At 49.7% G+C, this 57,671-nt stretch carries 47 protein-coding genes; 9 read left to right on the top strand and 38 right to left on the bottom strand.

Features of this window, described 5'->3' with window-relative positions; genetic code table 11:
• Window positions 1-29: 29 nt before the first annotated feature.
• The 3 genes from D328_RS0122145 to D328_RS0122135 all read right to left on the bottom strand — a co-directional run bounded on the left by D328_RS0122145 (window position 30) and on the right by D328_RS0122135 (window position 2,487).
• The gene (locus D328_RS0122145; RefSeq protein ID WP_018887240.1) at window positions 30-356 is read right to left on the bottom strand and encodes a thioredoxin family protein; all 327 of its coding nucleotides are present in this window, start codon (window positions 354-356) and stop codon (window positions 30-32) included.
• A 92-nt stretch (window positions 357-448) separates the two neighbouring features.
• Entirely contained in the window at window positions 449-1,357 is a 909-nt protein-coding gene (locus D328_RS0122140; protein WP_018887239.1) for an aldo/keto reductase, read from the bottom strand.
• Window positions 1,358-1,740: 383 nt separating this feature from the next.
• Window positions 1,741-2,487, bottom strand: a complete 747-nt coding sequence (locus tag D328_RS0122135; RefSeq protein WP_018887238.1) for an alpha/beta hydrolase — start codon at window positions 2,485-2,487, stop codon at window positions 1,741-1,743.
• A 395-nt stretch (window positions 2,488-2,882) separates the two neighbouring features.
• Here D328_RS0122135 and D328_RS0122130 point away from each other — a divergent pair, with 395 nt between their 5' ends.
• Window positions 2,883-3,860: a ring-cleaving dioxygenase gene (locus D328_RS0122130; RefSeq protein ID WP_018887237.1), complete on the top strand. Its 978-nt coding sequence runs from the start codon at window positions 2,883-2,885 to the stop codon at window positions 3,858-3,860.
• 182 nt (window positions 3,861-4,042) lie between these two features.
• On the opposite strand, the gene D328_RS0122125 is transcribed toward D328_RS0122130, so the two are convergent.
• Window positions 4,043-5,467, bottom strand: a complete 1,425-nt coding sequence (locus D328_RS0122125) for a serine hydrolase (protein WP_018887236.1) — start codon at window positions 5,465-5,467, stop codon at window positions 4,043-4,045.
• A gap of 322 nt (window positions 5,468-5,789) precedes the next feature.
• A complete protein-coding gene (gene thiD, locus D328_RS0122120) occupies window positions 5,790-6,599 on the bottom strand; it encodes a bifunctional hydroxymethylpyrimidine kinase/phosphomethylpyrimidine kinase (protein WP_018887234.1) in 810 nt (269 codons plus the stop codon).
• Window positions 6,600-6,834: 235 nt separating this feature from the next.
• On the opposite strand from thiD, the gene D328_RS31655 reads away from it, so the two are divergent.
• Together D328_RS31655 and D328_RS31355 are read left to right on the top strand one after the other, a co-directional pair.
• The gene (locus tag D328_RS31655) at window positions 6,835-6,948 is read left to right on the top strand and encodes a hypothetical protein (RefSeq protein ID WP_018887233.1); all 114 of its coding nucleotides are present in this window, start codon (window positions 6,835-6,837) and stop codon (window positions 6,946-6,948) included.
• 84 nt (window positions 6,949-7,032) lie between these two features.
• Window positions 7,033-7,140 carry a hypothetical protein gene (locus D328_RS31355; RefSeq protein WP_018887232.1) on the top strand — a complete coding sequence of 36 codons (108 nt, stop codon included), beginning with the start codon at window positions 7,033-7,035 and terminating at the stop codon, window positions 7,138-7,140.
• A gap of 146 nt (window positions 7,141-7,286) precedes the next feature.
• Here D328_RS31355 and D328_RS0122105 read toward each other — a convergent pair whose 3' ends face one another.
• The 5 genes from D328_RS0122105 to D328_RS29585 all read right to left on the bottom strand — a co-directional run bounded on the left by D328_RS0122105 (window position 7,287) and on the right by D328_RS29585 (window position 12,970).
• Window positions 7,287-7,481 (bottom strand): YezD family protein, encoded by a 195-nt coding sequence (locus tag D328_RS0122105; protein WP_018887231.1) that lies wholly within the window; start codon window positions 7,479-7,481, stop codon window positions 7,287-7,289.
• 189 nt (window positions 7,482-7,670) lie between these two features.
• Entirely contained in the window at window positions 7,671-8,552 is an 882-nt protein-coding gene (cysW, locus tag D328_RS0122100) for a sulfate ABC transporter permease subunit CysW (protein ID WP_018887230.1), read from the bottom strand.
• A gap of 91 nt (window positions 8,553-8,643) precedes the next feature.
• Entirely contained in the window at window positions 8,644-9,480 is an 837-nt protein-coding gene (gene cysT / locus D328_RS0122095; RefSeq protein ID WP_018887229.1) for a sulfate ABC transporter permease subunit CysT, read from the bottom strand.
• 39 nt (window positions 9,481-9,519) lie between these two features.
• On the bottom strand, window positions 9,520-10,593 hold the full coding sequence (locus tag D328_RS0122090) for a sulfate ABC transporter substrate-binding protein (RefSeq protein ID WP_018887228.1): 1,074 nt from the start codon (window positions 10,591-10,593) through the stop codon (window positions 9,520-9,522).
• Between the two features lie 373 nt (window positions 10,594-10,966).
• Window positions 10,967-12,970 (bottom strand): sensor domain-containing protein, encoded by a 2,004-nt coding sequence (locus D328_RS29585; protein ID WP_018887227.1) that lies wholly within the window; start codon window positions 12,968-12,970, stop codon window positions 10,967-10,969.
• 309 nt (window positions 12,971-13,279) lie between these two features.
• On the opposite strand from D328_RS29585, the gene D328_RS0122080 reads away from it, so the two are divergent.
• Complete coding sequence (locus tag D328_RS0122080; protein WP_018887226.1) at window positions 13,280-14,467, top strand: MalY/PatB family protein; 1,188 nt, start codon at window positions 13,280-13,282, stop codon at window positions 14,465-14,467.
• 305 nt (window positions 14,468-14,772) lie between these two features.
• On the opposite strand, the gene bshB2 is transcribed toward D328_RS0122080, so the two are convergent.
• The 3 genes from bshB2 to D328_RS0122060 form a co-directional block, all read right to left on the bottom strand.
• The gene (gene bshB2, locus D328_RS0122070; protein WP_018887224.1) at window positions 14,773-15,432 is read right to left on the bottom strand and encodes a bacillithiol biosynthesis deacetylase BshB2; all 660 of its coding nucleotides are present in this window, start codon (window positions 15,430-15,432) and stop codon (window positions 14,773-14,775) included.
• A gap of 20 nt (window positions 15,433-15,452) precedes the next feature.
• On the bottom strand, window positions 15,453-15,797 hold the full coding sequence (locus D328_RS0122065) for a YojF family protein (RefSeq protein WP_018887223.1): 345 nt from the start codon (window positions 15,795-15,797) through the stop codon (window positions 15,453-15,455).
• 72 nt (window positions 15,798-15,869) lie between these two features.
• Entirely contained in the window at window positions 15,870-16,109 is a 240-nt protein-coding gene (locus D328_RS0122060) for a hypothetical protein (protein ID WP_018887222.1), read from the bottom strand.
• Between the two features lie 390 nt (window positions 16,110-16,499).
• Between D328_RS0122060 and D328_RS0122055 the strand changes: the two genes are divergently transcribed.
• A complete protein-coding gene (locus tag D328_RS0122055; protein ID WP_018887221.1) occupies window positions 16,500-16,910 on the top strand; it encodes a chemotaxis protein CheW in 411 nt (136 codons plus the stop codon).
• 591 nt (window positions 16,911-17,501) lie between these two features.
• Here the strand turns inward: D328_RS0122055 and D328_RS0122050 are convergent.
• From D328_RS0122050 to D328_RS0122010, 8 genes are all read right to left on the bottom strand, one after another.
• Window positions 17,502-18,803 (bottom strand): cellulase-like family protein, encoded by a 1,302-nt coding sequence (locus D328_RS0122050; RefSeq protein ID WP_018887220.1) that lies wholly within the window; start codon window positions 18,801-18,803, stop codon window positions 17,502-17,504.
• A 186-nt stretch (window positions 18,804-18,989) separates the two neighbouring features.
• Complete coding sequence (locus tag D328_RS0122045; RefSeq protein WP_018887219.1) at window positions 18,990-21,311, bottom strand: beta-galactosidase; 2,322 nt, start codon at window positions 21,309-21,311, stop codon at window positions 18,990-18,992.
• Window positions 21,312-21,935: 624 nt separating this feature from the next.
• Complete coding sequence (locus D328_RS0122035) at window positions 21,936-22,730, bottom strand: ABC transporter ATP-binding protein (protein WP_018887217.1); 795 nt, start codon at window positions 22,728-22,730, stop codon at window positions 21,936-21,938.
• On the bottom strand, window positions 22,730-23,689 hold the full coding sequence (locus D328_RS0122030; RefSeq protein WP_051091187.1) for an ABC transporter permease: 960 nt from the start codon (window positions 23,687-23,689) through the stop codon (window positions 22,730-22,732). The genes D328_RS0122035 and D328_RS0122030 overlap by 1 nt, the downstream gene beginning before the upstream one ends.
• Window positions 23,690-23,844: 155 nt before the next feature.
• Window positions 23,845-24,879 (bottom strand): ABC transporter substrate-binding protein, encoded by a 1,035-nt coding sequence (locus tag D328_RS0122025; RefSeq protein WP_018887215.1) that lies wholly within the window; start codon window positions 24,877-24,879, stop codon window positions 23,845-23,847.
• Between the two features lie 364 nt (window positions 24,880-25,243).
• Entirely contained in the window at window positions 25,244-26,329 is a 1,086-nt protein-coding gene (gene ribD / locus D328_RS0122020) for a bifunctional diaminohydroxyphosphoribosylaminopyrimidine deaminase/5-amino-6-(5-phosphoribosylamino)uracil reductase RibD (protein WP_018887214.1), read from the bottom strand.
• Complete coding sequence (locus D328_RS0122015) at window positions 26,316-27,086, bottom strand: GTP cyclohydrolase II (protein ID WP_018887213.1); 771 nt, start codon at window positions 27,084-27,086, stop codon at window positions 26,316-26,318. The genes ribD and D328_RS0122015 overlap by 14 nt, the downstream gene beginning before the upstream one ends.
• Window positions 27,087-27,303: 217 nt before the next feature.
• Entirely contained in the window at window positions 27,304-28,407 is a 1,104-nt protein-coding gene (locus D328_RS0122010; RefSeq protein WP_018887212.1) for an FAD-dependent monooxygenase, read from the bottom strand.
• A 262-nt stretch (window positions 28,408-28,669) separates the two neighbouring features.
• Here D328_RS0122010 and D328_RS0122005 point away from each other — a divergent pair, with 262 nt between their 5' ends.
• The 3 genes from D328_RS0122005 (at window position 28,670) to D328_RS0121995 (ending at window position 33,381) form a co-directional block, all read left to right on the top strand.
• Entirely contained in the window at window positions 28,670-29,017 is a 348-nt protein-coding gene (locus D328_RS0122005; protein WP_025680695.1) for a winged helix-turn-helix transcriptional regulator, read from the top strand.
• Window positions 29,018-29,303: 286 nt separating this feature from the next.
• Complete coding sequence (locus D328_RS0122000; RefSeq protein ID WP_233426235.1) at window positions 29,304-31,316, top strand: DUF6359 domain-containing protein; 2,013 nt, start codon at window positions 29,304-29,306, stop codon at window positions 31,314-31,316.
• A 343-nt stretch (window positions 31,317-31,659) separates the two neighbouring features.
• Entirely contained in the window at window positions 31,660-33,381 is a 1,722-nt protein-coding gene (locus tag D328_RS0121995; RefSeq protein WP_018887209.1) for a bifunctional metallophosphatase/5'-nucleotidase, read from the top strand.
• A 224-nt stretch (window positions 33,382-33,605) separates the two neighbouring features.
• Here the strand turns inward: D328_RS0121995 and phnE (D328_RS0121990) are convergent, their stop codons facing one another.
• The 17 genes from phnE (D328_RS0121990) to D328_RS29575 all read right to left on the bottom strand — a co-directional run bounded on the left by phnE (D328_RS0121990) (window position 33,606) and on the right by D328_RS29575 (window position 55,095).
• Entirely contained in the window at window positions 33,606-34,412 is an 807-nt protein-coding gene (gene phnE / locus D328_RS0121990; RefSeq protein ID WP_018887208.1) for a phosphonate ABC transporter, permease protein PhnE, read from the bottom strand.
• A gap of 17 nt (window positions 34,413-34,429) precedes the next feature.
• Complete coding sequence (gene phnE, locus D328_RS0121985; RefSeq protein WP_018887207.1) at window positions 34,430-35,245, bottom strand: phosphonate ABC transporter, permease protein PhnE; 816 nt, start codon at window positions 35,243-35,245, stop codon at window positions 34,430-34,432.
• Window positions 35,235-36,050 (bottom strand): phosphonate ABC transporter ATP-binding protein, encoded by an 816-nt coding sequence (gene phnC / locus D328_RS0121980; protein ID WP_018887206.1) that lies wholly within the window; start codon window positions 36,048-36,050, stop codon window positions 35,235-35,237. Before phnC ends, phnE (D328_RS0121985) begins: the two co-directional genes overlap by 11 nt.
• A gap of 166 nt (window positions 36,051-36,216) precedes the next feature.
• Window positions 36,217-37,317 carry a phosphate/phosphite/phosphonate ABC transporter substrate-binding protein gene (locus D328_RS0121975; RefSeq protein WP_018887205.1) on the bottom strand — a complete coding sequence of 367 codons (1,101 nt, stop codon included), beginning with the start codon at window positions 37,315-37,317 and terminating at the stop codon, window positions 36,217-36,219.
• Between the two features lie 304 nt (window positions 37,318-37,621).
• Entirely contained in the window at window positions 37,622-40,138 is a 2,517-nt protein-coding gene (locus D328_RS0121970; RefSeq protein WP_018887204.1) for an FAD-dependent oxidoreductase, read from the bottom strand.
• Window positions 40,131-40,433, bottom strand: a complete 303-nt coding sequence (locus tag D328_RS0121965; RefSeq protein ID WP_018887203.1) for an ArsR/SmtB family transcription factor — start codon at window positions 40,431-40,433, stop codon at window positions 40,131-40,133. The genes D328_RS0121970 and D328_RS0121965 overlap by 8 nt, the downstream gene beginning before the upstream one ends.
• Before the next feature lie 204 nt (window positions 40,434-40,637).
• The gene (locus tag D328_RS0121960) at window positions 40,638-41,816 is read right to left on the bottom strand and encodes an amidase (protein ID WP_018887202.1); all 1,179 of its coding nucleotides are present in this window, start codon (window positions 41,814-41,816) and stop codon (window positions 40,638-40,640) included.
• Between the two features lie 232 nt (window positions 41,817-42,048).
• The gene (locus D328_RS0121955; RefSeq protein WP_018887201.1) at window positions 42,049-42,840 is read right to left on the bottom strand and encodes an AAA family ATPase; all 792 of its coding nucleotides are present in this window, start codon (window positions 42,838-42,840) and stop codon (window positions 42,049-42,051) included.
• A 329-nt stretch (window positions 42,841-43,169) separates the two neighbouring features.
• Window positions 43,170-43,499 carry a hypothetical protein gene (locus D328_RS0121950; RefSeq protein WP_018887200.1) on the bottom strand — a complete coding sequence of 110 codons (330 nt, stop codon included), beginning with the start codon at window positions 43,497-43,499 and terminating at the stop codon, window positions 43,170-43,172.
• Window positions 43,500-43,643: 144 nt separating this feature from the next.
• The gene (locus tag D328_RS0121945) at window positions 43,644-44,924 is read right to left on the bottom strand and encodes a galactokinase (RefSeq protein WP_018887199.1); all 1,281 of its coding nucleotides are present in this window, start codon (window positions 44,922-44,924) and stop codon (window positions 43,644-43,646) included.
• A 180-nt stretch (window positions 44,925-45,104) separates the two neighbouring features.
• Window positions 45,105-46,151 (bottom strand): glycoside hydrolase family 53 protein, encoded by a 1,047-nt coding sequence (locus D328_RS0121940; protein WP_018887198.1) that lies wholly within the window; start codon window positions 46,149-46,151, stop codon window positions 45,105-45,107.
• Between the two features lie 301 nt (window positions 46,152-46,452).
• Window positions 46,453-47,514, bottom strand: a complete 1,062-nt coding sequence (locus tag D328_RS29580; protein ID WP_018887197.1) for a glycoside hydrolase family 53 protein — start codon at window positions 47,512-47,514, stop codon at window positions 46,453-46,455.
• 41 nt (window positions 47,515-47,555) lie between these two features.
• Window positions 47,556-48,434, bottom strand: coding sequence for a carbohydrate ABC transporter permease (locus tag D328_RS0121930; RefSeq protein ID WP_018887196.1), 879 nt, complete (start codon window positions 48,432-48,434; stop codon window positions 47,556-47,558).
• A 177-nt stretch (window positions 48,435-48,611) separates the two neighbouring features.
• Window positions 48,612-49,502 carry an ABC transporter permease gene (locus tag D328_RS0121925; RefSeq protein WP_018887195.1) on the bottom strand — a complete coding sequence of 297 codons (891 nt, stop codon included), beginning with the start codon at window positions 49,500-49,502 and terminating at the stop codon, window positions 48,612-48,614.
• A 311-nt stretch (window positions 49,503-49,813) separates the two neighbouring features.
• On the bottom strand, window positions 49,814-51,442 hold the full coding sequence (locus D328_RS0121920; RefSeq protein ID WP_197031746.1) for a type 2 periplasmic-binding domain-containing protein: 1,629 nt from the start codon (window positions 51,440-51,442) through the stop codon (window positions 49,814-49,816).
• Between the two features lie 225 nt (window positions 51,443-51,667).
• Window positions 51,668-53,314, bottom strand: coding sequence for a response regulator (locus D328_RS0121915; RefSeq protein WP_018887193.1), 1,647 nt, complete (start codon window positions 53,312-53,314; stop codon window positions 51,668-51,670).
• Window positions 53,311-55,095, bottom strand: a complete 1,785-nt coding sequence (locus D328_RS29575) for a sensor histidine kinase (RefSeq protein WP_018887192.1) — start codon at window positions 55,093-55,095, stop codon at window positions 53,311-53,313. Before D328_RS29575 ends, D328_RS0121915 begins: the two co-directional genes overlap by 4 nt.
• Before the next feature lie 222 nt (window positions 55,096-55,317).
• On the opposite strand from D328_RS29575, the gene D328_RS0121905 reads away from it, so the two are divergent.
• Window positions 55,318-57,363: a methyl-accepting chemotaxis protein gene (locus D328_RS0121905; RefSeq protein WP_154659275.1), complete on the top strand. Its 2,046-nt coding sequence runs from the start codon at window positions 55,318-55,320 to the stop codon at window positions 57,361-57,363.
• Window positions 57,364-57,671 lie beyond the last annotated feature (308 nt).

The raw sequence follows: 57,671 nt of genomic DNA, 5'->3' as shown, positions 1-57,671 counted from the left end.
AATCCTCTTATGTCAGGACTGCACTGCTTTTACTGCTTGGATTCCATGGTCTCAAGGTACTCTGAGACCTGGGTCGGTGTCTTCGCATATTTGCTATGCAGGTGAGCCAGCTTCTCCCCACCCTTGAATACGAGCAGGCTTGGAATCCCACGCACCTGATTGGCCTCAGCAACGGGCAAAAGCTGCTCGGCATCCAGCGCATAAAATTCTTTATCCGGGTGCTGCTCGATAATTCCTCCCATGAATTTGTCCAAGGTCTTGCAATCAGGGCACCAGGTTGCATCAAATTTGATGACGGTCAATACGTCCCGTCCAATAAGCTCTTCATATTGTTGCTGTGTCGTAATTCGTTCCATTTGTCTATCTTCCCTTCGATCTTAGATGAATAGCAACCACCGTGCTCTACATATTATGCCAATCCGAAACTATATTCGGCCAAGCTATCAGCTTAACGATGCTGAGTATACGTGTTGGCTCTGGTAATACCACGCAGACGACTGAGCTCCTGTGGAGACAGAGGCGGTACGGCAGAGGCTCCCACATTGTGTTCGATCTGCGTCGGCAGGCTCGCTCCGCATACAACTGCTGCCACAGCCGGGTGCGCCAGACTGTACCGAATGGCGGTCTGCTCCATGCTGCGCTCCATTCCTTTTACTGTATTCAATTCGTCACGAATGTCAATCAGTTCGCTCTCGTTATAATCCAGATAGCCTTTTGTAGCCTTTGTACGCCCATCTTCAGCCAGTACACCACCTGCCACAGGCCCACGAGCAATCAGACTGATCTGATGCTGCTCCAGCAGCGGCAGGATTTCCTCCTCCGCTCTGCGATCCAGCAGACTATATTGGTTCATGACGCTGACTATATTGGACCGCTTGACATATTCCCGAATGACATTAGGACGAATAGAGGAGATACCGTAATAACGGATCACACCCTCCTTGACCAGTTGCTCAAAGGCCTCGATCGTCTCATCAATCGGGTCCTCCATAGTACCGCCATGCAGCTGATACAGATCAATATAGTCTGTCCCAAGACGACGCAAGCTATCTTTTACCGCGGATAAAATATGAGCCTTCGATGGGTCCCAGCTCCATCCTTCCTTCCCCGGAATTCGACGATTACCCACCTTGGTAGCCAAAATGACATCTTGACGACGCCCTTTGATCGCTTGTCCGACAATCTCTTCATTACGTCCACTATCGTAGAGATCAGCCGTATCCAGCAGATTAACGCCTCTATCCAGAGCTTCATGAATAATGAATACGCCCTGCTTCTCGTCGGTTCCAATGGACATGCACCCGAGTCCGATTTCGCCAATCTGCAGCTCGGACCGCCCCAATTGGTTCTTATTCATATCGGTAACGCCTCCCTCTCCTTAGCTGAACCTGTAACTACACTAGCTATAATCAATATGGTACCGCAAGACCAAGGGCTCCTTCAAGTCGAATCCGAGATTTGTACAGCCCAATACCTTGACCAAATTAATGTGAGCAGTAGAGCCGCTCAGATATACAACAAAGAAGCCTCCTGTCTCTAATAGAGAACAGAAGGCTTCTTGATGAATACACGGCTGATGTCTTTGCTATTCTGTTATAGAACGCTAAGGACGCATCGCTAAGCTATTCAATCCAAGTATATCCCACTCCAGGGGGCTCCGTAGCTTAGGATCAGTTAGACAGTATTAGAAAGGCGACATTAGCTAGGTAGTATTAGCTAGGTGGCGTTACTCAGTAGACGTTAGCCTACTTGCCCGTTCATCCCCTCAAGCAGCCACGCCACCGCTGAAGGAAACTGCTTCACGAAGGCTTCATGGCCGTGCACTGCATCCGGGATGACCTCCAAATGGGTACGATCCAAGGAAGCACCACGCTGCAGCAATGCATCATGTGCCGCTATAGTGAGAGGTAGCATGTCTTTCTGGATTGTATGCTTACCCTCACCTTCCCGGCTTCCTACGGACATGTAGTAGCGCCCATCATAGCCTGTCCATGTCTCTGACTGCATGAAATCTACGAAGCCAGGATACCAATAGGAGCCAGACAAGGTCGCTGCATGACCAAATATTTCAGGATGCCGATAGACGGCATACATAGAGACAAGTCCACCTAATGAAGCCCCCATTATTCCCGTATGCCTTGGACCCGCCATCACAGGATAACGAGCCTCAATATAAGGACGTACATACCCCGTTATAAAGGATAAATACCGATTTGCTTTCCCTCCGAATGCCGGTCTGCCTTCAGCCAGTGCTGGACTGTGCCATGGTGAATATTCATCTAGACGGTTGAGGGGCTGTATCCCTACCAGAATCAGGTGAGGTAGCTGCCCCTCTCTATATTGCTGCCCGAGAGATCCCAGACCGTCCGGGAGCAAGGTATCACCGTCTTGAACATACAATACCGGAGCAGACTTCTGACCATTCAGACAAGTCGGCGGTGCGTATACAGCTACTGAGTAATCTCCGATCCGGTGATGTATGAGCATATATCTCCCCTCTTTTTAGAAAGCTTCGTTCATTTTGTGATCCAGGTTTATGATGAAGAGCATCTTCCTCACAGTCGGATTCTAAAAGAATCGGATTGCGCGTTAATTGCTACAGGATCAGTCCGCATACACTCATGCTCGCTCTGGCAATAATAATACTGATCAAGCGATAACGATAATGATTATCATTATCGTTAAATAACCCTTTGAACTATTATAACAATCTGGATTGTGCTGTCAATGAAACATGTATCTTATAGCATGAGAATTTAGCGTGTTTTATTTGTTGTGTTCAACATATTGACAAAAGTTGAATTGTAGTTTATCTTTAAATTAAGATATTTGAAATTGATTATTTCCACATTCACATACTACTCTACTTGGAGGAATTTATTATGAAATTATTAGGTCTGCATCACGTGTCCGCCCTGACAGCATCGGCTCCGAAGAACTATCAGTTCTACACTGAGATCATGGGGATGCGATTGATCAAGAAGACAGTTAACCAAGACGATGTGCGCGTATATCATTTGTTCTATGGAGATGAGGAGGGTAATGCCGGTACAGAGGTGACCTTCTTCGAAATTCCGAACGCAGGACAGACCCGTCGCGGTAACAACAGCATCTCTTCCCTCTCGCTGCGTGTACCGAATGACGAGGCTCTCCGTTACTGGAAAGACCGCTTCGACAAGCACAATGTCTCTCATGAAGAGATCACAGAACAAGCTGGTCACCGTATCCTTAGATTCGAGGATTTTGAAGGGCAGCGCTTCTTCTTGATCTCCGATGAGCATAATCAAGGTGTGCCAGCCGGCAAGCCTTGGAAGCTTAGCCCCGTTCCTGCGGAGTATGCGATCATTGGCCTGGGTCCCGTGCAACTGACTGTGCCTAATGAAGAGCAGACTGCCTGGATGATGACAGATATTATGGGGATGCGCCGAAAAGGCACCTATCCTTCTACGATTGCTGGTCAGCCCGACATTGTCATCTTTGACATGGCAGAGGGTGGCAACGGTGCCGAGATCCACTTGGAGGTGAGAACCGATCTGCCTGCAGAACGACTTGGTCGGGGAGGCGTCCATCACGTGGCCTTCCGTGTCGCTGACGAGGAAGAGCTACGGACGTGGGTCGAGCACATTCGCAACTCTAAGATCGGCAGCTCTGGCTTCGTAGATCGCTTCTACTTCCGTTCCCTGTATTTCCGTGAGCCGAACGGAATCCTGTTCGAGCTGGCTACGGATGGCCCTGGCTTCGCTACGGATGAAGATCTGGAGCATCTGGGAGAAGCCCTGTCACTGCCTCCATTCCTGGAAGAGAGACGAGCTGACATTGAGGCTAATCTCAAGCCGCTTGATACGAAGCCTCACGCATGAGAAATAACAAAGCTCTAGAGTATATGCTCATTTTATGAATAGCTTCTTCTGAATAACAAAAAAGCTTCCAGCAACTCCCGTTCGGGATCCTTTGCTGGAAGCTTTATTTTCGTATTCAGCATACTTCAGAATTACTTAGAACTCGTGAATTCCACATCTGCTCCTTCATCCTGCTACTGCTGTCAGCGAGCCAGCTTCATTATCTCATTCATCATAGGCACGGTATCCAGGCCATCACGGTTCCCGAGCAAAATAACGGTCAATCCCGTGCCCGTGTCCCTCATCATTCCCGTCTTGTAGCCGGTACCACTTCCATTATGATAGATTGTCATACCTGGTCCGTGCTCGTTATTACGGATTAATAAGCCATAGCCATAATTCTTGACGGAATAAGAAGTTAGCATTTTCGCCAGTGAGTCCATACTCAGCAGTTGCTCGAACCCCTGTGCACTATTCCACAGCAGCAGATCATCCACGGTAGAGTACAGCGTCCCAGTCCCTGATACGGAGACATAGTATGGAGCCTCTGCCATCTGCTTCTTCACATAGGTATGCCCCTTGATTGTAGGGGTTGAGCGTGAGGCTTCCCCGGTGTGGTCCATCCCGAGCGGATGTAGTACATGGTTCTTCATATAGCTACCATAGCTCTGCCCGCTGGCTTTCTCAATGATATAGGCCATGACGACATACCCACAATTGCTGTAATTGAATATCGTCCCGGGCTCCCATTGCATCTTCATCCCTTTGATCTGATTCACCGTGCTCTCCAGAGTCATCCCCTCTGTACGGGGAAAATTCGCCGGCAAGCCGGCCGTATGGCTGAGCAGCATATGTACCGTCATTTTGTCTCCCTGCGGAAATCCAGGAATGAACTGGGACACGGTATCGTCCAGCGACAGCTTCCCTTCCTCCACCAGCTTCAAGGCAGCTACAGCAGTGAAGGATTTGGACAATGAAGCGATTCGACTTGGCATGTCAGGACGGTTGAATGTGCCTTCACCCGCGGGGCCGTACCCTTTGCGGAGCAGTACTTGTCCATCCTTTGCCACCAATGCCATGCCGGAGTAGCCTTGCTTCAGCAAATAAGCATCGACACCAGATACACGGCTATCTCGAATAGTCTCTGTATCTGTATCTATGGCAATCTGTGTACCTACTGAACTCTTCGTAGGGATTACCGTTGCCCGGAGCGGCTCAGTAATTCCACGCAACGGTAGGGTAAGCGTCCCTCGTACATAAATTAGGGGAGAGGTCTGCTTCCAGGCATAACCGTTCACGTTTACAATATTCGAGCCTAATTTATACGTAATGGTGTCCCCATTTTTGGTCACTATAGCGCTATTCGATGCCTCATTCCAGCGTACCTGAGCGCCCAGTGAAGCTGCTGCATCCCGAAGCGGTACATAAGTCGTCCCATAAGCGATATAGGGTGCAGTGGACCATTGCGTCTTGGCTCCGTCCACCATGATGCTGATCGTATTGGAGCTGGCCTGCACAGCATGACGCCCGTCACCGAACAATGCCAGACACATTAGGAAAAGTATCAACCATTTACAGGAATTCATGAATTTTTGACTAGTCGATGAGAGGTATCTGTTGAACAACATTGCATTTCCTCCGATAATCATAAATCTTGTGTAGTACTCTATATACACTATGTGTAGACGAGAATCCGATGGCAATAGTTGCGATAAATGCCGAAATTTGCTGAAAATTGACTGTCGGGTTAGGATTTCCGTCAGGCCGTGCATGCATACGACAATACAGCAAATAGAGCCCGCTGTTCACGGGCTCTAAGCTCTGTCTGGGCTCTACATCAAGACATATTCTTCATCATTCTGACCATCAGACTATTTGATCCTGATCTGACCATTCAGAGTACTGGGGCCGATATCAGAATGCAGCTTCAAATATACTTCGTGTGATGCACTAAGCCCGGTGCAGCCGATGAGCAGCATGCAGGGTTGGTCCAACGAATTCATTCAACCGGAAGCCGCCAGCAATGGCCTGCGTGATAAAATTCTTCGCTTGCTCCACTGCCTTCGGTACGGTCAGTCCCTGGGCCAGACCCGCGGTTACTGCGGCGGAAGAGGTGCAGCCTGCTCCATGTGTGAAGTGCGTCTCTACCGCAGCTGTCTCGAACCAATGGAACTCCTTACCGTCATACAGCAGGTCCATAGCCTGTCCTGCCTTCACTTTGCCACGATCCTTAATCAGAACGTGCTTGGCTCCGCGCTCATGTATGATGGCAGCGGCTTGCTGCATCTGCTCTACGGTGCGAATTGGGCCTGTCTTAGCCAATTGAGAGGCTTCAAACAGATTCGGAGTTACCAGATCCGCCCCTGGTATGAGGAGCTCCAGCATCGCTTCCGTATTCTCTGGTTGCAATACCTCATCTGTGCCTTTGCACACCATAACCGGGTCGATGACGACACGCTGTGGATTATGCTTGTTCAGGTAACGCGCCACCAGCTCGATGATCTCCACAGACCCCAGCATGCCTGTCTTCATGGCATCAAAGCCGATCCCATCCAGAACCGTCTTAAGCTGCGATTCGACGACATCCAGTGCGACCGGATAGACTTGATGGTTCCAGGTTCCTGGCTCCATCGCCACGATCGTCGTTAATACGGTCATACCATATACGCCAAGCTCCTGAAATGTCTTCAGGTCAGCCTGTATGCCTGCGCCTCCGCTAGTGTCGGAGCCGGCAATTGTTAGTGTTTTGGGAATACTCATAGTCCATGCTCTCCTTCAATAATGTCTGCGTAAATGTGCTGCGTACTATCTTAATTCATTTATCCTAATCCCCGCACGCGATCTTGTCAAACAAGCCCGGAAAGTCCAGGCTCTAAAATAGACTCCTGCTGAATTCCATCCCGGCAGAGAGCTGAATATAATGCTTTTGAAATTAAGCTCATGCTCATAATGCCGAGGCAGAAGCTTAATTATACAAGGCAAAGGAGGATTTACCATGGGAGCTGAGTTGGAACGCGGTAACTATCCAGGTGTACCTTTCACATCCACAGGGGCCATTCTGGTTCTCTTCATTCTGTTGGTTATCATCTCTAAGGCGTTCTTGATCTAACGCGCTAGACGTAGTGGATCATGAATGCACATTAATAATCAGAATCTCACATAGTCAACTCAATCCGATAAAGGGGGTGTACACATGAGCGAAGAAAGAGGCGCTTACTGCGGAGGAGCATGGACTTCTACAGGTGTCATTCTGGTTCTCTTCATCCTGCTGGTTATCATTAGCCGTACATTCTGGGTATAATTCCTGATTGATCGGCGGGGCACTGCCCCATTCACACAGCTTACCGCTCTTACTGGTGTTCTCGTATAACACCAATAAGAGCGGTATCTTTGTGAATATAGATGGGAACACAGATGTAATTATGAATAGTAGTCCGCTTCACCAGATCAATTATGACCTGAATTCGTCTTCCGAACAGCCTGCAAGGACGGGCTATTCCCGAAACGCTTGCGTTCTGTCCGCTCCATCTGAACAATCTGGCCCTCGTGTACAGTAATATGCAACGAACCGAACTCCATGTCATTCAGCAGCTCCGCAATACGATTCAACCACACGCCATCTACCTTCAGCGATTTTGCCACACGGATTCCTCCTTGGGCCGGGAGCATGCCCGACAAGATCACTACGTTATTTATGCTGCTACATTATTTATGCTGCTACATTCATGCGGCCATGATCCAATATTCAAATGACATCCAACGCTTAATTTACATAACTCCAATTTGTATACTTGGATATAATTTATCATGACCACCAATCCCTGTCAACGCTCAGGGGCGGGGAAGTCTGCTGCTCAGCCAGCTCTTCACGATGAGCGTAGCCAGTGCAAGCAGAAGTAGTAAGGAAGCCACAGCAAATGAGGCTGAGAACTGGTATTCGTTATATAATATCTCGACATGTAAGGGCAGCGTATTCGTCTCTCCACGGATATGGCCGGATACTACAGATACCGCACCGAACTCTCCCATCGCTCTGGCATTACACAGAATGATGCCATACAGAAGCCCCCACTTGATATTGGGCAAGGTCACCTGCCAGAATACTCGCCAGCCCTTGGCACCGAGGGTAATCGCAGCTTCTTCCTCCTGCGTCCCCTGATCCTCCATCAGAGGGATCAGCTCTCGGGCTACGAAGGGAAATGTGATGAAGAGCGTCGCTAGCACAATACCAGGTACGGCAAAAATAATCTTGATATCATGCTCCTGCAGCCACGGTCCAAGCCAGCCCTGTGCCCCGAAGACCAGCACGTACATCAGCCCTCCAACTACAGGCGAGACAGCGAATGGCAGATCCACCAGCGTGACGAGGATGCTTTTACCCCGAAATTGAAACTTTGTGAGCAGCCATGCAGCAGCCACACCAAATATGGTATTCAGTGGAACGGTGATCAACGCCACCAGCAAGGTCAAGCGCAGGGCAGACAGGGCATCTGCATCCGTCAGCGCTGCCACGTAGACACCCCAGCCTTGCTTGATTGCTTGAGTAAGCACGACGATCAGCGGCAGAATCAGCAGCCAGCCCAGAAGCAAGGCAGCAGACAGAATCAGTAGCCATTTGACCCACGGAGCTTCGTCCACTGCACGATTCGCTCGCGGACGATTAGGCCGTGGGCGAGCCACAGCTAGGCCATTCGCCACTTCCTCCTGTACCATGTAATCCCCCCTCACACACTCTTGTAAGACGATATCTATGGAATAAATTTGCACATGCTCATATTCGAATGCATACTCAGCACTGCTCGCCCTACCCCATACTTCTTCGTCTTGTCCACCGCTGTAATGTATTGATAAGCAGCAGCAAGGCGAAGGAAATGGCGAGCAGCATAATAGCTACAGCCGTAGCTCCAGCATAATCATATTGCTCCAGCTTGGTTACGATCAGCAGGGGTGCAATTTCTGTCTTCATCGGCATATTACCAGAGATAAAGACAACCGATCCGTATTCCCCGATTCCTCGGGCAAAGGCCAGTGAGAAGCCAGTGAGAAGTGGTGGAACAAGCTGAGGCAGCAGGATCGTCCAGAAGGTCCGCCACCGCCCAGCCCCAAGTGTAGCCGCTGCCTCCTCCACATCGCGATCCAGCTCCTCCAGTACAGGCTGCACAGTCCTTACGATGAACGGGATGCCAATGAACATGAGTGCCAATGTAATACCTGTACGGGAGAAGGCAAGGTTCCAGCCCAAAGGCTGAAAGAAGCTGCCTAACCATCCGTTCGGTGAATACATCGCTGTTAATGCCACACCCGCTACGGCCGTCGGTAGCGCGAATGGGAGATCAATAACGGCATCGAACAGCCTTTTCCCCGGAAAGTCGTATCGTACCAGTACCCAGGCTACCAGCAGGCCTATAAACATATTGATAAAAGCTGCCAGCGCAGCACACAGAAAGCTTACTTTATAGGAAGCAACCACCCGTGGATCTGTAGCAGCCTCCCAGAAGCCTGACCATGTGAGCCCTGTTGAATTCAGCAGTAGCGCTGACAAGGGCAGCAGCACAACCAGACTGAGGTACAGCATACTGTATCCCATGGTTAGCCCGAAGCCAGGAAGTACTTGCCGCCTTTTGGGCTGTGCATAGGCCATGTGATCACTCCTTTCTTCTTCGCTGCTACAGTTGCCTGCTTATTGGGGAACATAGATTTTGTCAAATACGCCGCCATCCTTGAAATGCTTCTCCTGTGTCTCTATCCATGTACCAAATACATCTCCCAGCTTAATCAGCTTCAGTTCAGGGAATTGCTCCTTATAATTGGCAGCCACACGATCCAGTGTAGGGCGATAGTAATGCTCGGCAGCAATGCGCTGTCCTTCCTCGCTATACAGGTACTCCAGATAGGCTTCAGCGGTCTTGCGCGTTCCCTTCTTGTCTACCACTTTATCGACAATGGCTACAGGTGGCTCTGCCAGAATGCTAATGGACGGATACACAATATCAAATTTGTCCTCCCCCAGCTCCTTCACGCTAAGCAGGGCTTCATTCTCCCAGGCAATCAGCACGTCCCCAATCCCACGCTCCACGAAGGTCGTAGTCGCCCCACGAGCGCCACTATCCAGCACAGGTACATGCTTGAATAGCTCTGAGACAAAGGCCTCGGCCGCAGCTTCATCGTTGTTATTCTTCTCAAGGGCATATGCCCACGCAGCCAGATAGTTCCACCGTGCTCCACCAGAAGTCTTGGGATTCGGGGTAATCACCTGTATGTCACCTTTGATCAGATCATCCCAATCCTTCACGCCTTTAGGATTCCCCTTGCGCACGAGCAGCACAATTGTAGAGGTATATGGAGAGCTATTATGCTCAAATTGGCTCTGCCACTCAGGCTCAATCAGCCCCTTCTCCTGCAAAGCATCAATATCGTAGCCTAGTGCCAAAGTGACTACATCAGCCTCCAGCCCATCCAGCACGGAGCGACTCTGCTTGCCGGAGCCACCATGGGATTGCTTGATCGTTACCTTTTGCCCGGACTCCTGCTCCCAATGTGCAGCAAATGCCTTGTTATACTCGTCATACAGCTCCCTCGTCGGATCATAGGATACGTTCAGCAGCTCGACTTCCTTGGGCGGTGAGGAACCATCGGTCTGTTCACCAGATTGTGCTCCACTCTGGGCGTTGTTGCCACCGCATCCAGCTAGCAGCACCGCCAATGCCAGCATTGCAATTCCAGTCTGTAGTCCACGCTTACCTCGTCTTCTCATCTTCAAATCCCCCTACGTGTGTATTTTGTATGTTGAACTTGGAATGTATCAGATCCTATGTGCACAAAAAAACAGAGGAATCCCTTGATGGCAGCAGGGTCTGACTGGTCCTAGACCATGTCTGCTCGCTGCATTACAAGGAGTTCCTCCGTCGGTACGGTGAGAACAATATTGTATTATACCTACCTGTTTAGTGAGTTATATACACATAATAGCCATTGCCACATCTTCTGTCAAAGGTTTTTTGCAATTTGAACAGAAGATTCTGGCATGACTATTTATCAACTATCTTTCAACTATCTATCGACTACTTATCAACTACGTTTTACGCAGTGCTGTTGGCATTGCGTATATACAGAAATGTGGCAAGGCATCAGATCAGTTGACGGATACTGGCCTCCAGCTCGGCTACTGGAAGCGGTCTGCTGAACAGGAAGCCTTGTGCAATATGACAGCCGTTCCGTCGCAGGAAATCCAGCTGCTGCCGATTCTCCACTCCTTCGGCCACGACGGACAGATTGAAATCAATGGCCATACTAAGCATGGATCTAAGCAGCTTGGCATCACTATCATTCTCCGTGCAGTCTTCCACGAAGGAGCGATCAATTTTCAAGGTGTCTATCGGAAATTGCTTGAGATATGTAAGCGAGCTGTAGCCTTTTCCAAAATCGTCAATGGCAATACGTACACCATCCTGCTTGATCTCCTGAAGTGTACCTAATGCATCCTCCGTATTCAGCATGATATTCTCCGTAATCTCCAGCTCCAGATACTTTGGTGCCAGCTGGCTCTCCTTCAACGTCTTCCTGACCGTCTCGGCCAGATCTGGATTATTGAATTGACGCGGAGAGAGATTGACCGACATGACAAGCGGCTTGTACCCCTTCTCCTGCCAAGCCTTATTCTGGGCACATGCCGTCATGAGTGTCCAATGACCAATGGAGATAATTAATCCCGTATCTTCCGCGAGTGGGATGAATTGATCCGGGGGGATCATCCCCCGCTCAGGGTGATTCCAGCGAATCAGTGCCTCTACCCCCATCATACGCCCTGTGCGGATATCCATCTTCGGCTGGTAATACAGCTCTAGTTGCTCCTTGAAGATAGCCTTGCGCAATTCGCCTTCCAGTACAAGAGAGGAGCGAGTGTCCATTTTACTCTGATACAATTGATAGCCGTTCTTGCCCAGCTTCTTGGCCACACGCATCGCTGTCTCTGCACGATTCCATAGCAGCTCAGGGTTCTCCCCATGCAGCGGATAGACGCTAATCCCAATACTAAAGGTAATGACAATCTCCATCTCAGCCACAACGATAGGTTGTTGGAACCGTTCCATAATGCGCTCTGCAATCTGCTTGGCCTTGGTCAAATTAACCTGGTGGAGGATGATCGTGAACTGATCTCCTTCAGAACGAAAGACGACGTCATACTCCCTTATGTTCGCCGAGATTAAGCGGGCAACGTATACCATTATAGCGTCTCCGTGATCATAGCCCAGGTAGTCATTCAGCACCTTGAAACGGTCAATATCCATGACCAGTAGCGCAAAGGTGTTCTCCTTCGGCTTGCTTCGATTTACCAGCTTGCTAAGGTGCTTGTTCATCTGCTTCTGATTCGGCAACCCAGTCAGACTGTCATAGAAGACCATCTGGTTGATCTGCTGCTCTGCCTGCTTGAGCGCCGTCACGTCCTTCAGATAGATAGATGTCTCACTATAAAAGGGGACAAGACGAGCATTGAACCAGCTGTTGCGATCCTGTACATAATATTCTATAGTCGTATTCTCTCGCTTGCCCAGCGCATCCTGAAAAGCTTGCGACACTTCATCAGGGATGTGATCGATGACCACACGACCCAGTGCGTCCCTGCGCGACATGCCCATCATGCGTTCGGCTGCATGGTTCCAGTAGATGATTCTTCCATCCTGATCTAGTCGTATGTACCCGTCTGTAATGTTCTCCAGCACATGCTCCATTTGTGCGAATTGTTTCTCGGTTAACCAGCCAAAATGACTGGGACTCTGTAAAAGTAAATCTTCATCCTGCTCTGCTGCATATGAAGGCCCCTTACTACTAATCTCCCGACACAGCAAAATAGCTCCATCGTTACTGCCCGAATGAGGAAGCACTGTTAGCTGAAGTGGAAGTTCTCTTCCAGTAAAATGTGTGAGCCGTGTATCCCACTGCAATGATTGGTCCCATCCTGCAATATCGAAGAAGCTCTGTATGGATTGGCCAACATAGTACTCTGCATCGTATTCGGTCATTCTGACCATGGGGGCATTTACCGCAGTAATGATGCCCTTGTGATCCAGAGATAGTGCCGGATCTGAAATACAATGAATGAGCGAAATCTCATCTCTGCTGTAAGAGTCCAATGAGCCTCAACCTCCATCTAAAAATATGATCTGTAATACAGCATATGCCATCCATCGATTCTGCGCCATCTCCAACGCTACACATTTCGACAAAGAATCTGTTATTTCTTATTATCGGCAAAAACTGTACTTTTTCCAAGATCAAAACTTGCACCATCTGACAATATATATGCATTTCATTGCGCATTGACGAATTTTGTCCGATTATGCAAGCCTTAAGGTGGACCAATACAGGCCAGGCAAGGATTGTCATTGATAGAGAAGTCCTATAGAATATGTGCATCAGTAACGGAAATGGAGGAAACCTTGTTGAATTTTAATCAGCAGATTGAACGTATCAATACAGCTTCCCAAAAGTGGGATAACCTGCTCGAAGTATTCCAATCCACCGAAGTATTGCCTCTATGGGTAGCAGATATGGATTTCGCCGTACCCCCCGCCGTCAAGGAGGCATTATCACAGCGTGTTGAGCATGGTGTATTCGGTTACTCTACCTTTACTCCGGCTTATTACGAGGCCATCATACAATGGATGCAGACCCGTCACCAATGGACCGTGGAGAAGGAATGGATTCAGTTCGTGCCTGGGGTAGTACCTGCACTGAACTTCATTGTTCAGACCTTCACCGAGCCAGGTGATCAGATTGTAATCCAGACCCCGGTGTATCCACCATTCTATAAGGTCGTACTGAACCACAAGCGCAAGCTGGTGAAGAACCCGCTTGTTCGGGATGAGGATGGCACCTATCGGATGGATTACGAGGATCTAGAGCGGAAGTTCGCTGAAGGAAAAGTACGTATGATGATTCTGTGCAGTCCGCACAATCCAGTAGGCCGGGTGTGGACCAAGGCTGAGCTTACCCGTCTGGCTGAGCTATGTGAGAAGTGGAAGGTGATGCTTGTATCGGATGAGATCCATGCCGATATGATCTTCGAGCAAGGAGCACATACGCCATTCACCACGCTCTCTGATTACGCTCAGCAGCATTCTATTGTCTGTACGTCGCCAAGCAAGACCTTCAATATGGCCGGATTCCAGACTGCTAATATGATTATCCCGAACCCCGAGCTCAAGAGTCGAATTTTGAAGACACTGCAGCTATACAGCCTACAAGAAATCACCCCGCTGGGGCTTGTCGCCACAAAGGCTGCCTACACCGAGGGAGGTCCTTGGCTGGACGCGCTGCTTGACCATGTGCGAGATAACATGAGCTACGTTAGAGAATTCTGCAAGCTTCACTTACCGGAAATACAGGTGAACGAACCTGAGGGGACCTATCTACTATGGGTGAACTTCAGACAGTTAGAAATGCCAGATGATGAGCTGTTCCAATTCCTCGTTAAAGAGGCACGTCTTGGACTGAATGCAGGAGTATCCTTCGGAAAAGAGGGACAAGGCTTCATGCGGATGAACATGGCTTGTACCCGTCAGACGCTGGAGGAGGCTATGTCTAGACTGCAGACTGCCGTTCTTCAATGGCGAGCCAGCAGATCGTAAGCACCAGATTAGCTGTACTGGGCATGGGTCTGGGCATAAGCATTAGTATGAGTATGAGCATGGACCACTACATGAATATGAATATGAATATGAAATGGACTTGAACATAAATAAGTCCGTCTGGCCCGAGCATCGAATAATTACAAGAGGATGTACAGCATACAACCAAAAGAAGCCGTCCCATCTACTCAGGGACAGCTTCTTTTGGTTGTAGATTAACTAGCGATGCTTGCCATGTCTGTCACATGTCATATGCGTTGGCATGTCGTCTCATGTGATTGCGGTGTACTGCATCCACCATGACATCAATCCGCGAATTGGTAGGTCCATAATCTCTCCCAGCCATAGCGAGTGTTCAGCTCTTGCTCTGTCAGGGTCTTGGTGCCCATCAGCTCGGCAGCCTGAAATTGGGAACGATGTGCTCGGATCGAAGCCACCTTCTGTTGTAAATAAGCTCTGACATCATATTCCACGTCCGGCTTGCCCAACGCCTGCTCACAATCTCTGGAAAAGGCCAGGCATTGCACTGTCGGTCTGGATTCAGCCGTCATACGGGCGATCGTGCGAATGACCGCAGCCCCTGTAGCATCATGGTCTGGATGCACACTGTATCCCGGGTAGAATGTGAACACCAGCTCGGGTGTCAACTCTTCTAGCAACTCGCTGATCACCCGCTCCAAATACGGCTGATCCTCAAATTCAATCGTTTTATCATGAAATCCGAGCATACGCAGATCCTGAATACCAATCGCATCACAGGACTCCTGCAGCTCCTGCTTGCGGATCTTCGGCAACGTCACCCGGTTCGCAAATGGCGGAATTCCCATATTACGTCCCATTTCGCCTAGTGTCAGACAGGCATAGGTCACTTCATAGCCTTGCTGGATATATGAAGCAAGTGTGCCTGACAGACCAAACGCCTCATCATCAGGATGGGGTAAAATAACAAGAATGCGTTGTGTCAACTATCTCATCTCCTTCCACATCAGAACGGCTCCCGGCTCAACTGGAGGGCTACGATCAATTTGCCCTGTGCATCATGCCCAGCCAGAATCAGACGCTCTCCGTCCTCTTCATCCCAATGAGTCAGCCCCTCGGCATAGACCCAGCCTTCCTCTGTCTTCAAGCCTACACGAAAAGGATGCTGGCCCGAGATGGACCCATGGGAATACCGAATACGGGCATTGGAAATAAAGTTACCCGCAGGATGACGAGAGCTGTCCAGATGAGAGGCATAGGCTCCAGTGGTTAGTTCCAGGTGAAGATATACCTGCTCTTCTCTTAAGGCATCAAGCCTATGCTGTACTTCTATTTCATCAATAAGCTGCATATATGAACCTCCATGTCATTCACCCAACAAAGATGCAATATTTTGAGCAATTAAATTTGTACCATGCTAATACTATATCACAGCCGCTGCATAGAATTGTACCTTCTCCAATATAAAACAAAAAGAAGCGCCATCGTCTCCGATCCGCTTCTTGTGCTTTATTCGCTGTAGCTTCTCCTGTTTGCCTGGCAGTACCCGTACATGCTGGGATATGACACCATAATCCTCATTGGTCCGGCGATCATGGGCACTGCTTCTGCGGCCTGCCCTTTCTGCCTTGCGTATTGCCTTCTGTGTCTGTGATCTAGCCATGGTAGATGCTCACTCCTTCATCATAATCTCATCCATTATAACATAGTTTCGGGGTACTTATATTCCACCGTTGTGCAGTCCCACAGCTTCACTTGAGTGGTTTGTTTGGCAGGCACTGAGAATACCCGCAAACGCTATTCCCTCACAGTTTCCAAAATGTATTCTGGGAAAGGTCTGAAGGATTGCTCATAATCTGTAAAACCCGACTGGACTTATGCCGATATATGATATGTAAGCTCTCTGCCGCCACATGGGCTATTCCCAACGGATTACCGATCAAGTGGCTGGCAGCAGCAGTCCCATAATAAGGGGTCTCAGCATGTTAGGGACATTGAGGTGTACAGCAGGGTTCAATCACTGAACCTATTTTCAGTAAGGAGCGTGTCCATCGTGATACCATTCATTATATTTAAATTGCAAGGCAAAGACTTTGGCATCCCATTTCAGGAAATTGAAGAAATCCAAAATGCCAAGACAGGTACTCCACTGCCCTTCTCCCAACCTTGGCATGAAGGCATGATTACCGTTCGCGGCGATCTATTCACTCTGATCAATCTGTCCATGAAGCTTGGCTTGTCGGATCAGAAGGGCACTGCTGAGGACAAAATCATTCTGCTAAGCCGCTATAAGGTAGCACTGCTCGTCAATGAACTGGATGACACCATTACAGCAGAGGAAGAGGAGATTGCAGCTCATGAGGATGAGCGCCTGCGCACCATCTTCCCTACCATCATTGAAAAGTCAGGACGTAGTGTCCCGTTGCTCAGCGTAGATGCGTTGATTGCCTCCACTCAGGCGTAACCCTGAATAGGGCTAAGAAAGGCCGTCCCATAAGCCACGAAATGGCTGTTGGGCCGGCCTTTGGTTTTGGAGTAAGGCATACGTAGGCTTTTTGGGCGGACGCTCCGTGAACGGACCGTTGCTACAATCGCTGTTGTCCCCAGATTTAATTTATTCTCCTAAGCGGTGAAAATCGGGGACAAAGGCGACCGCTGCCGCTTTTCCACAATCAGTCCGTCCACTCCGCTACTGAAGCGGTCGCACAACTTGTTTCTTTCAAATCACAACCAAAGAAACCGTTCCTTGGTAAAATGGAGGGACAACAGACAACAACTCCGTAATCAGGTGAAAGTTAACCTCCAATATGCCAGCCCATCGTCCCAATAAGAGATGATCCTGCACCTATCACCATACGAATAGAAAATTAATGACTGAGCTGATCATCCGAATTATGTTGGTTATAAATTTCGTTTTCTTCATACTCCAAGACAATAGATTATAGCTTCAAATTTACTAAGGATAGGTCGACCTTAATCTTGCATCGGTCAGCCTAGTATTTTTGGAATATAATGGACTTATAAATCAAAACTAAAGGATAGCAATAATACCACTCTAGCGAACGGGTACAGCCTGCTGAAGAATCGCTTCATTCCAGCGCTGTTGCCAGGCAACATCCTGCCAGAATGGATGATGAGGGGCACAGTTGGAGCAGAGCACCATCCCCCAGAAGCCCAGCTTAATCCCTTTGCGGATGGCATACTCGGCAATGAATTTGCCCACAGGTCCTTCCTCGAACCCTGCATATAACGGAGTATAGCCTACGTAGCCCTCACCGATGACAATTGGCAGGCCCTTCTCCTCTGCCCACTCCTGCAGCTCATCCAGCCGCAAATCAATCTTCTGCAGCATTGCTAGCTTATGCGCCCCGTAATGATCATACAAGAACAAGTCCCACTGGTCCGGATCGGCCCAATCATGTAAATACAAGAGTCGAAGACCGACCGGATTGCCATGCAGACGCCACTCCTCCGAAGCAGGCAGCTTCCACTCCGCAAATGGCGGAGCACCCTCGCGAAGCAGTGAACGGACAAAAGCGTTCGGATACTCTTGCTCATGATCATGCAGCGCGGCTGCGTCCATCAATTCCTGTAGCACACCGTTCAGGTACAGATGAAAATGAGCAACCTGCTCATTTTCAGCCACATATTCCTTGGGGTAGGCCTGGTTCAACGTATAGCAGCTAGTGATGAGCAGATCGGTATGACCTGTGCGCAGATAATCCAGCGCCTCTTCAATGTATGGCTTCATACAATGAATGATTTTCCCTGCGGCATCCGCCGAAATATTATGATCAACGGCCACCTGGGCCAGCCGTCCGAACTCCACTTCATTATGAAGCTCTGCATAGGCAATTCGATCCTCGTAGCCCTCCTGCTTCAGGAACTGCAGCAGTTGATCCATGCTGCGCGCCAGCTCCATGAATCGCTTCTCTGAAGGAATAGCCAGCAGCTCCTCGAACAGCTCAGGTCCCTCCAGGAAGCTAGGACTCTGCTGATACTCCCACGACGACAGGATGATGTAACAATCGTGACGTCTGGCTTGCCGGAACAGCTCCAGTAAATGCGCATGCCCATCCAGCTCCACACCTCCCTGACAATTGTACCAACGGGTGCGCTGACCGATTTGGCCGAGGCTACCCAGACGGAGTGGTCCTGGACGTTTGCCCTCAGCTGTGAACAGAAAATACGGCATGGCGCAAATGCGGATCGTGTTATAGCCCCGCTCTACAGCCTCTGCAAAGCGGGCCTCCAAATCACTGTAGGGCTCACCAGGAGCAGTCATCGTATACCAGGAAAAATCCCACATCGTAATGGTTAAGCGTTGCGGCAAATGCTCGGGTATCTGTGTATGCATAGCTTCCTCCCCAAAAGATAAATTGGCGTGAATCCATTTCATAATACCTGTGGCTGCTCCAATCAAGGCTAGATGCACATTAAAATGATTTAATTAGTCTATATCCAGTTACAATAATTAATCTTGATGGACTTATGACACTGCTTCGTGTGAATACATCAAGAGCTCTCGCCTGAGCCCTAATAATTAGGACCAGTCTGTACGAAGGTACGCGGTACCCCGGTAGCTTGGGATCGCCTCAATATGGTGATACAAGCCAATCTCCACACCCTCAAAGCGTTCAATATACGCCTGATTCACGTAGCTGTGAACGGTACCCTTACGCAAAGGGGTAATGGAAAGGTGCAGCTGCTCCTCTGCCAGCTCCAGTCGAAATTGCTGCAGGCCGATGCTCCAGGGCTTGCCATAATGGATATGATCCGTTAACAAGCGCTGACCGATATATGCAGCTGCAACATCGCCGTCATAGTCAATGCGAAGCCAGACATCTGCTACATAAGACGGCCAGTCCGTCTTCAAGGAGAGCAAAGCCGTGCTATCTGCTGGGTACTGCGCCTTCAGTCCGGCATCATAGGCTGGGAAATGCCATTCATAGATCTGAAAGCCTGCATGCGTGGACGTAGACAGCTCTCCGTAAGGTGCTGCAGCCTCCCTCGATGGAGCCGGATAGACCCAGGCCGTGAGTGTTGCTTGCTCAGATGTACAGACTAGCTGCTCGTCCTGTACATAGACATGGCCTTCACTCACAATAAGCCGATCCTCTCCCCATACCCGCAAGCGGTAGGCCTGCAATGCTTCCTCTCGGGATAAGGTGATAAGACGGATTCGCTTCCCTTCCGGAAGCGTGAGCATCAGTTCATGCTCCTTCCCGACTTGTGGTCTGATGACGAGGCGTCCCGCTTGCTCTTCCCATTTCGCAAGGCTTGCATCTCCAGCATGAACGCCACTTACAGTGTTCTGATCCAGCACATACTCAGCCGGAATCCCTTCGCGGGCAAAGAAGACGATCGCTGTCTCCTCTACACCCTCCAGTATCGTGAGCGGCTGTACAGTGGCGCTTAAGAGCTTGAGACCTGCAATATTCAGATGAAACGGAAGAATCATGCTGCTACTGGTAGCTAGCTTCATGCTCCCGCTACTTGGAAAACGAACGCTTCCCTTCGATGAATGCAAGGTCAGCGCCAGCTCCTGCTCTGGCATCTCCACATGATCCTGAAAGTTGTTCAGGAACACGAAGCCCTGCTGATCGCGCTGGCGAAGGGACCAGCGAATGGAGTCTACATCCTCTGGGACGATCCTCTCTTGTCCTTCTGGTAGAACGGTTCCCATTGGGGCCAGTACATGACCGAATGACTGCAGGAAGAGGGACAGGAGACGAATGCGATGGTACGAATCCCCTACCCGTCCGAACTCGCCCAGAGGAGACTGATAATCATAGGTGATCTTGGGCAGGCCGGATTCATTCATGAAGGACCTCTTCCCGATCGGGTTGGAGCCTCCATGATACATGTAATAGCCGATAAGATTGCTGCCATTGGCCAGCTTGACGACGGACATGGCCTCTACGCTGTCCGCCTCTACGACAGGGCGTGCCTTGTAGCTGACCTGCATTCCACCCGCCAATTCACAATAAGCCGCAGGGTATTCACGCGTATCATAATCCACAGGCTCTGCAGGAGTCTCATGTAGATTCCGAAAGATATACTCGCCGCTGGGTGGCTGATTCGGAATCCATGGTGTGTAGGCGTAGCCTGCCAGCATAGGCAACGTATCCTGCTCTGGCACCGCTGCGCCACCCCAAGCAGTAGCAGTAAAGAATAATGGACGTATACCTGCATCCTCAGCGATCTGACGCAGCCGTTCCAGATGCTTCTGTCCATCCTTCCCCGAGGTGAGGAAGCGCCCGCTGTTGTAACCCCATGCATCCAAAGGCGCCCCGGCATGCATGTATTCATTTTCGAGTTGCACTGCTATAATGGGCCCACCCTGCTGGAACAGCCTCCCCTCCAGCTGACGGGCAATCTGCTGATACAGTCGAGTCACATAATGCAAATATCTCTCATCATTAGAACGCACCTCAAGTGGGTAAGAGAACAACCAATCCGGCATTCCCCCATTACGAACCTCACCGTGGCAAAATGGACCTATGCGGACAATCAGCTTCAGCCCATGCTTGGCACATAGATCCACAAAATGCCGCAGATTCAGATTCCCGTCCCAAGAGAATTCCCCCTCCAGCTCCTCATGCATGATCCAGAACACATAGGTTGCGACAATCTCGATGCCGCCAGCCTTCATCTTCAATAGCTCCTCCTCCCAGTGGAGATAAGAGAAGCGAGAATAGTGAAATTCCCCAACTACCGGAATATATGGTTGCTGATTACGCGTCATATAATAATTCGTGAAGCCAAGCTGCTCTCCTTGCGGGCTCTGACCGCCGCACGTAGCCATACGCCCAGGGGTAATGGTCTGATTCGGATGCTGCAATGTAAATTCCAGATGCTTCATGCAACAATCTCTCCTTTGATCGGAATACGTTGAATGCTTTGAATGTAGTCGAGTGCTTTGAATGGAACTGAAAAATTGAATAAATAAAGTCCATCATTAGCGATACGCATATGGTAGCGCTACCATGAAGGGACATTACAACGCCTCAGCTCTTGGAGTTCCGCCTAACGCCTGGAGTACCGCACCAACAAATCAATTGTGCTTTCTAAGTCTATTGAACATCACGTCTTCAGGAATGGCCAAGCCAGCGTCCAACATATACTGGGCTTTCATGCTCTTCATTCTTGGTACCAAGCCTAATCGTGACTTGTGCTTCTCAGGCCAGAACTCCCCTACCCATCATTATATCTTGATCATACGCCACATTCATCGACGGGAACATAAACAGAATACGGATGATGATGGACTATATTCGGTTCGTGACGTATGAAAAAGAGGCCAGACCCTGGAACGGGCTAGCCTCTTGTCATGAACAACTTGTTTGTTATCACGATTACCTTTGTTTATTATCACGCATACCTTTGTTTAATTACTTTTACGATTGTTTGTGTGATGATCTGTGTAACTGTCTGTACGATTGCGATTCGTTCACTTCGCATGCCAGCATCACACTTTTTGAGCTCTCTAGCCAAGCACGATCCGATCATCCGCCAGCTTTTCACCGCTAATCCGTTCGAATTCACCAAGCAGCCGCTCCACGGTCAGCCCCTTCTTCTGTTGTTCATTAACATCCAGAATGATGCGGCCCTTATCCATCATAATCAGGCGATTACCCAAACGGATTGCCTGATCCATGTTGTGGGTGACCATGAGCGTGGTCAGCTTCATATCGCGAACTATGCTCTCCGTCAGTGTGGTGATCAATTCAGCCCGGGCCGGGTCAAGTGCTGCTGTGTGCTCATCCAGTAGTAGAATATCCGGCTGGGTGAAGGTTGCCATAAGCAAGCTAAGCGCCTGCCGCTCCCCACCAGAGAGCAATCCCACCTTAGCACCCAGACGATTCTCCAGTCCGATACCAAGCCGCTGTAGCTCCTCACGAAAGCGATCGCGCTTGGCAGCCGTAACGCCGAAGCCGAAGCTGCGCGATTTACCGCGGGTGTATGCCATCGCCAGATTCTCTTCAATGGACATATTTGGTGCCGTACCTGCCATTGGGTCCTGGAATACGCGTCCAATCCAGCGGCTACGCTTGAATTCCGGGAGCTGACTAATATTCCGGTCCGCGATGCGGACTTCGCCCGTATCTGGCTTCATGACACCAGAGATGATATTCATCAGGGTGGACTTGCCCGCTCCATTACTCCCGATCACTGTGACAAAGTCACCAGGCTTCAGATGAAGATTCGCTCCGATCAACGCAATCTTCTCATCTACAGTCCCTGGATTGAAGAGCTTCGATACATTTACGATATCCAACATCAGCCTCGACCTCCCTTGCTCTGGCTCCCTGAGCCCAGCAGCTCAGCCGAACGTATCTTGGCCATGGCATTCTGCTTCAGGGCTCGCCGAATGGTCGGCACGACGAGAGCGATAATGACGATGATAGCAGTAATCAGCTTCAGGTCAGAGGATTCGAACCATTTGATCTGTAGAGCAATGGCCACAACGAAACGATAGACGATAGAGCCCAGAATGACAGCAATTGTCGCCCGGAACACCGTTTTGGCCCCGAAAATCGCTTCCCCGATAATAACGGAGGCCAGCCCGATCACGATCATGCCAATCCCCATCGTAATATCAGCGAAGCCCGATTGTTGGGCGATGAATGCCCCAGACAAGGCCACCAGTCCATTGGACAAGCTGACACCGACAATCGTCGTCGTGTCTGTATTTGCGCCAAAGCTGCGAATCATGCGCTTGTTGTCGCCTGTCGCGCGCAAGGCCAGACCCAGATCAGTCTTCATGAACCAATCAAGTGCCAGCTTGAACACGAGCGTAACGACAAGCATAACGAGGGTGATAGAGGTAAATTCCCATACCTTACGCGGCAGATCCGAGAAGATTGTATCCGCACCAAGCAGGGACACATTCGGTCTGCCCAGTATTCTCAGGTTAATCGAGTAGAGCGCGATCATCATCAGAATACCGGACAGCAGTCCGTTAATCTTGCCCTTCGTATGCAGCAGGCCTGTGCAGGCTCCAGCAGCCAGACCACCGATAAAGGCCGCAACACAAGCTATCCAGGCGGGGGTGCCGTTCGAGATCATAATCGCCGCGATGGCTGCTCCTGTCGTGAAGCTCCCATCCACCGTGAGATCGGGAAAATCCAGAATACGAAACGTAATATATACACCGAGTGCCATCAAAGCATACAGCAATCCAATCTCCAGTGAGCTGAAGAAGGATGATTTAAGAATAGTTAACAAAATCAATATCATAACCTCCTGCCACAAATACGTAACAAGCAGCGTTCATTCGTGGACCCCCTCTTGATTCGCAAAAGAGAATAGGGCTGTTTCGGCAGAAACGAAACGCCCTATCCCAGCTCCCCGCCTAGACGTAGGTAACTGATCCGTGTACAGACACTGCTGGTCTATTCGATAATATTATTGTCCGGGTCCTGCACCTTGGATCTCATGGAATCCGTTACTTCTACACCCTGTTCTTGCGCTGCTTTGACGTTCAGGATGAGATCCAGCTTATCAGGTACTGTAACCTTGAGGTCTCCTGGCTTAGCTCCATCTACGAGAATCTGGGCAGCCATTTGACCCACTTGATAACCATGATCGAAATATTTGAAGCCAACAGTTGCCATGGCTCCCTTCTCCACCGTATCACGATCACTGGAGAAGAACGGAATGTCATTATCATTCGCAACCTGGATGATTGTATCCACGGCACTGACTACAGAATTATCAAGAGTAATGAACATCGCATCTACATTCCCTACCAGAGAGTCAGCAGCCTGCTTGACTTCGGAGGTGTTCGTAATCGGTGCTTTGACTACTTCAATGTTATGCTTGGCAAAAGCTTGCTGAGCATTCTCAGCCATGACCACTGCATTAGGCTCGCCTTCATTAAGAATCAGACCAACCTTCTTCACATTAGGTAGCTCTGTAGCGATGAAGTCTACCAGCTCAACTACAGCTTCTGGATTCGTATCCGAAGCCCCGGTTACATTACCGCCCGGCTGATCCAGATTGTCGACAATCTTGGCACCTAGCGGGTCAGTTACAGCTGCGAACAAGACGGGCTTGTCCTGAATCTGCTGCACGAGTGCCTGCGCCGATGGCGTAGCAATACCAAGTGACAGATCCGCGTCACCAGAGGCAATCTTCTGAGCAATGGACAGATTCGTGGCTGCATCGCCCTGAGCGTTGTTGTAATCTACGGTCAGATTCTTACCTTCTTCAAGACCAGCTTCCTTCAATGCTGCGAGGAAGCCTTCACGAGTGGAATCCAGCGATGGATGCTCTACAATTTGTGAGATGGCAATCTTGTAGCTCTTGCTATCTCCTGCCCCTCCTGCTCCGTTCTCGCCTGCAGTCTGCTCGCCACCTGTACTGTTGCCGCAACCCGCTGCAATCAACAGGCCAGCCAGCATCAAACTAGTAAGTGCTTTTTTCATCTCAATGACCCCTTTCTGTATACCTGCTCCCATAGTAAATTTCAATGCGGTGAGACATAGTCGGTTCGACGCTTCTATGCATCCTTGCTTTTCCTTAGGAAAGTAATAAAGCAAACGAAGACGCATGAGGTACATGTCAGTCAATCTTACACCACAAGAATTCGAATATGACTTTAATATTAAGGGGGGCCGTATTATTCGTCAATTGGAAATCACTGAATCTACACAAAGAACCCCCGCCAAGGCAGGGGTAAGATGCAACGCTTATTCTAAAGACGATTCCTAAGCTGGCTCGAATACTGTTCAGAGCCTTATATCGACTCTGCCAGGTTCTATATCATTCCCTTATCTGCAAGGGATATCGTTACCGAAAATAAGCCTGAATCTTCAGATCAGGTCCGATCATCTCGGCAGTCATGCGGTTCAAGCGTAGCGCTTCATCCATCTTGGCCGCTCCTGTACCTTCTACGAAGGTAGGAGCATATTGTCCGCCCACGAGCTTCGGTGCCATATAGAGCACCAGCTTATCAGCGAGCCGCTGTTCCACGAAGGAAGCGTTGATCTCACCGCCACCCTCCACGAGCAGCGAGGATATCTCATTCGCTCCCAGCTCATCCAATACCTGCTCCAGCTGCACACGGTCCGCTCCTTGAGTAGGAATGACGCGGACTCCGAGCCGTTCCAGCTCACGACGCTTGCCTTCATCGTAGCTAGCCGCCGTAAAAATCCAGGTTGGAGCCTCGCCATCATTCACAACACGGGATTCGAGTGGGATTCGTAGCTTGCTGTCCAGAATGATACGCAGCGGATTTCTCCCTCCTGGCAGCCTTGTCGTCAGCTGCGAATCGTCATGAATGATGGTCTGCACGCCAGTCAGAATAGCTCCCGCTTCATGGCGGAGCTGATGCACATCCTCACGCGCCTGCTCGGAGGTAATCCACTTGCTGCTGGCCGTACGAGTCGCAATTTTGCCGTCCATCGTGACGGCTGCCTTCAAGGTGACGAAGGGGCGCTTCGTCACGATGAATTTGTTAAACACTTCATTCATAGCCTCGGATTCCTCCGTAAGCACACCACGGATGACCTCAATGCCTGCTTCCTCCAGAATACGTACTCCACGTCCGGATACGAGCGGATTCGGGTCCATTGCAGCTATAACTACCTTGCTCAGCCCCGCCTCTACGATGGCCTCGGCACAAGGACCTGTCCGTCCGTGATGGGAGCAAGGCTCCAGCGTGACATAGATAGTCCCCCCTCTAGCTTGCTCTCCAGCCATACGGAGGGCGTGAATCTCGGCGTGAGGCTCACCTGGCTTCAGATGTGCTCCGATCCCCACGATCCTGCCATCCTTCACGATGACTGATCCAACCATGGGATTCGGTGTCGTCTGCCCCTTTGTCATCTTGGCATTGTTCAATGCCAGACGCATGAAATCCTCATGCGTATTCATGATAGATCCCCTCATTTTCTCCATAGTGGCCTGAACGCTCCACTTTCGTCTTCAGATATCTAGCATTATATTCGGATACATCGCCCCATAACGGAACTCTGCCCTCAACATTCATTCCGGACGATCTTAGAGCCTCCAGCTTCTTGGGGTTGTTCGTAATCAGCTTCACAGGCAGCTGTCTCAAGTGCTGCAAAATGCTGATGGCATCGGTATAATCACGTGAGTCATCCTTGAAGCCCAGCTCCAGGTTAGCCTCAACCGTATCCAAGCCCTGCTCCTGCAGGATATACGCCATCGCCTTGCTGAACAAGCCGATCCCACGACCCTCGTGATTAGCCAGATAAAACAGTGCCCCTGCTCCGTTTTCTACAATCATCTTCATGGATTGATGCAACTGGAAGCCACAATCACAACGCTTACTGCCGAAGATATCCCCCGTATGACAGATACTGTGCATGCGGATCATCGCGTGCTCAGCATGCGCAAAATCGCCGTACACCAATACGCTGGATTGTTGTCCTTCTGCCAGATTAAAGGATGACAAGCGCTTAATCAAGGTCTCCGCTGTTGCCGTCCGGCACAGCTCCCGGTCCTCTTGGTCCTTCACTGGAAGCCAGCAGTACCATTGAAAGACAACAGTCTCCCCATCCAGATTGACCGGAAGCTTAATGGGGCCTACTAATATATTGGAGGCTGTCTCGGAGACTACGTTATGAATCTTATCCTGAAGCAATTCTACTGCATTATGTTGAAGCATAGAAGCACCATCCTTTGGCTCTGTGTATTTATCCATCGTAAATGATCATTCTCAATAGTCCCTGTTCATGAACCACTGTAACGAACCATGAAATCTTTAAAATATCTACGTATTTTCCAAGAGGTCAGCCTACTGTGACAGAGCTTTTCTTCCACCCTCCACTTTGATGAATGGTTAAGACAGCTTGCCAGATCTCACTAGACATCGCTAGACTTCGTTAGACCTCGCTATATTCAAAATGCTGGCTGAACGCTTCTTCCATCATAAACTGCCGTTCCTGCTGCTGCTCGGCTGCTGCCCGTCGCTTATACTCAAAGCGACTCAATCGAGCTGCGGACACATCCCCTGCTCTTAGGCAGGCAAGCAGCTCGTCTGCGAGCACATCGGCATCAGCGAGCGCAGCATTCAAGCCGAAGGCCCCCGTAGGCGTCATCGTATGAGCGGCATCACCGAACAGCACAAGTCCGTCCTTCACCCAGGTATCACAGCTGGCACTGAATATTTGCAGCAGCACGAAGTCCTTCCATGAGGTAATATGTCTGCTCACCTGCTCATTCAGATCAGGGAATGCCTGAGCAAACAGCTGAATGAACGGCTCGAAAGATCCTTTTACCAACGCAGGATAGGAACGCTCTTCAATATTCCAGCCAATCTGTACATGCTCATGAGTCTGAGTAAAGAGAGATAGCTGATGCCCGTTCACGAGGGCAAATCTGGAAATGGGCTCCCAACCGGATGGGGTAGGAATCTTCGCCCAGAGCATGTCATATCCGTGTCCCGCCTTCTCTACCCCAATGCCAGCCCGCTTGCGTACGGTGGAATAGCGTCCGTCCGAGCCTGCAACAACTGCGCTATGGACCTCCAGAAGCTCACCATCTGCCATACGAACGGTAACACCGCAATAGTACCCCTGCTCATTCTGAAGCAGATCAATCATCGTTGCCCCGGTAAGCAGCTTGAAATGCTCATATCGGTTGGCTCTCTCCAGAATGGCATGAAGCAGCTCGGTCTGCGATATGTGGATGCCCACATGACCGACCTCCTCCTGCGGAACGATGGTCTTGAGAATATGCTGCTGTGCCCAGTATTCAATGCGCTCCAGCTTCAGATAAGCATCCGTGGGCATTTCCTTCAAAATCCCATGCCTCTCCAGCACCTTGAAGCCTTCTTCATTCACTAGTTCACCTCGGAAGGCTGCTCCAATCGACGTCTGCTTCTCCAGCAAGATTGTAGAGATGCCATTCTCGACCAATAGACAAGCAAGCAAAACCCCTGCCGGACCACCACCAACAATACATACTTCATAATCCAGATTTATCATAAGCTCCACCCATTGATATTAAGATAGCAAATGTTTATTTTCTTAAGATAAAGACTGCATAACAAACGAAACTTCATGGAATAAGTACACTTCAAAAGAACGAGTACACACTTCAAAAGAAGAAGTACACTTCAAATCATCTAATTACTTTATGTAACGAATTATATTTAAATAACAAACTTCCGTCAAGTATATAATTTTAGTAAAGTAACATTGTATAATTTGCATAGTTTAGATATAATGATAACAAGAGGTGATTACTATAGAACTCCCACAATTGTGTCCCAGGTTCGAGAGAGCGGTTGAGATTTTGAGTAAACGCTGGACCACGCTTATAGTTCATCAATTGTTAAATGGTCCCCAGCGATTCGCTGCGATCGAGAACTCCTTGACTCATCTGAGCGGTAAGGTTCTATCCGAACGTCTGAAGGAGCTGGAAGAGGAAGGTATCGTTCAGCGGACGGTATATCCCGAGAAGCCTGTACGCATTGAATATTCCCTTACGGACAAAGGCAAAGAGCTCGCCCCATTATTTGACGATATCTCCCATTGGGCGACTCGCTGGATTGAGCTGCCTGCCACTGCGGAGGCTTCTACCGCCAAACGTTAATTACACGTCGTCCTTTTTTTCAAAAGCTCGCTTTCATGAGTTCCAACGAAAGCGGGCTTTTGTATTGGAATCGAGCTTTGACGACAAAACACGATAAAACAACATTACACAAAATGCGAAAAAATCTGTGCATAAAGACCTATTTTTCGAAATTTTATAATTTTATTACAAAATTAGGTAGTAAAATCATCATTCCTTCGTTACCCTCAAAGTGTGTTGGATAAAATTACATGCAGGAGGGATTGGCAAAGTGAGAAATCGATGCTTCAAACACGCAGCAAGCCTGATGTTCATCTTCACGCTCTTATTATCATCATGGACGGGGACCTCGGTACAGCAGGCGGCAGCGGCGGATGCGCTGACCGTTAGCGAAGCTATTGCTCTAGGCAACAACGGTAGTTCTGCAACGGTAGAGGGCTATATCATTGGACATGCTACTGGCTCTAATGCTGCAAAATTCCAGGCCCCTTTTGCTAACGACTTCAATGTACTGATCGCAGATACTACGAGTGAACAGGACAAGACCAAGCTTGTGAATGTACAGCTCACTGCTTCATATCGTGGCGATTACGGGCTGCAGACGAACCCTGACCTGATCGGCACCAAGGTGCGGGTAACGGGTACACTGGCGGCCTATAATAATTTCCCAGGACTGAGAAGCCCAAGCGCTATCACTCTGGCAACTGATGATAACGGTACTCCTGGAGATGGCGACGGTGGCGGTAACGGAGATGGCGACGGTGGTGATAATGACGGCGGGACTGATCCCGGCGACAACATACCTCCACTGGAGAACGGGGCCGGCAAAAAAGTTCTGTTCGATAACACCCACGCCCAGACAGCCGGAGCAGCAGACTGGGTCATCGAAGGTGCATTCTCCGATTTTGCCGATGGGCTGAGGGCTGAGCAATTCGAGGTGGATCAGCTCGAACGCTCGATCCCTTATACTTTTGGAGAACAGGCTATTACGTATGACAAGCTGAAGGATTATGATGTATTCATCGTTGGTGAAGCCAATATTCCATTCAAGAAATCCGAGCAGGACGCTATCCTGCGCTTCGTGGATGAAGGCGGCGGCTTGTTCTTCATCTCGGATCACTATAACGCGGACCGTAACAAGAATCGCTGGGATTCCTCAGAAGTCATGAATGGCTACCGCCGCGGAGCATATAACAATCCGACACTGGGCATGTCTGCTGCCGAAGCAGCCTCTCCTGCCATGCAGGATATCGTAAGCTCCGATTGGCTGGCTGATCATTTCGGATTACGATTCCGTTACAATGCAATTGGTGATGTGACAGCCACAGATATCGTTGCTCCTTCCCAAGCCTTCGGCATTACCGCAGGTGTAAGTGGTGTAGCGATGCACGCTGGCTCGACGCTGGCGATCATTGATCCTGCACAAGCTAAAGGAATTGTGTATCTTCCGCAAGGCAACACCCCTGCTTGGAGCTATGCTGTGGATCAAGGGGTCTACAACGGTGGAGGCCAGGCTGAGGGCCCTTATGCAGCGATCTCCAAACGAGGTCTCGGCAAGGCTGCCTTTATCGGCGATTCCTCTCCGGTAGAGGATGCGACTCCGAAATATTTACGTGAAGAGACAGGTACTTCTAAAAAGACCTATGACGGCTTCAAGGAACAGGACGACGCTGTATTCCTCGTGAATACAGTGAAATGGCTGGCGATGCAAGAAAATTACACCAGCTTCGATCAGGTGGACGGCTTGACGCTGGACACACCAACGTCTCTGCTGCCCATGGAGATACCTGCGAATTCGACAGAACCACAGCCAGAGCCATGGGCAGAACCAGCTCCAGGCTATCTGTGGTATGACCCGACAACATTCAAGCCCGGCTCCTACGGTGCTACTCAAAGCTCGGGTGGAACCGCTGGCTACAGCCTGTCCGTCCCAGGTAATCTCACAGCTGGTGGGACATACACCTTGACCGTCACAGCGCAAGGCTTGAACCCTGGACAGACCGTATCGGATCTCCGTGCTGGCATTTACTTACCTGGCGGTGAGCAAATTGCCCGCTTCCAGAGTGCTAACGGTAGCTGGTCTTCTTATGGATACAGTCCGACCTTTGCAGCTACAGCCGACAATGATGGAAAGGCAGTGTACACCTTGACTTTCCAGTTGAAGGCTGGCGCTGCAGGCCAAGCTAGCATGCGACTCAGACAAGGCAGCAACAATCTGCTGACCGAGTCGGTTACCATTGGAAGCGCGACGACATCCGCAGCACCGATCATTCCGTTGCATCCTGCGATATCGAGCTACTCTGAAGCTCTCGCAAGCTGAGCATGTTCAGCCTAGATATATGCGATCCATTAAGGCTTATATAGACTCATTCAAATTCATCAAGGCTTGATTTGAGAAATATTTCAGGCTTACTAAGACCCCACCAAAGCTTCATTTAGTCTGTTGAAATTAGTTGAGATTAGTCGAGATTAGATGACTCTATTCAAGCTCCAGACTGCCCCCTGTCTCCTGACAGGAGGGCAGTTTTTTTACATTGCTTTTACATAACGCATACAGAGTAAAGCATTCCGAGCGCTAAGCTTAAGAGGTGACTTTACACACGTAGTTCTGGGCGAAGCATTATAGGAAATATCGCCTAGGACTGCGTCATAAGAGGAGGAACATGATCGTGACCGCAGCTGTGCGCCGTCAAATTGCTATTTTGACAACAAGTGATATTCACGGGTACATTCAACCCTATTCGTATATGGAGGGCGGACCGTCCAATCTCGGCTTCGCCCGAATCGCAACACTGCTTCAAGAAGAGCGTGACAGATGGGGCGATCGCATGCTTTATGTGGACAATGGTGACAGCCTGCAGGGCTCGCCGCTAACCTATTATCAGGCCAAAATTGATAGCTTTGCCGACAACGCCGTCGTCTCTGCGTTGAATGCGGTCCGTTGTGCCGGAGCAGTCATTGGCAACCATGAGTTCAATTTCGGACTTGCCCACCTGCAAGAAGCCATGCTGCAATCCGACTTCCCGTGGCTCTCGGCCAACACAGTATCTGCATCCACTGGTGAGCCAGCCTTTGGTCAACCTTATCTGCTGCACGACACATCAGAAGGGATTCGGATCGCCGTACTTGGCCTGACTACAGCGCATATTCCCGTATGGGAGCTGCCAGAGCATATCGAAGGCCTTCGCTTCGAAGACCCGGTAGCTTGTGCTCGGCATTGGGTGCCTTATCTCAGGGAGCAGCTGGAGGCGGATATCGTCATTATCTCCTATCACGGTGGCTTTGAGCGAGATCTTCGGTCCGGGGAGCCCACCGAGGCATTGACGGGTGAAAATCAGGGCTACGAGCTTTGTCACGAGGTATCTGGCATTGATGTACTGCTGACCGGGCATCAGCACAGACAGATTGAGGGTCTTCATGTGAACGGCGTCTGTGTCATTCAGTCAGGCACGCAGGGGCAATTTCTTGGCAGAGTCATATTGGAGCTGGAGTTAGCATCGGAATTCGATTCAGCATTGCAGCCAGAGTTGGAGCCATGGATGGAACCCGCGTTGAAGTTGGACACGCAACCGTTGAAGCATCTTCCCACCGCGAAGCTATCGGACAGCCAATCCGACCCTAAGCCTCGCTGGAGACTGCTCTCGGCCCATTCCGAGCTGCTTGCAGCAGGCGAAGTGGAGCCAGCAGAGCACATTCTCGAACGGACGGCTCCCGTCGAGGAGCGCTTGCAGCATTGGCTGGACCAGCCGATTGGCGAGACCGCTAATGACATGCGCCTGGTGGATGTGCATCAGGCACGTCTGGAGGAGCATCCCTTCGTTGAATGGATCAACAGGGTGCAAATGGAGGTTAGCGGAGCAGCCGTCTCCTGCTCTGCCCTGTTCGACGACTATGCCCCTGGCTTCGGTGAGCGGATCTCAATGCGAGATATTCTCGCCAACTACAAATTTCCTAATACGCTGCGTGTCTTAAGGGTGACGGGACAAGATATCCGTGAGGCACTTGAATTATCAGCCACCTATTTCTTGCTGGAGGCAGATGGCCACATCGGTGTTCATCCATCCTTCCTCCTGCCGAAGCCCCAGCCCTATAACTACGATATGTGGGAGGGCGTAAGCTACACCCTTGACGTATCACGTCCTGTGGGAGAGCGGGTAGTGATGCTGGAGATCGACGGAAAGCCGCTTCAGCCCGAGGCCGAATATGAAGTAGTCATGAACAATTACCGCGCAAGCGGCGGTGGCGGGTTCGATATGTTCCGTGGCAAGCCTGTCATTAAGGAGCTACAGACGGACATGGCAGAGCTGCTCGCCGACTACATCCGTTCGAAACGAACCATTAGTACCACCGTGAACCATAACTGGCGCGTAATCAGCAAGAGCTGACACCCAACTCTCCCTAAACTACGAGCACTGCAAATACAAAAAAACAGGAGCTATCGGATAATTAATCCTGGTAGCTCCTGTTTTTGTACAGCATGTTACATAGCTCGGGTTCAATCACCTTTGGGAGACTAGATATCAATATCTTGCTGCCAATTATATAGCTGGATATGAGCGGTCGACAGGGCCCCTCACTTGCAGCGGCTCCATGCTCACATCATGCTCCGCTAGCCCTTGACCAGCTTGGAACGAAGTCGATTAGATACCCACTCGATGATCAGGATCAGGACTACCAGCCCAATGAGAATGGCTCCGACCTGATTCCACTTGTAGCTTCGCATGGCGAAGATCAGCGGTGCACCAATTCCACCTGCGCCGACGAGACCCAGAATGGATGCCTCACGCATATTCATATCGAAGCGATAGATCATGACGGACAGAAAGACCGAGAACAACTGGGGTACGATACCGAAGCGGATTTTCTCAAATGTCGTACAGCCAACCGAGGTCATCGATTCCAGGACTTTCGTATCCAGCTCCTCAATCGCATCCACGAAAAGCTTGGACAGCATACCGATGGAGACGAGCCCCACGGTAAGCACGCCGGCAAACGGCCCAGGGCCCGTTACACGAATCAGCATCAGACCATATACCAGCGCTGGAACGGTCCGAATCGTAATAAGCAATAGCCTTGTAACCCAGGATACGGGCCTTGGTACTACATTGGATGCAGCCAGAAAGGCAAGCGGGACAGCCAACACAGAGCCTACCAGCGTCCCCAGAAAGGCAATGGCCACGGTCTGAAGCAGCAGGTACAACACGCCTTGCTCCGTGAAATTAAAGAGCAGGGCGAGATCCGGCTGAAACAGACCTTTAAAAATATTAATCGCAATCCCTGCTCCGCTCTGATCGATATCTTTCAGATTCACTGTCGTCAGTGACCATACAAAGAGTACGAGAATAACTGCCATAATCGTCAGGAGGTAGCGATGACTACGTGGTGCAGCCTGCAGCTCCTTTTCTACTGTCGTCATAGGTCCTATATTCTCCCTTAGATTAACTTTTTCCGGAAATGCTCGCTTATCGTCTCAATGATGTACACGGTGACGATCAACGACAAAATGATCATGCCGACGCTGGAATACTCCCGCCAGCCCAGATTCTCATTGATGAGCAGTCCGATCCCTCCAGCCCCGACATACCCCAGAATCGCTGCATAACGGACATTGCCCTCAAAGCAAAATAGGGAGGTCGACAAATAGCTTGGAAGAATCTGCGGGAGTGTCGCGTAGCGAAAAGCCTGGATTCTCGTCATTCCGATGGACTCCATGGCCTCAAAGGCTCCCATGTCGACATTTTCAATCTGCTCGTAGACCAGCTTCCCCACATACGATACGGTAAAGAGCATGATTGCTACCGTTCCTGCCATCGGCCCCAATCCGAAGATGAAGGTAGCAATCAGTGCAGTCACTAGGGTTGGCATTGTTCTTAGCAGACTCAGTAATGTCTTGCTGATGACGACGATGACTTTATTATGAACAATATTCGAGGAAGCCAGCACAGCCGCAGGAAGGGCAAGCGCCGCCCCGATCATGGAGCCGAGCAAGGACATCTTGAGCGTATCCAGCAGCGGTCCCCATATGGATGAGAAGCTATTCCAATTGGGAGGAATCATATTCCCGATAATGACAAAAAATTGACCGATCCGCGAGAACAGCACATCCAGCTTGAAGCCGGTGAACTGAACCGAGAAGATGGTGCAAATCAACAGAATAATGATGACCAGCGGTGTTCTTGATCTTCTTTGCAGGACGACTTTACCACTGGGTAGCTTGATCTGGTGTGGAGGAAAGAGCTTATCCACCATAGACAGAGCCTCCTCCTACGGCAACGGGCTCTGCTGCATGCTCGTTAAAGGATGCTTTCTCCTCCTCAAATTTGCCTCCATAAATGTGCTCCAGAATATCTGTATTCACTTGGGAAGCTGCGCCGTCAAATACGACCTCGCCTTTGTTAATTCCGATAATACGATCTGCATATTCCAACGCGATTTCCACATGATGAATATTCATAATGACGGAAATATTCATAGCCTTGTTAATGTTCTTGAAATCGTCCATGACGATACGTGACGTCACCGGGTCCAGTGAGGCAATCGGCTCATCCGCCAAAATGATATCAGGGCTCTGGGCCAAGGTGCGCGCCAGTGCTACCCGCTGTTGCTGACCACCTGATAGCTGATCTACACGGACGAATGCCTTGTCGAGTATGCCGACCTTATCCAAGGCCTCCAGTGCCTTGATCTTCTGATCCTTAGTGTACAGTCCTATCCATTTACGCCATTGCGGCAGGTCCGGCACAAAGGAGACCAAGACATTGTTAATGACCGTCGTTCTCGTCACCAGATTGAAGGATTGGAAGATCATTCCGATTCTCCGCCGAAACTGTCGAACCTGCTTTCCCTTCAGCTTGGCCACATCTACCTTATCAACCAGCAGTGTACCTCCAGTGATGTCATGCATTCGGTTAATGCAGCGAATGAGCGTAGATTTACCGGCACCGGAGAGACCGATGACCGCTACGAACTCCCCCTGCTCAATCTTCAGATTAATGTCTCGCAATGCGGTCGTTCCATTGCTGTAAGTCTTGTCAACATGATTAAATTCGATCATGGAACTACTCCAATCGTTATTAGTGAGTGATTCATAACCCCGTGATAAGCTTGATAACATGGCGGGAAGATTCATAAAACCAATGAGAACATCCAAAAAGCCGATGTTCTCATTGGTCTCCATGATGGGCCATCTCTGATATTTATCGTAAGTGCCCGTTGCCGTCTTACTTCTTCATATTTCTGAGCAACTCTTGGGCTTTTCTCTCGCCATCGTAATCAGCTGCTGTAGCTTCCTTATAGCCTTCATGCGTGTAGACTGCGATGACTTCTTTGCCTTCTGGTGTCTGTGCAATAGCGATGAACGCTTTTTGCAGTGCAGCCTTGAAGGCATCATCCATGATTGGGCTTGTCTTGCTGACACTAATGGTATCGTTATAGATTGGCTGTGTTACACCAATAACATTGGTCTCATCCCAGATCGTGCCGCTACGACCGAAGTCTTTTGTCCATTGGTCCACGTAGTCTCTTCTTGCATCCGCATAAGCTACGATAATATCAGCTTGTCCGGAAGCCAGTCGCGCAAAGGAACTACCGTAAGAGTCCGATTGTGTAACATGTGCCAGATCAGTTAGGCTCTTCTGGAAATTGTCCTGCAGCCACAGGGTAGGATAGATGTATCCAGCCGAGGATGAGGAAGACATAACTGCCCAGTTCGCACTGTTCAGATCCTCCCAAGTCAATTGCTCACCTTTATTTACTTTCTCAGCCAGCTCTTTACCCTTATCCGTAGGACCCGCTATGAAAAGGCTGCGGTAATAAGTAACTTGATCGCTTGTAGGGTCTGTCGGCTTGTTGTCATTCCAATCCTTCGCCGCATCGGAGTCATTGGACAGTCCTGCACGGGTTGCCGTCAGAATGACGTCTGCTCCATCATCATACAGAGCATAGGTACCTCCCGGAATAAAGCCGATATCTGTAGTACCCGCTGACAATGCTTCACCAACAGCTTCGTATGTGGTTCCAACATTGATGTCTACGTTACCCACTGTATAGCCTTCCGTCTCCAGTTGCTTCTTGAGAAGCTCCTTAAGCGGCTCGGTTGTCGTTACGATTTGATCCGGATCTTTGGATGGTACAAAGCTCACCTTTAGCTCCGGAATTTCCTTGTTTGCGGAAGAGGTATCCCCAGTGGTTTCCCCTGCTGGCTGCGTTCCAGCTCCGTTACTTTCTGTAGTGGTACCTGCACCTCCGGATGCGCAGCCTGCCATCAGCCCTATGACCAAGATCCACAGAGCAACAAACATCAATCTGTTTTTGACTTTCACGTACACTGACCCCTTTTTTGGTAGATTTGTTAACACTCTGGAACTATACCAAACATGAACTATCATACTGCTGAAATATCAGAGCGAATTCAATTCTATGTAAAGGAAATGAAAAAATTAGCATATTGAAGAAAAACACAATAATAAAAGTACTATAGTAATACAAATAAGCCGTCACCCATGATCCTTGATGACGGCCTGTCTATGTTGAATCAAGTTACTCCCTGACTGAATAAAGTTCCTGTGTGTAGAAAGTCCACTAGTCCTGCACAGCTAATTTGGGATAGCCCCATTGGATGTGAATTTAGATAAAGAGATTAATTCCGGATTGATCCGCTTGTCCCAGGTAGTAGCCCACTCCTCCAAGTCGTACACCGTCAATCAGCTCCTCTGGCTTGATGCCCATGACATCCATGGACATTTGGCAGGCGACAAGCTCCACTCCCTGCTGGATAGCCGTCTCAATCAACTGCTCCAAGGAGAGAATTCCCTGGCTTTTCATGACACCACGGATCATTTTTGGGCCCGCACCAAGCATGTTCATACGTGACAGCGGGAGCTTACGGCTACCACGCGGCATCATGAGACCGAGCATACGACTGATCCCATTTTTGACGACAGGTGTCTTGGTGGACTTGCGAATGACATTCAATCCCCAGAACGTGAAGAACATCGTAACCTTCTTGCCGCTAGCTGCTGCTCCATTAGCAATGATGAATGATGCAATAGCTTTATCCAGGTCGCCACTGAATACAACCATACTGGTGCCTGACGCAGATGCCCCTCGATTCAATTCAGCGTTCGGCTCTAAGCCTTTCCCCTTCTGAATATAGGCCTCAATTCGCCCACCTGGCAGTCTGTTAAGCTGAAGCAGATCAGCTTGAACCATATTCGCCCAGGAGCGAATATCCTCGTAGAAGCCTGGATCTGACGCAATAACATGGAGTACCTGACCCTCGCTTAGCTGATCCATCTGCTGGCGTACCTGGATTAACGGACCAGGACAGGATAGTCCACAGGCATCAAGCACAACGTCTGCATGGGCAACATTCGTACTAGTCTCGCCTGACATGCTGTGGGTTGATGACTCATGTACAGCTGATACCGAGGCCGAGCTCGTTGCCGCTACCTCCCTTCTGACTGTCTGCCTTGTGCTACTGTCATCGCCTTGCCCCGGCTGATACATGAACATTTGATAGCTCTTGTATCCTCCTGTCAGATTCCTAACCTTATAACCAAGCTGACTTAGAATTCTTGAGGCCGTATATCCTCGAAGACCCACCTGACAATAGACCCAAATCTCCTTCTCTATATTCAGTTCCTGCAATCGATCTCGCAGCTCATCTACTGGAATAAGTAACGAGCCCGGGATGTGACCATTGTTATGCTCTAGCTCTGTTCGTACATCAACCAGAATCGTATGCTCGGGATCACGTCCTTGCAGCTCCTGTGGGACGAATACATCCACCAGTCCCATTAATACATTGTCTGCAGTGTAGCCTGCCATGTTCACAGGGTCCTTGGCCGAGGAGTAGGGAGGAGCGTAAGCGAGCTCCAGCTCAGTCAGATCCGTCACCCTGCCCCGCATGCGGATGACCGTCGCGAGGGTATCTATTCGCTTATCCACGCCCTCGTAGCCCACTGCTTGCGCACCCAGAATGAGCCCCTCATCGTTGAACAGGAGCTTGATGGTCATTGGCATTGCCCCTGGATAATAAGTCGCATGTGAGGAAGGATGAACATAGATCACGTGATAAGGTATGCCTTCTCTGATCAACGTTTTCTCATTGTTCCCCGTCGCCGCTGCTGTCATATCAAACACCTTCAAAATGGACGTACCCTGTGAGCCTTCATATGTTCTGTTCAGACCACAGATATTGTCTGCAGCAATTCGCCCCTGCTTGTTGGCAGGACCGGCAAGAGGCACCGCTGTGATCGCCCCATTGACATAGTCTCTGACAGCCACAGCATCTCCTACTGCATACACATCTCCAAGACTTGTCTCCAATCTCTCATTTACAAGGATATGGCCGCGAGGGTCCCGTTCGATCCCGCTCTCCCGCAGAAAATCGGTGTCCGGGGTAACACCAATAGCAAGCAGCACCATATTACCTTGAATAAAGAAGCCATCCGCCATGTGCACCTCGATACCATCTGCTACATCCCGGAACGATTGAACCTTGCGGGACATCAGCAGTTCGACACCACGCTGCTCCATCTCCTTCGCAACAATCCCAGCCATTTCTGAATCCAATGGTGACAGGAGCTGAGGACTTCCTTCGACCAGCGTGACAGCAAGACCAGCCTCTCGCAGATTCTCAGCCATCTCCACGCCGATGAAGCCGCCTCCGATGACAATGGCTGATGATATGCCGTCCTCGGTAATCATTTGTCTGATCCGATCTGTATCTGGAATGCTGCGCAGCGTATAAATGCGTGGACTGTCTATGCCCGGAAGCTGTGGCCTCAGTGGTCGTGCCCCTGGAGACAGAATAACCTGGTCATAGCTCTCCTCATAGCTTCCACGTTCTTTGCTATGGATTTGAACAATCTTCCTGTCCGGATCTATACCAATGACTTCGCTATCCGTCCGAATATCCAGATTGAACCGTTGTCGCATAGCTTCCGGGGTCTGCACCATTAGTCTGGAACGGTCTGTAATCACACCACCTATATAATAGGGTAGACCACAGTTCGCATAGGATATATATGAGCCCCTCTCAACCAGAACAATGTGGGCACTCTCATCCAGTCTCCTCAATCTGGCCGCAGCAGATGCCCCACCTGCGACCCCGCCGACAATGACAATTTTCTTACCCATGAAATATTTCCTCCTCTGCAACGAGCACCCTTACCAGTTGTCTGATTCGGTCGTTCGCAATCGTATAATATACTTCCAAGCCATTGCGCTTCGCTTCGACGATCCCTGCGCTACGCAGCTTCTGTAAATGCTGGGATACTGTTGATTGTGGAAGATCCAGACATTCCTGCATGAAGGCCACATTACACTCCTTCTTGGTCAGTAACCCGTTGACAATACATAGCCTTACAGGATGGGCCAGCGCCTTCAGCAGCTCCGCAGCTTCTCCATAAGTTGTGATGACATCCTTTTGCATCAGTACTAATCCCCTCTCGAAATCGTTATATTCATATATTACGATATAACGATGCGAAATACAAACTCTTTACTACCTTTGACGAAATAAACTACACCTCAATATGCAAAAGAGCAGCAATTCTCCAACAGGAGAACGCCGCTCTGCTTGGCTAATATAATAATGAGTGCGAGCCTGGTACCCGGCCAAATCTGTCTCTTGCAACTATGACTTCAATACAGGAAGGATGCTCACAGCCCATTCCAGAAGGCGTAGATCCTGATTCTGACCCGCAATTACGGAGATTGCCAGTGGACAGCCCTGATCTGTGCCAAGTGGAATCGTTAGCTGAGGTAGTCCGCATAATCCAGCAATGCAGGTCAGCTGCATCGTCTGGCTTCTGCGTCTCTCGATGTGTGCCCCGGCAAGCCCCAGCTTGGGAGCAGCCCCCGGCGTAGTCGGAATAACGAGCAACTCCCCGTTCGAGAGCACACGAGTCAATTGCTTCACCATCTGCTGCCTCCGGTGCTGTTGCTCTCTATAGTCTGCCTGCTCAATGGTGCGAGCCCAAGCGAAGCGCTCTGTGATGTCGGGCCCAAAGACAGGCTTCGTGCGCTCGATCCATTCGCCATGGGTCTGCCATATCTCGTAGCCCTGTATGATACGAAATACGCTCATCCATTCCGCTAACCCATCTGGAGCAATACGTACCATTTCACGTTCCACTTGTAAGCTCCCCAGCTTGCTAAGCTCATTCTCCAGAATACCACGACTGCTCTCATCAGCCAGCTCCCACGCCTCTTCGGGGAATAACATGCGCGTGAATCCAATTTCTCCGAAGCTGTTAGAAGGTAACAATGCCCGGCCAAGCTTCAGCATCAGCTCAGGATCACGAGTGATCCAGCCGACCGTATCAAAGCTACCTGCCAAGGGGATGACGCCGTCTAATGACACACTGCCGTAAGTTGGCCGCATCCCGTATACGCCGCAATAAGCTGAAGGCACTCGAACTGAACCGCCCGTATCTGTTCCTAGCGTAAAATCAGCCAGCCCGGAGGCTACAGCAGAGGCGGAGCCGCTGGAAGAGCCTCCGGGTATGCGATCCGGGGCCTCGGGATTTAATGGTGTTCCATAATGAATATTTTCACCGTTAAGGCTGTACATCAATTCGTCCGTATGCGTCATCCCCGACAGCTTCGCCCCTTGCTGCAGAAGAAGCTGCACTGCCTCGGCATGCTGCTCAGCCGGAGTATGCGAGGAGAGCCAGCTTGGATTGCCCGCACCATTGGTATGGCCCTTGACGGCAAATACATCCTTCACCATGAAGCTCAGACCGCTCAGTATACCCTCAGCCAGAGGCTCCACGGCGACGGATCGGAACACCGCACTGTGTGATTGCTTCATGTTCAGACCTCCTTCCAGAGGACCTTGATTGCAGTCCAACTGTCCATGCTGCCACCCAAGTAGCCATGGTTCAACGTGATACCATCTTAAGAGAGGTATTGATCTTACGTAAACCATTCCAGCATATTTTTGGAGGAAGCACTAAGGAGACAGCAGGAAATTAGCATTATATATAAGCCGAGTTAATGCATCACATCAGCCAGCAGCGACTTTATACTCACATGTGATCTGTTCACTCATCCTCATCATCCAGTAGCTCACCAAGCATACGCTCCCGATTGTTCATGAATTCTTTGGTGACAATATAATGATCTGTCTCCTCCAGGCTGCACCGATTCAGCCCCTCCTGGTCCACCTTATAAATCCATGACTGTGGATATGCCATAATAATCGGAGAATGCGTAGAAATGATGAATTGGGAGCCTTGCCGCACCAACTGATGAATGCGAGTCAGCATAGCCATTTGGCGAAGCGGGGATAGGGCAGCCTCCGGCTCATCCAGAATATACAGTCCATTTCCACGAAAACGATGTACAAAAGCAGCAAAGAACGACTCACCATGCGATTGCTCATGCAATGATTTCCCACCATAGGCATCCTTGATTTTGGGCCCTGGCACTGCATCCAGTTCGTCCATATCCAGTTCGTCTATATGTGTAGCCAGATTGTAGTAGCTCTCCGCTCTGAAGAAGAAACCATCTCGTGCCTGACGCGTGCTCCGTACCAGTCGTAAGTAGTTATACAACGAGGAATGTGTTGCCTGCGTAGAAAAAGCATTATTTCGCGTTCCACCTTCGGCGTTGAAGCCCCAAGCTACGGCTATCCCTTCCATCAGTGTGGACTTTCCTGCACCGTTCTCGCCTACTATATATGTGACCGCAGGATGAAATTGTAGCTCCGACAACTGCCTGACGACCCCCAAATTAAACGGATAGCATGAGTCATGTGGAATCATCTCCCGAAGAAGCCGAACTGCCCGCAAAAAAGGCTCCCGCCCAAAGGTATTGTCATCTAATCTGCTCATTTCCGCCTCCCTCTACAATCCGTATTAAGCTTGGATCGGATAGTGACCTTCGCCTCTTGTTGACATTTTCCTATTAAAATTATAACCCAAGTCCAACACCCGAAGCATTCTGATTGCAGTTCTGCTTATTCACTCGTTGTTAACCTCATGAAACGCAAAATAAGGCCTGCAAAGCACCCTCCCAAGCCTGAGAGTAGTAGCTTGCAAGCCTTATAAACTTTGTAGACTTTGTAGACTTTGTAGACCTTGCAATCTTGCAGTCTTAAAGTCTTGAAGTCTTAAAGTCTTGAAGTCTTAAAGTCTTGAAGAAACCCCATCCTGATCCTGCTCTAGTCCAGGACATGAATTGGCGAAAAATCTACGACCTCTCCATCCTTTACGGTATGAAGAGAGAGCCGCTGGGCATGCAGCTGCCGCAGAAACTGATGAAATACATAAATGGAGTCCGTAATACAAGACAGGTCTGGAGTCAACACGATGGTAGCCTGGTCCAACCGGGGCGCTAGCTGCTCAGGATCAAATTCATATTCCTCCTGCGCTCGCACGCGAACCACCTCTCCGCTCTCCCAGCCCTTCTCCAGCACATAAGCCTGACACCCCTCCAACTGTAAGGCCTCACTTCTCTCATCTGCCGCCCTGATCAATATGAGCACCTTCATACCATGCTCCCCCTGTCCACAAAGAACCTGAATTCAAGAATTGAACGCTCTTGCTTCAGTCTATGCGGTACAGGACAGGATCATGTCGGGATGACGAGTTACCATCATTAATGAGGTGTGAGTTTCACTTGCTGTAGAGGAAATTTAGCCTTTCAGCAAGTCATTAAGACAGATCGCTCCATATGGGCGCACATGAATGACAAAGGTTGATGTATCGACCGTCTTCTTGATCAGCTCTTCATAGCCAGCTACATATTCATCCGGCAGGATCGCCAGAATAACACCAGCAAATCCACCACCATGCACACGACAAGCTCCCTGACCGATACGCTTCAGGTACAGCTCAGTCACGGCCAGAGTAATAGAAATTCCCTGCTCCTTGACGTTGGAATCCTGATATACATTCTGCAGCCATTTCCACGAGGAGTTCCCCGACTCGGTAATCAAGGTCAGGAAGTCATCGAATTGATTGCTTGTCAGAGCTTCCACTTGGGCATCTACCCGGTCGTTCTCTGCGAGGAAGTGCAATGCACGCATAACCGCACGGTCCCCTGCTTGCTCTCGCAGCTGCTTCAGATTCGCGTAGATCTGCTCCTCCGTCACATCGCGAAGTACCTCCGCACCCAACAGACGAGCAACCGCCTTCATTTCATTCGGCACAGCAGCGTAATCCTCTGTCAGATCGGCATGGTTGCCGCCTGTGTTGACGATGACAAGCGAGTAGCCGCTCTCTCTGAAATTATAGGGTACAGGATTAATGACAGGTGTAGCCGGATTGGCAAAATCAATAGCGATGAATCCACCATAGCCGCATGCCATTTGGTCCAAGAGGCCGGAAGGCTTGTTCCAGAAATGATTCTCCGCATACTGCCCGATCTTGGCCAGCGCAACCGTATCCTGTGAACCTTCATTGTAGAATGTGTTCAGAATCGTTCCGATCAGCATTTCGAAGGAAGCAGAGGAGCTAAGGCCAGAGGCCGGGATTACATTTGTGCTCACATAAGCCTGGAAACCTCCCACTTGCAGCCCTTGTGCTGCAAAGCCTGCAGAAATGCCGCGAATCAGCGCTGCTGTACCGCCTTCGCCAGACTGAGGGGACAAATCGCTAATATCAATGACGAACTTATCTGCATATCCTTCAGAAATGATCGTAATGACTGGAGCATCTACCTTGGAAGCGGCTGCAATCGTGTCCAGATCTATACTGGCTGCGAGTACTTTACCATGGTTATGGTCCGTATGGTTCCCTCCGATCTCACTTCTACCAGGAGAGCTGAACAACACAGGAGCCGAAGCACCAAAATGCTCTTGATACGCTTTCAACAATGCGGTATAACGTTCTGTCTGTTCGCTGAGCTTCGCTGCTCCGTATAGCTCCTCCAAAACTTGCTGCCATGTCTGCTGCTGTAACAATTCTGATGTCATCTTCAATTTCCTCCAAATATAAGACTATACTTCATACACCTGCGGCTGATGCTGCCCTCATCCTGCACGGATTGCCCTATTTCGCCATATGCTCACCTTTTGTCGATTGGTGATCGCAGATATCTTATTGGTCCACAGCGTTCACTCTGAATGAGCTAATAGCTTTCATAGGCTTTCAAATTAGTTCAGGAAGCCCTCAAGGGCCTGCGTAGGTCGGCCGTCTGTTCCCCAGGCTCCTTTATTATAGCCATCGTTGTAGCCCGGAGTCGCGGCAGGCTCCCAATAGAATACGCCCTTGCCTCTTCCACCCGATAGATTCCTTACCTTCTGCTTGATATCCGAAATAAAGCTTTTAGCAGCCGCAGCTTCATTATACTCCAAACCGATTTCCGAAATCACAACATCTTTTTTGTATTTGCTAATCACATTATTAGCATTCTGAATCGTCTGATTCACTTTGCTCTGCCAGTCGGACTTGGAAGGATACAGGGACATACCCACCATATCAAAATTAGCGCCATTGTCAATCAGTCCGCCAATATTCCATTCAAACAGCGCGCGATCCTCACCGGTAGCAAGATGTACGATGGTCTTGGTGCTGCTGCTAACCGACTTGACGGCATTATGCCCCGTGTTCACGAGCCACGCATAATTCTTCATATTTTGCGATGCTCTGCCGTCCGGCCACAGCATTCCGTCACTGGTCTCATTGCCAATCTGCACCCAATCCGGTGTAACTCCCTTGTTCTTCATCGTGTTCATGACATAGACCGTATGACTCCACACTGCATCCATCAGCTGCTGGAAATTATGATTACGCCATGCATAAGGCTTATTTTGCTTGCCCGGATCAGCCCAGGAATCGCTGTAATGCAACGTCAGCATGACGCTCATCCCCAGCTTCTTGGCACGAGCAGCCAGCTCGGCAGCCTTGTCAGCATTCATATAGCCGTTACCATAATCGTTCATATTAGGATTTACCCATACACGAATCCGTACCGAATTAATCTGATAATCATCGCGCAAAATTTGCAGGACATCCTTCTGTACTCCCTGCTTATTCCTCCAGGTGTAGCCCTGCGCCTCCATTCCGGCCACCCAACTGATGTCAGCACCCTTGGCAAAGGCCGGCGCCGCCTCCACAGTCGTGGATACTCCGGTACTCCATGGGACTAGCAGCAAGGACAAGCTTAATACAAGCAATAATACCGACTTCATGCCTCTCATAATGACATCCTCCCTAAAATATAAGATAACGGTTTACTCTAGTATTGTAAGCGCTATCTTTTACGATCAGGAAGGGTAATTTGGAAACATTTAGTATGTTTTAACAATCTTCAAGCCTTCTCGACATATCTGACGCGTAGGGAATGCCCCTCTACCTGCTACTGATGGAGTCAATCCGACAATACAGCTGCAAGCAGCAACCTGTATCGGCTGCCGCTCGTTATGTGCTTGCTGAATCAACACAATTCTTGCAGAAGAAGCTCTCTTCAGGATTGTTACGTAACTAGGCTAGTGACACAAGTCAGAGTGAGTAGACCGGCAGCAGTGCAGAGAACGAATTCAGCTTGCGTCTCTTGAAATCGAACATCGTAAGGTTCCCCCAATTGTTCGGATGACCAACGGACCATTCCGACTTGGATGGAATCCAGGCAGGCTCCCAATAGTAGAAGCCTACTCCACGATTGTCTGGGACTTCACGAATAATACGTAGCAAATCCTCCAGGTAATGGCGTTGTCCTTCTACTGTAGCAGGGTAGCCCGGCAGAAGCTGCTCCTCCTGATTGAGAATCCATTCATGATCCATGAGCTGCTCCAGCGTCCACGGATAAGCGGTCTCTACAACAATAATGTCTTTACGATAACGCTCCGCGAGCTCATTCATGTTATCCCGCAACGCTTCGAGTGTACCATGCCACCAAGGATAGAAGGACAGGCCTATTGTATCGTACTCGACACCAAGCGCTTCAAAGCGGTCATAGAACTGACGGCTGGCCGCGGCATCCCCGCCACGATCAATATGAATCATCACTTGAATGTCCGGGTCTACGGACTTGACGGCAGCGATCCCATATTTCACAAGTCCCGCGAATTGCTCCCACTGCTCATCCGTATTATGCTTCCCATCGACGCGTCCTTCACCCCACAGCATGCCAGGCGTAATTTCATTCCCGATCTGTACCATATAGGGGAGAGCATCATGCTCCTGCAGCTCACGCAGCACATCTGCTGTATACATACACACAGCGCGTTGCAGCTCCTCATAGGACAGCTTCTCCCACGCGGCTGGCTTCCATTGATTGGCTGGATCTGCCCATCGGTCGGAGTAGTGGAAGTCCAGCAGGAACTGCATGCCCTGCTCCTTGATCCGCTTAGCTACAGCTACGGTACGTTCCAGGTTGCAGAAGCCTCCCTGCGGATCATTCCAGATCCGCAGACGTACGGCATTCACATGATTATCCTTAAGCATCGCAAGCAAATCCTGAGCTCTGCCATGCTCATCATAATAGTGCCCACCATGCTGCTCGATTTCATCCATAAAGGATACATCCATCCCTTGAATGAAAGGCTTGTACTTATAGCCCACCACTACTCCCCCACTCCAGCTTGTTATAGTTACTTCATCTATTAACCTTTAACCGAGCCCAATGTCATCCCTTTTACGAAGAAGCGCTGCAGGAATGGGTAGACGATCAGAATCGGTGCACTGCCAATGAAGATCTGAGCGGCTTTGACCGTATTTTGCGAGATCATTTCCATTTCGATCGGGTTTACGCTCATTGAACTCATATCACGTTGAATGATGACGGTCTGCAGGAACGTCGCGAGCGGGAAGTTGTTGGCATTGTTCATATAGAGCAGGCCATCGAACCAGGAATTCCAATGGAATACCATGCTGAACAGTGCAATCGTCGCAATCGAAGGCAGGGAGATCGGCAGATAGATGCTGAACAAGGTTCGGAAATGACCTGCTCCATCAATCAGCGCAGCCTCCTCCAATTCATTTGGAATACCACGGAAGAAATTCAGCATCAGAATGACCAGAAACGTGTTGACCGCTCCCGGAAGCACCAGCACAAGGAAATTATCCATCAAATTCAGCTTCTGAATGACGATATAGAACGGAACCAAGCCTCCGTTAAAAATCATAGTGAATACGAATATCCAGGAGTATACATTTCTTCCCTTGAACACCGAATTCTCTTTGGACAGCGGGTACGCTGCCAAAAACGTGAGGAGCAGGGTAAGCGCAGTCCCGATGATCGTACGCATAATCGAGATTCCGATAGAATTCAGGAAGACAGGATTATTCATCGTCTTCTTGTAGGATTCCAGCGAGAAGCCTACCGGCCACAGGTTAACCATATTGGCGTCAGCCGCTGACTTCGCACTGAAGGACACCGCCAGCACGTGCACCAGCGGAATGATGCACATAATCGCCAGAGTAATCAGGAAGATGGTATTGAAAATGCTGAATACGCGGTATGGTAATGTTTTATGATACACGGTTCTCCCTCTTTTCTTGATTCATGTCAGGCTCCAAGCCAGATTTCCTAATTAGACCAATACAACTGTTGAAATCTGGCTTAAGCTTATGCTTCCGAAGCAGCTTTCTTCCAGAAAGCTTGTAGCAACCACTGATATTTTGATTTGAGTCTCATTTCATACTGTATTTGGCAGCAGTTAGAAGATACGATATCCAGCCCATTTGTAAGCAAGTCTGTAGGAGATCAGGATTAGCACCATGCTGATTATGGACTTGAACAAGCCAATCGCCGTAGCAAAGCCCATTTCACCGCTCACAATCGCTGTCCGGTACACAAATGTATCAAGGATGTCTCCCGTCTTATACACAAGCGGGTTATACAGGTTGAATATCTGGTCAAAGCCTGCATTCAGTACGTTACCGAGAGCCAGTGTACCTACTACCATCAACATCGGAACAAGCGAAGGCACCGTAATGTGCAGCGTCTGCTTCCACCGGCCAGCGCCGTCAATCTCGGCTGCTTCGTACAGAGCCGGGTTAATTCCCGCAAGTGCCGCCAGGAAAACGATCGTATTATAGCCGAATTCCTTCCAGACATCGGTCAGAATCACTGTGAATCGGAACCAATCATTATCACCCAGGAAAAAGATCGGGCCAGCTCCGAACATGCCGAGCACCCGGTTGACCAGGCCATCTGTGGCCAGCAGATCTATCAAGATGCCGCCCAAGATAACCCAAGACAGAAAGTGAGGCAAATAGACCAGTGTCTGCACCGTCCGTTGCAGGTATACCTTGCGGACTTCATTTAGCAGAATTGCAAATATAAATGGAACGAACAGATTGAAGAACAGCTTAAGCACAGCAATAATCGCGGTATTCCAGATGACCTGCAAGCTGTCTTCACGCTCGAACAGGTAACGGAAGTTGTCCAGTCCTACCCATTCCGAGCCAGAAATACCGAGCCAGGGCTTATAGTTCTGGAACGCCATTACGATCCCGCCCATCGGGATGTAATTGAATATGATCAAAAATACAACGGCCGGCAGCAGCATGACGTGAAATGGCCAGGTTTTCTTTAAGGTTTTCATCTTAGTCCCCCTGTAGTTCTTCTCAAGCTTCCATCAAGCTTCCTATACTGCGATTATATCAACCGTCCCAGAGGGCCAAACAGCACATAAAAGCAATATAAATGGCACAAAAGCAACCTCTTTCCGCAAGGATGCTGCACATGCTACGATGAGTTGGAAATCATTTAATACAAGATGCAAAATGCTCACATATTAGCTGCTGTATTCTGGACAAAAAAAAGCTGTAGCCCCACTCTAATCAAAGAGCGGAGCTACAGACAGACGTTGGACTGAACAAGCCTCAGCCTGACGTCATTGCTTGTACAAACCGTTTATTTCTTCACACCTTCATACCATGTGTTAACTTCCTCGGTGATCTGATCGCCTCCGCCTGCTTTCCAGGTCTGTACGAACGTGTCAAAGGCATCTACCGGGTTCTTACCATAGATAATTTCGTTGAAGGTCTGGTTCTCAATCTTGTTCAGATAATCCAGCTTGGATTTCATGGTCTGAGTAGTAGGGCCAGTGAACATGTTCTTGAAGGAAATATCCTCTTGGCTCATCAGGATTTGAGCAGCCGCAGGAGTCTCCTTACCATAGTTCACCGCTACGTCCTTCTCCAACTTCGTTACAGGCTCCTTGCCTTCAGCCAGATTAATAAGTGCCTTCATCTGTGCATCAGGAATACGAGCACCGTCCCGAACGAGCAGGTAACGCACAGCATTGACGTATCCACCATCGATCTTGTCAATTGGCATTTGCTTGCCTTCTGCATCGAGCTGGTAGTCGTAGCCTGCGAACAGACCGTTATCATACTCGCTGCCTGGCTCCGGGTTCGCATAGTTGTCGAACAGGTAGTTCTGATACGTGAAGAATGCTTCTGGGTGTGCCATATCCTTCTTGATCAATGTCACACCGTTCGTGAACTGCGTGCCGTGGCGCATAGCCTTGCCATCAGGTCCAGCCGGAATTGCGATAGGCTTCCATACAGCACCCGGTACATTCTTGACTGTATCCTGCAGTGGCCAGCCGCTCATCCAGTATGGTCCTGGAATCATTCCAGCGGTACCAGCAATAGCAGGCTCTGATGTCTTATTCTCATCCCAAAGTGCAGCCTCTTGCGGAATATAGCCCTTCGTCAGCCACTCGTTCAGCTTCACGAGACCATCCTTCATACCTGGATTAATGGAGCCGTATTCCAGCTTACCATCCGCTCCGAGATTCCATTGCTGTGGTAGTGTGCCGTATGCACCGAATACCCAGGAAGGATCACCCATCCATGTATTCATAGAAGTCTTGAAGCCGATGCTCAGCGGTACGACCTTGGCAGGTGCCAGACCGTCAGGGTTGTTGTTCTTGAATGCCTCCATGACCTGCTCCAGTTCTGCAATGGTCGTTGGCGCCTTCATATTTAGCTTATCCAGCCAATCCTGACGAATCCACAGTACATAATCATGGTTGTACGCGTAATCAAGCACTGGAATACCCATGCGCTTACCATCACGGCTGTATTGATTCCATACATTCGGGTCCTGCTCCATGGCTTTCTTCCAATTATCAGATGCGAACTTGTCGAACAGTGGGCCGACCTCCTGATACATGCCAGAATCGATCAGATCCTGTGCCAGCAGGTTGTCAGCTGTTCCGATAGTCACGACCTCCGGCATTTCTTGTCCTGAAGACATCGCCAGACGCAGCTTCGTTGCGAATGCACTATTCGTGTCGGTTACAGACCAGAGAGACTTGACGTTAATGCCGAATTTCTCCTTCGCCCACTTGGTGGCTACACTGTCCTCAATGCTCTCACCGTTCTTGAACTCCAATGCCGGGTCGATCCCCCATGCTGTAGTAACGGTCACTTCAGGATCGTACTTTTCTTTGTATTCGTTTTCAAGAGCTGACGAGCTCGTGTCAGCACTATTAGCTCCGTTATTTGATCCCGAACAACCTGCCAGTAGCATACTCAAGGATGCTGTAATGGCGAGAAGCGATACCCATCTCTTTTTGGTCCATTTCGCTCTCAATGCTCTTCCCCCTCAATATCAAAGTGATTACCCTTTCATTATAGGTCGGACGAAGACGACAGCCTATGACACATAGTTAAGATTTCTGCACCTTTAGCAACATCTTGAGTTCTGGTGCAGGATGAGCCTCCATAATCAGACACAGCTCACCCTGCTTCGCCCCTATTGATCACGGAACTCATTTGGTGTCATACCATAGTGCTTTTTGAACATTTTGCTGAAATACTGCGGATTCTGATATCCCAGCTCTGTCGTAATTTCATAGATTTTCTTATTCGTATGCTTGAGCAGGTAAAGGGCCTTCTCCATCCGCATTCGAATAATGTAATCCCCGAGGCCTTCTCCAGTCTCGGCTTTATAGATCTTGGACAGGTACACGGGATGCAGGTACACCTGATCAGCCAGTGTCTTAACAGACAGCTCCTGCCCCTGATCGTGGAAGATCAGATCCTGTACCTGCTTGATGACATAGCTCTTCGTGTGCTGCTCATTCTCTGACAGGTCGGATTCCAGAGAATCCAGGACAGACAGTGACCACTCCCTTAACTGAGGGAGGGATCTGAGCGTCCCTTGACTGATCATCGGATCAATACCGCTCTGATTCAATTGATAGAACAAGCGTCCCTGCTTATGCGCAATGTACATGAACGCATTGGTCACGGACAAGAATATCTCATAAAGGTGCTCCCTGGAAAATGACTCCTGATCCATATCGGCGTACACCTGCTCCAGCTTGGCACGAGCGCTATCCCACTGCTTGGATTCCAGCAGATGAATCAGTGCAGGTGGCCTATACAAGCCCTCCAGGGAGCGGACAGAGCTGGCCGTCGATCCTTGTCCATCCTCCAGATACATAACGGCCCCCATCTCTGTCATGGCGTGCTCATCCTGGTAGATCGAGCTTAATCCCGACTTGTAGGCATCCGGTATACCTTGCGGAAAGGTGAACCAGCGAGTAACCGTAATGGAGATATGCCCTTTCAGATAATTGCTCACATTGCGCTGGAAGCTCTCCACATTGCGTTGCAGCAGCTCCCTGCGTGATTTCCTGTAGCGATCATCCAGCTGCTCATGCTCTTGCCGAACCTCCTTCAGCTGCGCGACAAGCATCAGACAGTCATGAGGAGCCGTGCAATGCAGCACTTGGAACGTCTCTGCGAATACCTCCTCGGCAATGTTGCCAATCGCATACTCCATAAGTGAGAGCGAGTGGTGGTCCATCGTGCTGAAATAACGGTCTGGCTGGATCAACAGCATCACCGTTGGCGTGTCGATTTGAAATGGAATTTCATACGCCTGCAGCTTGTCTTGAATCGTCTTGGGAGACAGTTGACGTCCCAGCACCAGATCATGCATCAGATGTGCCCGCAGTACCGTAAAATCCGATTTGCGGTTGTAGTGCATCTTGTGCATTTTATCGAAGGCCTCCCATTCATCCTTCAAGGACTCGATCGCACCGCCCAGACTAACGAGGAACTCCTCATCATTCACCGGCTTCAGGACGTAATCGAACGCCTGAAGCTGGATTGCCTTCTTGGCATATTCGAAATCAGAGTGTCCTGTCAGCACCATAGAGCGGACATTCGGCCAGCGGCTGGCTACCTCCTCAATCAGCTCAAGTCCGTCCATACCCGGCATGCGAATATCCGTGACCAGAATGTCCACATCCTGCTCCTCCATAATCGTCAGTGCTTCCTGAGCCGAGGCTGCCTGATAGACCGTACTGACACCGCATTCCTCCCACGGCAGGGTCTGTGCCAGACTCTCCGTCACATAGCTCTCATCATCTACCAGCAATACATGAATCATAATATGGTATGCCTCCCCTGCTCCGAATCTGAATCTGAATCCGAATCTGAATCTGAATCATTCAAGCTCCAATGTATTGTCACTCGCAGACCTCCCAGGGGCGAATGAGAAAAGGACAGCGTGGATGAACTGCCAAAACGCAGCCGCATTCGCTGATACACATTCCATACCCCACACCCCATATGCTCGTCCATCGGCTGGACAAGTCTAGATGCAAGATTGTGCAACGCTTCTTCACTCAAGCCTGTGCCATTATCGTCAATGTGAATGAGGATATCCTGATCGCGATGCTCAGCCGACAATTCGATCAACCCCTCAGCGGAAGAGGGCTCAATCCCATGGATGACCGCATTTTCTACAAAAGGCTGGATCAGTAATGGCGGCACCTGCAGTTTCTCCATGTCTCTGGGTAGCTCGATCTTGTACTGGAGTCGCTTCATCCGCATCGTCTGAATCTCCAGATAGTGCGCTGTGAAGGCAGTCTCCTCCTGCAGTGATACCATATCTCGCTCCTGTCTCGTCGTATATCTGTAATAACGGGACAGATGGTGAGACATGGCGATGACCGCTTCATGATTCTTCAGCTTGGCCATCGACGTAATGAAGGAGAAGCAGTTATAGAAGAAATGCGGGTTAATCTGCGACTGCAGCTGCTTGAGTCTGGCCTCGCGCACGTGAATTTTCTCCACATAGACCTTCTCGAACAGCTGCTGAATCTGCTCCACCATCATGTTGAAGCGAAGGGCCACGAAGCTGAATTCATTCTGCCCCTTCACCTTCATTCGCACGGAATAATCCTCCTGCATAAGTCGGTGGAATCCGCGCACCAGCTGCCGAATCGGCACCTGTACCTGTGAATATAGCATGTACGCCGCGAGGAAGCTTAGCAGCAGTAGCCCTCCTACCGAACCATAGAACAGCTGATTGGACTTGTGGATCGGCTCCAAAATATCTGACAGTGGCGAGTAGTCAATCAAATACCAGCCTGTCAGCTTGGACAAGACGATGTTCACACGATACGTATTCCCATCAACATGCACCGTGCGATTCTCCATCTCCTGCAGTTTCTCATGGGATAGCTCCTGAATCAGCTTGTTCGTCAGCTCCTGATCGGCTGTGCGATTCAAGATGACTCCCGTCCCCTGCTTGTAGTAGAAGGGCTCCTGTCCTCCATCATTTTTGAAGCCATCCAGCATGCCCTGGATGTTGCTGCTATCGAACTCCACCTTAATGACCATCTGCACCTCATCGGGGCGAATCTGCACGGCATATGGAGTCGATGAGAAGAACGAGAAGGTATATTTGTTCTCACCATTCATTTCGTAGGGCTCAATCTTCCAGCCTGGATGAATGACTGCTTCCAGCTCCTCCCGATCAAGCTCCCGCGCATCACGCTCGGACACCACACGATTCAGGGAAGGAGAATAGATGCTCAGACTCGCTTTCCAATTCGAGGAATTCTCCTGAATGCTCAGCTTGGTCTGGATTCGCTTGACCAGATTAATGGTATCCAGATTCAGATAGTCATCCTCCAGATAAATATCCTGAAAGCTGGAGATGTCGGGATCATGCATCAGCAGGTTAGGCCAGGAGGAGACCAGCTCAATCTGGGTGTTCACCTGACTCTGGAAGAATGCCAGCTGCGCCAGATTGGACTTGTCCAGCTCCTCGCTAAGGACATCGGTGGTCGTTTTGTTGGAATAAAAATAAAGCACCATTACGGGAATCAGCATAATCACTAATATCGTTACGAATTTGGTATAGAAATTGATCTTCACCATCGGATGTTCACCATGATCCACGCACCTTAGTTATGAATTAACAAAGCTCATCTCGCCTATTATAACGTCCTTGGGATTTGCCATATAGGGCAATTTTGAAATATATAAGATGTTTTATGAATTTTATGTAAATTTCATTTTTTTTCGAAAATTAACTTTATTTATTCCCAGCATTTGACGACATAATATACATCCTAAAGTTTATAGAAAGAAGTGGTCTTGTTGAAAAAGAGGGGACATATCTCAGCAGTCTTAAAACGAATCAAAAAAGAAATCTTACTTCTAAGAACCCGAATGATTGCTGCATTTATTGCTGTGCTAATTCTTCCTAGTGCATTCATTGGTTATTTCTCCTATCAGAGTGCCAAGGAAGAGGTACGCAACAAAATGTCATCGGCCATACCGCAGATAATGAGTCTGGTCGGCAAGACTGTGAACCAGGATGTTCGCTCTACTCTTGATGATCTCAATACTACAGCTCTCCAATTTAATTCCGCCTCCATAAACGCAGACAAGCAGAGGGTTCAGGACACTTTTAATCAACTGTTAGCGACCCGTGCCCATCTGAGTTCGATCGTCTTGGCTAATGCAGATGGTGATTTTGTCAAAGCTCCTGTTAGTAACGATCCGAATTTCGACCCTCTTGCGGCAGCCTGGTACACCGGTGGCATGGATCGCAAGGGTGATGTGTTTATTTCAGATGTGTATACGGATGAGGCGACTGGCCAGTTACTTGTGGCATTCTCCAAGCAGCTTCCCGATGGCAGAGGCGTGCTGACCGTGATTCAGGACCTGAAGCCGCTAGCCGAGCAATTAGCCAACGTTCACATTGGCGGTGACGGCAACATGGTCATTATGGATCAGAACAAGACGGTGCTCGCTGCGGCAGGTTCAGCCGCCAAATCCGGTGCCGTAAGCCTGGGCGGGAAAATGCTCGATATCGTGGATTCGCAGACAGAATCGACTCTGGATGAGAATGGAGAGCTAGGGTTCAACGTACATACCATTCCCTATATGGGCGGTGCCCTGGAGATCTACACGGGTGTGGACCCGTTAACAGGCTGGAATTATGTTGCGATCATCGGGCATGGTGATTTCAGCCAAGCTGCCAAGCCTATCCTCAACGTCAGTGTAACGGTTCTTGTGATCTCCGTCATGCTGGCCAGTGTCGTCATTTTCCTGATCCTGCGTGCCTTCCTGTTACCTTTGAAGCAGCTACAGCTCGCCACCCGCAGTGTACGTGACGGGAATCTCTCGACTCGTGTGAATCTGAAGAGCAAGCACGAGCTCGGCGTACTTGCCGAGGATTTTGATCAGATGACCATTGCTCTACAAACGATGGTTACGGAGCTGACACTGACCTCCGACAAGCTTAGCACCTCCTCTCAGAAAATACAGGAGAGTACGGAGCAGACCACGAATTCGGTGCAGCGTGTAACGGAGACGATTACCCAGACTGCAGAGACAGCTGCCAGCAGTGCGTCCTCCTCCGAGCAGACAGCTCAGGCCGTAGAAGAGATGGCCCGTGGCGTAGCGAACATCGCAGAGTCCGCGAACAGCATCGTCGATGCTGCTCAAGATACTGCCCAAGCAGTAAATATAGGAAGCCTGACCGTGAACGAGGTACGGACGCAGATGCAACGTATTCTCACAGCGATCCAGGAATCCTCCCGCATGATTACCGAGCTGTCTGACCTGTCGGCAGAGGCTGGTAAAATGAACACTGATATTGCGGATATTGCCAAGCAGACGAATCTATTGTCCCTGAACGCTTCCATTGAAGCAGCCAGAGCTGGACAGCATGGTAAAGGCTTCGCTGTCGTAGCCGCCGAGGTAGGTCAGCTCTCAGAGCAGTCCAAGCGGACTGCCGAGGACATCCGTGCCACACTGGACAAAATGTTCGAGCTGATCAGCGCCTCCACCACGAAGATGAACGGAGATGTGAGCAGCCAAGTTGATGAAGGGCTCAAGATCAGCGGCAAGGCAGCTGAGGTATTCAACAGCATCGAGAGCTTCACCAAAAATATAGTCGATCAAATCCAAGGCATATCCGCCGTGGCTGAGCAGATCTCTGCCAGCACAGAGCAAGTATCTGCAACGGTAGCGGAGCTGGCCACTTTGTCCAGACATTCCTCGGATAGCGCACAGAATACTTCGGCAGCAGCTCAGCAGCAGATCGCTGCCATGGAGGAGATTTCTTCCGCCTCGCAGGAGCTCTCCAGTATGGCGAATGATCTACAGCAGCTTGTAGCGAGGTTCAAGCTGTAACGACCACGAAGGTATCGTTTTCTTTCTAGAGTAAAGGGCTGGATTCAAACCAGCCCCTCCTCATCAAACCGTACATGAGGTTTTCCCTCATACGGCTTTCCGATGTTCGTCTTTCATGGGCATGCAGATCACAATAACGTTTTTAGTCCATACATGTTAGCAATATACTTGACTTCAGGTCCTGAACTCATCCAACTCCTGCGCTGCCTCTTCTTTGCATACCACCGGGTTAATCGCTGCAGAATATACCAATCCAGCTTGGCTAATCTCTTTTGGCTGTGGTTCGTGTAGTAGTAATTTCTCCATCC

It is taken from the genome of Paenibacillus massiliensis 2301065 = DSM 16942 (assembly GCF_000377505.1).
Lineage (GTDB): Bacteria > Bacillota > Bacilli > Paenibacillales > Paenibacillaceae > Paenibacillus > Paenibacillus massiliensis.
This window is presented reverse-complemented; position numbering and strand designations above follow the sequence as displayed.

Bases quoted from the DNA above. Each gene is read 5' to 3' on its own strand.
- D328_RS31355 (WP_018887232.1), top strand. From the start codon at position 7,033: ATGAGCGAAGAAAGAGGCGCTTACTGCGGAGGAGCATGGACTTCTACA.
- D328_RS0122060 (WP_018887222.1), bottom strand. From the start codon at position 16,109: ATGGCTAGATCACAGACACAGAAGGCAATACGCAAGGCAGAAAGGGCA.
- D328_RS0122035 (WP_018887217.1), bottom strand. From the start codon at position 22,730: ATGTTGGATATCGTAAATGTATCGAAGCTCTTCAATCCAGGGACTGTA.
- D328_RS0122090 (WP_018887228.1), bottom strand. From the start codon at position 10,593: ATGAGAAGACGAGGTAAGCGTGGACTACAGACTGGAATTGCAATGCTG.
- D328_RS0121970 (WP_018887204.1), bottom strand. From the start codon at position 40,138: ATGGGTAAGAAAATTGTCATTGTCGGCGGGGTCGCAGGTGGGGCATCT.
- phnE (WP_018887208.1), bottom strand. From the start codon at position 34,412: ATGACGACAGTAGAAAAGGAGCTGCAGGCTGCACCACGTAGTCATCGC.
- phnE (WP_018887207.1), bottom strand. From the start codon at position 35,245: ATGGTGGATAAGCTCTTTCCTCCACACCAGATCAAGCTACCCAGTGGT.
- D328_RS0122140 (WP_018887239.1), bottom strand. From the start codon at position 1,357: ATGAATAAGAACCAATTGGGGCGGTCCGAGCTGCAGATTGGCGAAATC.
- D328_RS0121955 (WP_018887201.1), bottom strand. From the start codon at position 42,840: ATGAGCAGATTAGATGACAATACCTTTGGGCGGGAGCCTTTTTTGCGG.
- D328_RS0122025 (WP_018887215.1), bottom strand. From the start codon at position 24,879: ATGAAAAAAGCACTTACTAGTTTGATGCTGGCTGGCCTGTTGATTGCA.
- D328_RS0122125 (WP_018887236.1), bottom strand. From the start codon at position 5,467: ATGTTGTTCAACAGATACCTCTCATCGACTAGTCAAAAATTCATGAAT.
- ribD (WP_018887214.1), bottom strand. From the start codon at position 26,329: ATGAATACGCATGAGGATTTCATGCGTCTGGCATTGAACAATGCCAAG.
- cysW (WP_018887230.1), bottom strand. From the start codon at position 8,552: ATGGTACAGGAGGAAGTGGCGAATGGCCTAGCTGTGGCTCGCCCACGG.
- D328_RS0121960 (WP_018887202.1), bottom strand. From the start codon at position 41,816: ATGAAGCAATCACACAGTGCGGTGTTCCGATCCGTCGCCGTGGAGCCT.
- D328_RS0122015 (WP_018887213.1), bottom strand. From the start codon at position 27,086: ATGCTTCAACATAATGCAGTAGAATTGCTTCAGGATAAGATTCATAAC.
- D328_RS0122010 (WP_018887212.1), bottom strand. From the start codon at position 28,407: ATGATAAATCTGGATTATGAAGTATGTATTGTTGGTGGTGGTCCGGCA.
- D328_RS0122130 (WP_018887237.1), top strand. From the start codon at position 2,883: ATGAAATTATTAGGTCTGCATCACGTGTCCGCCCTGACAGCATCGGCT.
- D328_RS0122000 (WP_233426235.1), top strand. From the start codon at position 29,304: ATGTTCATCTTCACGCTCTTATTATCATCATGGACGGGGACCTCGGTA.
- D328_RS0121945 (WP_018887199.1), bottom strand. From the start codon at position 44,924: ATGACATCAGAATTGTTACAGCAGCAGACATGGCAGCAAGTTTTGGAG.
- phnC (WP_018887206.1), bottom strand. From the start codon at position 36,050: ATGATCGAATTTAATCATGTTGACAAGACTTACAGCAATGGAACGACC.
- cysT (WP_018887229.1), bottom strand. From the start codon at position 9,480: ATGGCCTATGCACAGCCCAAAAGGCGGCAAGTACTTCCTGGCTTCGGG.
- D328_RS0122135 (WP_018887238.1), bottom strand. From the start codon at position 2,487: ATGCTCATACATCACCGGATCGGAGATTACTCAGTAGCTGTATACGCA.
- D328_RS0121995 (WP_018887209.1), top strand. From the start codon at position 31,660: ATGATCGTGACCGCAGCTGTGCGCCGTCAAATTGCTATTTTGACAACA.
- D328_RS0121965 (WP_018887203.1), bottom strand. From the start codon at position 40,433: ATGCAAAAGGATGTCATCACAACTTATGGAGAAGCTGCGGAGCTGCTG.
- D328_RS0121925 (WP_018887195.1), bottom strand. From the start codon at position 49,502: ATGAAAACCTTAAAGAAAACCTGGCCATTTCACGTCATGCTGCTGCCG.
- D328_RS29575 (WP_018887192.1), bottom strand. From the start codon at position 55,095: ATGGTGAAGATCAATTTCTATACCAAATTCGTAACGATATTAGTGATT.
- D328_RS0121950 (WP_018887200.1), bottom strand. From the start codon at position 43,499: ATGAAGGTGCTCATATTGATCAGGGCGGCAGATGAGAGAAGTGAGGCC.
- D328_RS0121920 (WP_197031746.1), bottom strand. From the start codon at position 51,442: ATGCTACTGGCAGGTTGTTCGGGATCAAATAACGGAGCTAATAGTGCT.
- D328_RS0122030 (WP_051091187.1), bottom strand. From the start codon at position 23,689: ATGATATTGATTTTGTTAACTATTCTTAAATCATCCTTCTTCAGCTCA.
- D328_RS0122050 (WP_018887220.1), bottom strand. From the start codon at position 18,803: ATGCATACACAGATACCCGAGCATTTGCCGCAACGCTTAACCATTACG.
- D328_RS0122145 (WP_018887240.1), bottom strand. From the start codon at position 356: ATGGAACGAATTACGACACAGCAACAATATGAAGAGCTTATTGGACGG.
- D328_RS0122065 (WP_018887223.1), bottom strand. From the start codon at position 15,797: ATGCAGCTTATTGATGAAATAGAAGTACAGCATAGGCTTGATGCCTTA.
- D328_RS0121915 (WP_018887193.1), bottom strand. From the start codon at position 53,314: ATGATTCATGTATTGCTGGTAGATGATGAGAGCTATGTGACGGAGAGT.
- D328_RS0121940 (WP_018887198.1), bottom strand. From the start codon at position 46,151: ATGAGAGGCATGAAGTCGGTATTATTGCTTGTATTAAGCTTGTCCTTG.
- thiD (WP_018887234.1), bottom strand. From the start codon at position 6,599: ATGAGTATTCCCAAAACACTAACAATTGCCGGCTCCGACACTAGCGGA.
- D328_RS0122045 (WP_018887219.1), bottom strand. From the start codon at position 21,311: ATGAAGCATCTGGAATTTACATTGCAGCATCCGAATCAGACCATTACC.
- D328_RS31655 (WP_018887233.1), top strand. From the start codon at position 6,835: ATGGGAGCTGAGTTGGAACGCGGTAACTATCCAGGTGTACCTTTCACA.